The sequence below is a fragment of the Frankia sp. AiPa1 genome, assembly GCF_023243075.1.
GTDB lineage: Bacteria > Actinomycetota > Actinomycetes > Frankiales > Frankiaceae > Frankia.
On the sequence record NZ_JALKFZ020000125.1, the window covers coordinates 57,672 to 112,194 of the forward strand.

Genomic DNA, 54,523 nt, shown 5'->3' on the forward strand with positions numbered 1-54,523 from the left:
CGTGATCTGGCGGAGCTGGTCGGGATGCGCGGCCGCGGCGGCGGCGAACCCAGGGTCACCGGCTGCGGTCTGGTAGGCGTCACTGATCTTCGCGGGAGCACCGCCGAACAGGATCGACAGGAACACCGCCGTGCCCAGTGTGCCGCCCATCTGGCGGAAGAACGTGCCGGACGCGGTCGCCACGCCGATGTCCCGCGGTGACACGGCGTTCTGCATCGCCAGCTGGATGGTCTGCATGTTCAGGCCGAGCCCGACGCCGAACATGAGCATGTACACGTCGGCCTTCCACAGCGGGGTGTCCGCGCCAAGGAACGAGAGCAGCACAAGGGCCGCGACCAGCAGGAAGCTCCCGACGATCGGGAACTTGCGGTAGTGCCCGGTCCGCGACGTCCACCGCCCGGCGGCCAGGGAGGCGCCCATCATGCCGAGCATCAGCGGCAGCATCAGCAGACCCGCGCGGGTCGGCGACGCCCCCTTGACGATCTGCAGGTAGAGCGGAATGGCGGCCAGCCCGCCGAACATACCGATGCCGAGAACCATGCTGATCGCGGAGCCGAGCGAGAAGGTGCGGTTACGAAACAGCCGCAGCGGGATCAGGGCGTCGTCGCCCATCCGCCGTTCGGCGAGCAGGAAGGCGACCAGGCCGACCGCACCGAGCACGAAACAGCCCAGCGACCAGGCCGACGTCCAGCCCCATTCCCGGCCCCGCTCGGCCACCAGCAGCAGCGGGACGACGGCGGTCACGATCGCGACGGTGCCCCATGAGTCGATGCGCACCTGCTGCGCCCGCCGGGTCGGCATGCGCAGGACCCGATTGACGACGATCAGCGCGACGATACCGATCGGGACATTGATCCAGAAGATCCACCGCCAGCCGGCGATGCCGAGAATCGCGTCCTGGCCGGAGAAGAATCCGCCGACGAGCGGGCCGAGCACGCTGGAGGTGGCGAACGTCGCCATGAAGTACCCCATGTACCGGGGGCGCTCCTGCGGCGAGAGGATGTCCGCGGTGATCGCCATGGCGACCGAGACCAGGCCGCCAGCGCCCAGCCCCTGCAGGGCACGGAACCCGGCCAGCATGTACATGTCGGTCGCCAGTCCGCACAGCGCCGAACCCGACACGAAGATCGAGATGGCGATCATGAAGAGCTGCTTGCGGCCGAAGATGTCGGAGAGCTTCCCGTACAGCGGCGTCGTGATCGTCGAGGTGATCAGGAAGGCGGTGGTGACCCACGCCTGGGCTGACAGGCCGTGCAGGTCGTCGCCGATGCGGCGGATCGAGGTGCTCACCACGGTCTGGTCGAGCGCCGCGAGGAACATGCCGAGCAGCAGCGCAGTGATGATCGCCAGAATCTGCCGGTGGGTGAGCGGCCCGGTGGGTGCCGGGGTGGTCCTGGTGCCGGCGCGGCCGGCTGTTCGCATGGTCATCTGCCGCCGTCCATGAGTCGGGTCTCGATCTCGTCGTCCAACCGGTGTAGCAGGGTGGCCAGGGTCTCGACGTCCTCGGTGCTCCAGCCGGCGAGGAGGCCGGCATAGCGTTCGGCGCGCATGCGCACGTGGTCCTGATAGGCCCGCTCGCCCGCCTCGGTCACCGCCAGGACCACGGCCCGGCGATCGTCAGGATCCGGGCGGCGCTCGACGTAACCGTCGCGGACCAGCCCGGCCACCTGCCGGCTGACCGTGGACGGGTCGGACTGAACCGCGGTCGCGAGCGCGCCGAGCCGCATCGGGCCGCCACCGGCCAGATATGTGATCAGAATCTGGGACGCCTGCTCCACGTCCTCGCGGGCCTTGCGGAGGATCTGACCGCGGGCCCGCCCCAAAGTCCGCTGTAGCCGGGCGACCCCTTCGGCGAGCTGGGCGATTCGCTGATCCCGTCGCCCCGGGTCCGCTCGATCCTCCCGGGAACTTGTTTGCAGCATACAAGTATTAAGCCACGGCACGGACGGCGCATGCCCACATTCGCGGGTGTCCTACAGCACAACCGGTGGCATGTGAGCCAGGCCATGCGGACACGCCTCCGACGAGTGGACACATCCCGCCACCAGGAGCTATCAGGCCAAAGGGAGTTACCAGGCCAGCGGGCCGTCCGCATCGACGTAGCTGCCGGTCGGGCCGTCCGGGCCGAGCCGCGCCATCCGGACGATGATCTCGGCACCCTGCTCGACCGTCTGGTGAAGACAGTGCGGACGAGGTCGGCGGAGGTCTCGGCGGGCGGGGGGACCTGCCCGTCCGCGCCGCGAGCCTCGATACCGGCATTGTTGACCAGGACGTCCAGCCCACCGTCGGTCTCGATCGTCTTCGCCGCGGCCCCCACCGACGCGTCGTCGGTGACGTCCAACTGGACGAAGTGGGCCTGCGCCCCAAGCCGCCCGGCCGCCCGACGGCCCCGCTCCGGTGATGAGCGTCGTCGTCATGCTCCGGATTTTCCCCGTCGCGTATCGCCGGACCGGCTGACGGCCCCCCGGTTCCGCGGAACCGCCCGCACCGGGCGGATGTTAGATTGCTAGCATGCTAGAGTCGAGGTGTGGGCGATGAGGATGTGAAGCAGTTCAACGTCTATCTGCCGATCGGGCTGATCAAGCAGGTCAAGCACCAGGCGATCGAGTCCGGCCAGTCCCTGTCGGCACTGGTCGCCGAGGCGCTGCGGTCCTACCTCGGCACCGCTCGCGCAGAGGGCGCCCACGAGCGGCAACCACCGTCATCCGGATCGGAGACCTGACAATGACGACCGACGGCGTCGAGGCCGTGTTCCTGGAGACCCACAACTGGGGCCGGGCCGCACGCTTCTTCCAGGCACTCGGGTTCACCCTCGAGTTCGAGACCGACCACAGTTCGGGTCAGTTCCGGGCCAGCGACGGACCGTACGTGTTCATCGCCGAGGTTCCCGAGGACAAGCCGACCACGACCCAGCTCGTCCTCAAGGTGCCAGACGAGGATGCTTTTCATCCCGGCCCGGACGTCGAGATCGTGACACCGTTCGAGGACACCCACTACGGCACGCGGGAGATGACCGTGCGCGATCCCGACGGTCGGCTCTGGAGCCTGCAGGCAGGGGGGAAATCATGATGGCCGCCGTACCGGACAAAACCTCTGCGCCAGCCAACACCGCGGTACCGGACGGCACCGCGGTGCGGGTCGCGCTGTGGCGGGCGCTACACCTCGCGGTCGACGCGCCGCCGCACGTGCTCGCCGACGAGATCGGCCTGCGCCTGGCCGCGCCGCCGCAGGACTGGCGGGACCGGCCGGACATGGACCCGGCGTTCACCCGCGGATTCCGGGCCTCGATGGTGGCCCGCGCCCGCTTCGTCGAGGATCTCGTCGCCCGGGAGGTGGAACGCGGTGTCGGCCAGTACGTCATTCTCGGCGCGGGTCTGGACACCTTCGCCCAGCGGCGGCCGGAGTTCGGCGGCCGGCTCACGGTGTTCGAGGTCGACCAGCCCGCCACCCAGGCTTGGAAGCGAGAGCGGCTGATCGAGCTCGGCTACGGCGTGCCCGCCTGGCTGCGCCTGGTACCGGTCGATTTCGAGGCGGATGGAGGCTGGTGGAAACAGCTGGCCGCCGCCGGTTTCGATCCGGGCCGTCCGGCGGTCATCGCCGCCACCGGCGTCACCATGTACCTGACCCGGGAGGCCACCGCCACCACCCTGCGCCAGATCGCCGAGCTCGCGCCCGGATCGCGCGTCGCGCTGACGTTCCTGCTGCCAGCCGAGCTCGTCGACGAGGCCGACCGGGCCGGCCTTGCGGCCTCGGCCCAGGGCGCGAATGCGTCGGGCACCCCGTTCGTCAGCTTCTACACCCCGGACGACCTGGCCGCCCTCGCCCGCGAGTCCGGGTTCACCGACATCAACCACGTCCGCGGCACCGACCTCGCCCACCGCTACTTCGCCGGCCGCCCCGACGCCCTGCGCCCCTCCTCCGGCGAGGACTTCCTCCTCGCGACCGTGTGAACGGACTGGGCCTGCGGTGCGGGTGCGGGTGCGGCCGGAGTGGGCCGGCGTGGCGAGGCCTCGCGCGTGTCCCAGCGGGTGCTGGCGAGTCGTCGTTCGGTGACAGTGAGCAGGTCAAAAATCTCGCCGGCCAGATAGCTGGTGGTGTTGCGTTCCACCTTGCGGGTGGAAAGGACACCGGCGGCGACGAGCTCTTCCAGTGCTTTGCTGGCTGCGGGAAACGAGATTCCCAAGAGCCGTTCGACGGTCCGGGCGGTCATCACCGGCGCCTCCGGAAGGAGATCGAGAAGGCGAAGCACTGTTGAGCCGGCTCGGGCCTGTGGCATCCGGCCCGAGGCCTGCCGGTGTGAGATCAGCCGTTGCGCCCACCGCTGTTCAAGCACGCTGATGTCATCACTGAACGCCCGAGCCTGCCCAGCCGCCAGGTCGACCGCACGTAGGAATCCGGTAAGCCAAGCGCCGACGCCCGCCTGCGCCGCATCGCTATCGGGCGGGCCGTCATACCGAAACGCGGTCAGGCCGGCGACATAGGCGTCGGATCGCGTGAGCAGAACCAGGCTGACCGGCAGGACCCCCGTGCGGATGAGCCCCCGCCGGGTCAGCACGGTGTGAATCAGGGCTCGGCCCACTCGGCCGTTGCCGTCGGTGAACGGATGGATGGTCTCGAACTGGGCATGCACCAGGCCGGCCTGGACCAGCGGCGCGTGCCCGGCCCCCGAGGCATACCGAGCGAGATCGTCGACCAGATCCGGCACCCGTTCCGGCGGCGGTGGCACGAACTCGGCGTCCAACGGATGCCAGTATCCACCGCCCAGCCAGTTCTGACTCACGCGCGGACCCGGCGGGTCCTGGTCAGGAAGCAGGGCCCGGTAGAGGCCCACGATCCCGTCGCTGGTCACCGCTGGTGCGGACGCGAGCGCGCCGCCGGCCTCGCGTAACGCGTTCACGTTGTTCGCGACCAACCGGGCGTTCGCCGAAAACCCACCCAAGGGCAGGCCCTCGACCTCGGCCAGCTCGACGAGCGCGAGCTGCTGCGGTGAAACCTGAAGGCCCTCGATCCGCGAGGAGGCGAGCGCCTCGGAACGCAGGAGGAAGCGGGCGAGCCCCTCCAGCCCACGCGCGCCAGGACTGTCCGCAAGCGCACGCACGGACGCCTCCACCTGCGCGCACTGCGCGTCCAGGTCCGCGTCTACCATCAGCGGCCGGCCCACCAGCGGATCGGGAAGATACGACCGATAGCTGCCCCCGCGGCGGTCCTGCCGGCCAGGAGCGCCCAGCACCGGCTCCCAGCGGCGCTCCTCGTAGCGGGCCACGCGTAAGCTCCCAACCTTTAACGATCAAGGCTGCCGTTAAACTCTAGGCACCTAGAGTTTAACGGCGTGGCGGCGGTCAGCCGGACAGAACGCCACCGAGTGGAGCCTGACGTGCCGTGATCTTCCGGTGGCTTATGCGCCAGCCGTGGTCGTCGCGGACGACGACGTCGTCGTGTGTGACGCTGACGGTGGTGCCGTCGGCGTGGACTCCGATGCCCTTCGAGCGGGCGTGCACCTCGCCGCCGGGCTGTTCGTCCAGGACGAGGTTCGTGACGTGGTGCCCGACCGGATTGGCCTCGCCCACGGCGAGCGCGGCGGCCCGGATCGCCGCCACGCCGACCAGCGTCCCGTACCCGAAGTCGGAGACGTCGTAGGTGACATCCGCGGTGAACAGGTCCACGATGCCCGCCAGGTCACCGGCGTCGATCAGGTGGCCGTACCGGTGGATCAGATCCGCGATGGCGATCCGGTCGTCGGTGCTCAGGGTCATCTGCTGACTCTCCCATCCCGCGGCCATAAGTGGGGAGTTCCCCATTTATAGCTCGCACCATAATGGACGACGCATCCGGTCGGCAAGGATCCGGGAGCACCGCGAGGAGGTGAGTGACCGTGGCGCGTCCGCCCACAGCCGCGGCCGCCCCCGGCACCGGACGCCGGTTGCGGGCGGATGCCGCGCGCAACGCCGAGCTTCTGCTTCGGGCCGCGCGGGAGCTCTTCGACGAGCGAGGTCCGGAGGTGCCACTGGATGAGATCGCTCGCCGTGCCGGTGTCGGCAACGCCACGCTCTACCGGAACTTTCCCAGCCGCGGCGATCTGCTCATCGCCGTCTACTCCGACGAGGTCGACGAGCTGTGCGCGCAGGGGGCGGCCCTCCTCGACGCCTCGGCGCCCGAGGACGGCCTGTACGCCTGGCTGGACCTGTTCGCCGAGCATGTCGCGTCCAGGCGGCCACTCGCCGAGGCGGCGATCGCGCAGGAGCCCGCCGAGCGGCGTGGGCAGTCCGCGCGGCACTGGCACGCCCGGATGCGCGCGACCACCGCGGCTCATCTGGCCCGTGCCCGCGAGGCCGGCACCGTGCGGCCCGAGCTCACCCCCGTCGACCTGCTCTCCCTCACCAGCGCCGCCGCTCTGGCCAGCACCGACCCGGCCGACGCGGTCCGGCTGATCCGGGTCATGCGCCACGGCATCGAACCCGCTGGGAGTGGTTGACCCTCCAGTCGGTGGAGACCCGAGGATCAACTCCATGATGATCGGTCAGCTGGCGGCGCGCACCGGACTGCCGGTGCGGACGTTGCGGTTCTACGCCGATGCCGGTGTGCTGCCCGCGCTGGGACGCACACCGGCGGGTTACCGGCAGTTCGGGCCCGACGCCGTGGCGCGGGCCCGCCTGGTCCGCACCCTGCGCGAGCTCGGCATCGGGCTGGACGACATCAGGCGTGTGCTCGATGCCGAAACGTCCCTGCCGGCCCTCGTCGCCGAGCATGTCCGCGCGCTGGACGCCCAGATCCGCCTGCTGCGGCTGCGGCGTGCGGTGCTGCGCGCGTTCGGATCCACCCATTCCACCGGTTTCGAGGAGCTCGCCCGCATGACCGACCTGACCACGCTGACCGCCGAGCAGCGCCGGCGGATCGTCGACGACTATCTGGACGCCGTGTTCGGCGACGCCCCCGACCCGGTCGCCGACCGGCTGAGCATGGGCGCGCCCGAGCTGCCCGACGACCCGACCCCCGAGCAGGTAGCGGCCTGGCTGGAGATCGCCGAGTTGTTGCGCGACCCGGACTTCATCGCCACCAGCCGCCGGATGGCGCAACGGGCCCGGGCCGAGGGGCCGCAGCCGGACGTGGGGCAGTTCGACGTCGGCAAGGCGGTGGGTGCATTCGCCGGGCCAGCCGCCCGCGCCGCGGTCGACCCCGCCTCCGCCGAGGCCCTGGCGGTCGTCGAACGCCTCGAGGCTCTCGGCCCCACCCCGCCGGAGGATCGCCGCCAGGTCGCCGACCGCATCGAGGCCTTCACCGATCGTCGGGTCGGCCGTTACTGGACGCTCGTCGGCATCATCAATGGCTGGGCGCCCGGGCAGGCCCCCGACGACATCATCGACGCATGGGAGTGGTACGCCCAGGCCCTGCGCGCCCATGCCGCACAAGGATCCGCCTAACCGGCGAGCATCGTCGTGAGCAGGCCGCGGGCGTGGTCGTCCGCATCCCTCATCGATGGCAGAACGGGCCCGGGAAGCGGATAGTCCGGCGGACACCTCATGGTAGTGTTCGTGCCGATCCCGGCCGATTCACCGCCCTGATTTCGGGATAGCGACCGAAAGGCCAGCATCGGCATACGTTGCCGATGCTGGCCTTTGCCAGATTCTTCGCAGGTGGGGTTACCGTGGCACAGACGCGTCGCAATGTGTGGGAGCTTGGCGGCGAGTGGGCCGACCCGATCCTCTGGTACGCCCGCGGGGTCGCCGCGATGCGGGCGCGACCCCTCGCCGACCCCACCAGCTGGCGTTTCTACGCCGGCATCCACGGGTTCGACCAGCAACTGTGGCGCGCGCTCGGCTACTTCACCTCCTCCGACCGGCTACCGAGCGATGCCCTGAGAAGGCGGTTCTGGGCCCAGTGCCAACATGGCAGTTGGTATTTTCTGCCGTGGCACCGCGGATATCTGCTCGCCTTCGAGCAGATCATCCGGGCCGCCGTGGTCAAGCTCGGCGGCCCGGCCGACTGGGCGTTGCCCTACTGGGACTATTTCAGACCGGGCCAGAACACGCTGCCGCCCGCCTTCGCCCGGCCCGACTGGCCGGACGGGGGAGACAATCCCCTGTTCGTACGGCCACGGTTCGGCCCGGCCGGCGACGGCACGGTGAACGTACCCCTCGACAAGGTGAACGTGCGGGCTCTGAACGAACGTGCCTTCACCGGAGTGTCCAATGGCGGCAGTCCTGGTTTCGGCGGGGTTGACACGGGCTTCGCGCATTCCGGGCGGATCCCCGGCGGGCTGGAGAGCCAGCCGCACAACATGGTGCACGTCCTGGTCGGCGGCGACGACGGGAGCCTGCCGGGTGCGATGTCGGTACCCGACAGCGCCGGCCTCGACCCGATCTTCTGGCTGCACCACGCCAACATCGACCGGCTGTGGGAATCCTGGAACCGGTCCGCGCCGACCCATCGCGATCCCACCGACGCCCACTGGACCGGCGGCCCGGCCGGGCGCGGCCAGCGGGCCTTCGCGATGCCGAAACCCGACGGCACTACCTGGACTTTCACACCCGCCGAGATGACCAGTCTCGCGGCCCTCGGGTACACCTACTCCGACCTGACACCGGCGATCGTCGCGGCGCCGCCCGCCGAACGGCTGGAGCGGCTCGGGATCACTGCCCACACGGAAGGAGCACGGCGCTTGCCGGACGACACCGGTTCCGAGGACACCACGGTCGAGCTGGTCGGCGCCTCCGCCGGGCCGGTGCCGATCCGGGGCAGCGACGTGCGCGGCCACGTGCGGCTCGACTCGGGCATGCGGCGCAAGGTCACCGCCAGTCTCGCCCCGGGGCTTCGGGCCGCGGGCAGTCCCCCGGCGCCGGACCGCGTGTTCCTCAACCTCGAGAACATCCGCGGGCAGTCGGACACGGCCGCCTTCGACGTCTACCTCGGTGTGCCCGACGACGAGGACCCGACCGCCTTTCCCGACCGGCTCGCCGGCAGTGTCGCACCGTTCGGCCTGCGCAAGGCCAGCACACCCGACCAGGAGCACGCGGGTCAGGGCCTCACCTTCGTCCTCGAGATCACGGACATCGTCGACCGGCTCCACCTCGGCAACTCGTTCGACGTCGACGCTCTGCCCGTCCGGATCGTGCCGATCAATCCGGTCCCGGACGAGGCCGGCGTCAGCATCGGCCGGATCAGCGTCTTTCGCGGCGGCGTCTGAACCGGCCTCGGACGATGAGATCCCAGGCACCGTCCGGGGCGACGCCCGAGGCCCGCCATCGTCGCCGCATCCGCGGGCCGGTACTGGCAGTCACGGCGATCGCGTGGGCGGCAACCCTCGCCATCCACGCGCTCATGTCCGGCTCGGGGCACTCCATGCACGGAGCGCCTGGTCCACACGACATGCGTGGCATGCACGCGATGCACGGCATGCCCGGCATGCCCGGCCCGGAGAACGGCCCGATCCTCGTCATCCTCGAAACCCATCCCGCGGACGCGATGGCGCCGGGGGACGCGTTCTCGGCGGAATCACTGTGGATGTTCCTGGTCTCCTGGCCGTTCATGCTGACGGCCATGATGGCGCCGCTGCTGATTCCAGCCCTGCGTCATGTGTACGTGCGCAGCCTGCCCAGCCGCCGGCGGCGCACCCTGGCGCTGCTCACCGCGGCCTATGCGGCGATCTGGTCAGCCGGCGGGCTGATTCTCTTCGTGCTCGCCGGCGCGATTCTGGCAATCAGGCGATGGCTGTCGTTGTCGCCGAACGGCACATTTTTTCCAGACAGCGCAGTTTTTCCGGACGATATGGTTGCCCTCGCAATCGGCGTCGTCGTGGCAGTGGCCTGGCAGTTCTCGCCGCTCAAACAGCGCTGCCTCAATCGCCATCACGCGCATCCGCCAATGGCCGCCTTCGGCCGCGATGCCGACGTCGCCGCGCTGCGATTCGGCGGCATGCACGCCTTCTGGTGTCTCGGGTCCTGCTGGGCGCTGATGCTGCTACCGCTTCTGTTCGACCGGTGGCATCTGGTCGCGATGGCTGTCGTCACGCTCTGGATCTGGGCCGAGGTCCTCGACCCTCCCGTGGCCCCGGCCTGGCGTCCACGTCTCCCGGTCACGGCCGCACGCCTCGTTTCCGCCGCCGCACGGCAGCGCTCCGTCACGCAGCTCTGCTGGGCCATCCGGGGCGACCGCGTCACCCCACCGACGCCGTCGTAACGACCGCCGCACATATCGGCGGCGGCCAGGGCGGGTCCGATCACGGAGCGCCCACTCGGGTCGCGCGGCGGTCAGCTGGCCCTGCGCACGTCCGCGCAGCCGGATTCGTCCGGCAGCAGTGGCCGCAGGCTCACGCGCCAGCGCTTGCCGCCGGATCTCCACGCGGTGGTGGTCACCGCCTGGCGCGCCGCGGCGGTCACCTTCGTTGCCGCGTCGCCCCGGGCCGTCACACAACTGAGTTCAGTGTCTGCGCGCAGTGGTTCTCCGGGCAGTGCCGGCCCTGGCCACGAACGCTCGGCCTGGCGCGGAAGGCCGTCGGCGCACAGCCCGCCCGGCTCGGTTCCTGCCAACGCGGTGGTGTCCGGGGAGGAGCAGGTGTCGGTCCACGGCGCGGCGATCGCGGCCACCGCGGCGGGCAGGTAGGTCGTTGATGTGCCGACCGCGCCCGCGCCCAGCGTCGCGGGCAGGTCGGTCAGCGCGTCATACAGGCTTCTGGCCGCCCGCCGCGCGGCCTGCTGGTGGGCGGTCAGCCCCGAGCCGTCCGATTCGAGCAACGCCGGTATCTCGGCCCTGGTGACGCCAGAAGCGGTGCGGATGGTGAAGCGGGTCGATGTGGCATCCGCGATGGGTGGCTGGCCGAAGTCCCGTTCGGTGCCGATGCCGGCCGCGACCGCCCGGTCGACGAGCCTGCGCACGTCCGCGACCGGGATCCGTCGAAGCTGGACGTTGGGCCAGGCCGGTGGCGGAGCGATCGCGATCTGCGGGCCCTCGTCGATCACCTGCCCGTCCGCGTAGATGGCCACGATCGGCAGCCTGGTGAGCACCAGGTCCGCCGGCACGAAACCACCCGTCCGCTCCACCCGCACAGCCACCGTCGCGCCGCTGCCGGCGCCCCCTCCCGTAGCGCCCCCGCCGCGTGCTCCGTCCACTGTGGCCACGCCGGTTCCAGCACAGGCCGCGGTCGCAAGAACCATCGGCACGACGGCCATCAGCAGCCGAGCACCGCGCGTCATCATAGCCATGGCCTTTTGTAACATCTCTGGCGAGCAGAGCAGGCTCACGTCCCGTGACTGCTGCCCGCGGCACCGGTGCTCACCGGCCGAGCGACGTCCCTGACCAGCCCGCTCCCCCGCCGCGTGCCCCGACGGCCGCGAGTCACCCCGAAGTCCTGACCATACTAAGTTATGCCACATGTCCAGGGCACCCAGCCGAGCTGGCCTCAGGCCATTCTGGTGGATTTCTACGGGACGGTCGTCGAGGAGGACGATCAGCTGATCTCGCAGATCTGCGTCGAGATCAGTGGCACCGCCAGCCAGCAGGTCGATCCGCGCACGGTCAGCGCGTACTGGTCGGCCCTGTTCTCGGACCTGTGCACGGCGTCCACGGGCCATTCCTTCATCACTCTGCGGACCCTGGAACGCCGGTCTCTCCAGGAGACGATCCGACGCTTCGGATCGTCAATGGACGAGGAAGCCCTGAGCGGGCGACTGTTCGCGTACTGGCAGCAGCCGACTCTGTTTCCTGACGCCACGGTGCTCCTGACCGAGATCACATGTCCGGTGTGCATCGTCTCGGACATCGACCGCGCCGACATCGAGGCGGCGATCAGCCAGCTCGGGATCCAGGTCGACCTGGTGGTGACGAGCGAGGACGCCCGCGCGTACAAGCCACGGCCGGAGCCGTTCCGACTCGCCCTTGGCCTGCTCGGGCTGACACCTGATCAGGTTCTGCACATCGGCGATTCACTGACCTGCGACGTGGCCGGAGCCACCTCGCTTGGCATCCCGGCCATCTGGGTGAACCGAACCGGCCGGACCCGCCCGCCGCAGCAACGGATCATCCACGAGGTGCCGGACCTGACCCCCGTCGTGGAAATCCTCGCCAGATCGTGACCGCCCACAACTGGCGATGACCTTCCGGCCGGGGCACCTGGCCGCGCCCCGATGCGGCCCGAGCCAATTCCCTCAGCCCTCGCGAGAAACCTGACCCAATGGCGGCAGCAATGTGCTGCATCTCACATACTTGCCCGTTCGAGCTTGGCCGTCACGCAGGGTCACAGCCGGAGAAGGGGCTCCGCCCTGGGGCTGGCCGGCGTCAATGCACGCATGCGGCCGGTGCGGCTTTCCGCCACGTCAGCGCCCCCATGCCCGACTTCGTCAAGCACATGTCACACGCCTCAGCTTCCGTTCAACGGCTGGCGCCCACGGCTCGGGATACATGCTGCCTGCTCTCCGTGACGGCCGGACGAGCTCCCAACTCACCCCGACGGGGATGATCCGACTTTACCGGGCGTTTGGCTGCGAAGCCACGCCAATCGCCTGGCACCGTTATTGATTGTTGAGCATATTTTCACGCGGGGGAGGTCGCCGCTCGTGGTGACAATCGGGCGAAGCTCGGGCGGAGGCGTCACACGGACGTTGCCATCGGCGAACATCGTTCGACCATGGTCAACGGCGCTCCAGGGCATCAAGGGCGACAGCCGGCCACCGGCCCGGGCGAGCCCGGGAAGTTCTCTGTTTATCACCGTATTGTATAGCCCTTTCCGCGGCGCCTCCTGACGCCGCGGAAGCATGCGGAAGCACCGGTGGGAGAATGGCCGGCCAGGTTTCCGTGCAATCGGGGGGCCGACATCTCGGATCCAATGAACCACCGCTGGAGGAGACATGACCCTACCAACGCTCCGCATACGTACGTCTATCTGTGCGAATCAGACGCATCGAGACGTCAGCGCCTGTGTCGAGGGGGGAGCAGACGCAATAGGCGTACTCGTCCAGGTAAAGCACCGGGCCGAGGACGCGGTGGACTTGGCGAAGGCCGTGGAGCTGCTGAGCCGTGTTCCCCCGTATGTGGGTCGATACGCGGTCACGCACGCGACCACTGCCGACGAGATACTCGAGCTCGCCCGGCTGCCCATCGACACCATCCAGCTCCACGGTGATGTGGATCCCGGCGCAATTCCCACTCTCCGCAACTCCGCACCACACATACGTCTCCTCAAGGCCGTCCACGTCACTGATGACTCCGCAGCTCCGGCCGGCGAACCATGGAGCTCGCTTGTAGATGGCCTGGTACTGGACTCGATAAACCTCCCGGAGAACAGAATTGGCGGCACCGGCCGCACCCACGACTGGTCGATCTCCGCAGGAATAGCAAAGGAGTCACTCATCCCGGTGATCCTTGCGGGAGGTCTCCGCCCGGAAAACGTCGGCGATGCTGTCCGGACAGTCCGACCCTGGGGGGTCAACGTCAACAGCGGGGTCGAGCAGAACGGAGCCAAAAATCGCGACCTGGTCAAAGGCTTTATATGGAGCGCGAATGCAGATATCCATAGATAGAAGGATCGATCTGGCCTGCCGTTGGCTCGAAGAGGCCGAGTCTCCGGCCGGGGGCTGGGGCTGGGTGGCCGACGTCCTCCCCAACCCGCAGAATACGGCCGAGGTTGTAGTCGCACTCTCGCACGCAGGGAGGTCAGGCCGGGAACTCGAGCACCTTCTGGATGCACTGGCCGCATGGGAGGTCGTCTGGCCGGACGGCCGGCAATGGGTCTTCGACACGCCCATCGACCAGGCCTGGCGGCTGCGTGGCCTATGCCGGTTACCGAAGACGCGGACCCGTGATCAGCACATCAGCCGAACGCTTCGAGAGCTGCGAAGAAAGTTCACCGGGCGCGGCTGGTCCCTCGCGCCCAGCCGCAGCGAGTCCTCGTTCGCGACCGCGGTGGCCCTTGTCGCCGTCGGCGAGGTCTCCGTGCGTGAGGCGGTACCGGCCCTGGCGCGGCACTACCTGGCGGCCTGGCAGTGGCTCCTGGCAGATCTGAATCATCCCAGCAATCTGGACTGCACCATCGCACATACCTCCTGGGCGCTACTCGCGCTCTCGGAACCGGCTTTCTCAGAGTGGCGAGACGGCGCCTATCGGCGCGCGGTGAAGGCGGGCCTGCAACGGCTGATCGACGCGCTGGGCGGCCCGATCCCGGTAGAGGAGGAACAGTTCTCCCGCGGGCCGATCCGCGACAAATGGCGGCACCCCAATCTGGCTGTGGTCATTCAGGCGGTCCTGCGCATCGAACCCGCACAACTCTTCAATCCCTCGATTCGCCAGAATTTTGGCGAGCTGATGCGGCATCAACGTACCGGAGCCGCAGGCGAAGAGGGAGCATTTGCCCTTAACGAGGCGGGCCCGGCCACAACCTACTCCACCACGCATGGGATACAGACCATGGTCATGGTGAAGCAGGCATTCGCGCAGGCGTCACCGGGGGATGTTCTGGAGCTTTTCTGCCGGATCGACGGACGCCACCATACGGATGCCCAGAAGATCGCTCCAGCCTTTGGCGGGAACGCGATCATCATGAACAGCACAGCCGGCCTGACCATCGGCATACTGTTCACTTTTGCGATCACGATGTTCGCCGCCTTCATGCTCGGCGGAGTCGTCCTCACCGACATCTCGCGTAAGGTTCTTGCCTGCGTTCTCATCTATTTTCTCGCGATCGGCTGGTACGGATACCTGGCCGCCCGACTGCCTCACACCCCGAATCGGAACATCGCACTGTCGATCTACGGCGCCGTCACCGCAGTTGCCCTGCCCATCGTCACATATCTCGTCACCTGAGGTTGCTGTATGTCACTGCTCGAGAGATGGAAAAACCTCGCCGAGGACTGGTCCGCCTGGGCTCGCGACCCCGACCATGATTTCTATTTCTGGCATTTCAATCTCCCGTCACTCCTGCGGATGGTTCCGCCCGGGGCGAAGCGGGCACTCGACCTTGGCTGTGGCGAGGGCAGAGTGGGTAGGCACCTGCTCCGGGCCGGAGTCGACGTCGTCGGCCTGGACATCTCCCCACACCTGGTCAGCAAGGCCATGGACGGGGATCCACCGCTGCGGACGGTCCTCGCGGACGGAACCGACCTTCCGTTTCGGGACGCCGTTTTCGATCTGGTCATCGCCTCGATGTCCCTCCAGGACATCACCGATGCGCCGGGGGCCATCGCCGAAGCCAGCCGCGTCCTCGCACCCGGCGGCTCCCTGTGCCTCTCAGTCGTCCATCCGCTCTCCTCATGGCAGGCCATCTCATCCCAGCAGGACCACGCTCGTTCCAGCTACTTCGAGGAGAGGGATTACGACGAACACGTCCACATAGAGAACAGGTCGATACATCTGCACAGCGCGCACCGGACCGTCAGTAGCTATTTCCTGATGCTTACGGACGCCGGCCTCGTATGCGACTACATGGCCGAACCCAGGCCGAGCACCGCAATAGTGCAGAAGTATCCCGGCCTCGATGACATGCGGAATAATCCACGGTTTCTTCACATCCGGGGCCGCAAGATCGACCTTTCGACGACCGCGGTGTGACTCCTGCGAACTGTCCGCACACGGGCCCCGTCCCCGGCTCGAGACCCCGCGTCCAGCGCCAGCGCGACCGCGGTAGCACAAGTGCTATCCTGAGGGCATGAACGAGATAGGGCTGCGTGAGGTGCGGCAGAACGCGAGCGAGCTGGTGCGGCGGGCCCAGGCCGGCGAGCGACTGACCATCACCGTCTCCGGTCGACCGGCAGCCGTTCTCGGTCCTGTAACCCTGCGCGCATGGCGGCGTTGGGACGATCTCGCGGAGGTCTTCGCCCTGCCGGCCGACGCCGACTGGCCCGGCGATCGCGAACTCGTCGACAACACCCTGACAGACCCTTGGGAAGATCGATGAATCGTGGCGTCCTCGACACCAGCGTGCTGGTGGCCACCGATGTCCTCCCGATCCCCGGCGAACTGGCGGTCAGCGCCATCAGCATCGCCGAACTCCAGTTCGGCGTTCTCGTCGCCAGGACACCCGAGGCCCGCGCGAACCGACTCGCCCGGCTCAGCGCACTCCAACGACGATTCGACCCGCTCCCGGTAGACGACGCCGTCGCCGACAGCTATGGACGACTGGCCGCCCGAGTCGTCGAAATCGGCCGTCAGCCACGGGCCCGGACGATGGACCTGCTGATCGCGGCGACGGCGCACGCTCACGGGGCCAGCGTCTACACCCGCAACGCCGCCGACCTCGCCGGCCTCGAAGATCTCATCACAATCGTGACGGTCTAGGCTTGGTCCGCGTGCAGTCCAGCCCGGCCGGATTGACCCAGCTCTTGTCAGCCGGCCCGCGCCTTGGCGGCGGCCTTCATCTGCTTCTTGTACTCGCGGACCTTGTCCCGGCTCTGCTGGTCGACGATGTCGGCAACCGAGAGGTAGCTGCCAGCCTCGCCGAAGGGCGCTGTGGCCTCGCGCCAGCCCGGAGCATCGACGTTGAGCTGCTTGCCGAGCAGCGCCACGAAGATCTTGGCCTTTTGCGTGCCGAAACCGGGCAGCGCCGCGACCCGCTTCAGCAGTTCACGCCCATCCTTGGCAGTCGTCCACACCCGGGCGGCGTCACCGTCGTAGCTGTCGACGACGATCTGGCAAAGCTTCTGCGTCCGTTGCGCCATCGCCGCCGGGAACCGGTGCAGCGCGGGCTGGATCGAGAAGACCGCGGCCAGCTTCTCCGGATCCATCACCGCCAGGTCCGCCGGGTCCAACAAGCGGCCGAGCCGGCGGGTCAGCTCCAGCGGGGCCGCGAACGCCCGCTCCAGCGGGATCTGCTGATCCAGCACCATCCCGATCAGCAGCGCCAACGGGTCGTTCGTCAGCAGCTCGTCGGCCTCGTCGATCTGGCTTAGGTGAAGTCCCACGCGAATACCGTAGTCGGCCGCAGAGCAGCAGCCGGCGGGCTACCGGTCATACGGCCGGAGGGCAACCAGCGAGCACCTGTGGCGGTCGGGCTACCCAACAATGACGGGTCCCGCCGAGCAAGATCGTCACAACCGCCTTCGGATCGCCCCACCGTGTTCCCGCCGGTCATAGTCCGTCAGCCCCGACTGATCCCGCACTCGGGACGCTGGTGGTGCCGCTCACCGACCCGCAGGCCGTCCGCGAGACGCTGAACATGCCGCGGACACCCTGGTGTCCTTCTGGAACCGTCGCGACCAGGGAGACGAGCTCCACTACGACTTCACCGACCCGACGCTGGACACCGGATTCCTTGCGGATGTCTACGAGCGGCTCTCCGACTCCAGGCGAAAGGAGCATGCCCTCGTACCCACGCCTGACTTCGTGGCGGATCTCCTGCTCGACCTGACGCTCGATCCCGCGATCGAGGAGGTGGGACATGAGCATGTTCGGCTGATCGACCGAGTATGCGGCTCCGGGCAGTTCGTTCTGGGCGCCTTCGACCGCCTGTTCAGCGAGTGGAGCCGGGAGGCGCCTGAGCTTCCCGCAGGTCATCAGGTACGCCACGCCCTGGCAGCGGTGCACGGTGTGGATCTGCTCCCGTCGTCGGTCGCACTCACCCGATTTCGACTGTTCGTGACCGCGTTGCGCGCCAGTGGGGTTACCGGACCGGTCGATGTGGCGGACCTCGACTGGCCGCTCAACATCAGGGTCGGTGACTCGCTGCTCGGACCCGAGGGCCCGCGGGCAGACGAGATCGAGCAGACCCACGGGACGGGCTATCACGTTGTCGTAGGGAACCCGCCCTACCTCACCGTCCGGGATCGGGCCCTCAGCCACCGCCTCCGGGAGCGTTACTACACCTGCAGCGGATCGTTCCCGCTGGCGGTCCCCTACACACAGCGGTTCTTCCAACTGGCTCGTACGCCTGACGCCAACGGACGGGGCGCGGGCCACGTCGGCATCCTGACCTCGAACTCCTTCACGAAGCGGGAGTTCGGGCGACGGCTGGCCACGGAGTTCCTCGCCGAAGTGGTGACGCTGACCCACATCCTCGATGCGTCTGGCGCTTACATTCCCGGCCACGGCACCCCGACCGTTCTCCTTGTCGGCCGAAACCGGCGACCCGACGTGTCGCGGCCCATAGCCGTCGTGCTGGCCGAGCGCGGCGAACCCACACTGCCACCTGTACCTCGTGAGGGGCAGGTATGGCAGTCGATCCATCGACACGCACGTACGGCCGGCCTCTCCGATCGCTGGACGCGGTCCGTGAGCCTGGATCGGCGTGTCCTTCGCGAGTTTCCGTGGCAGTTGACCGACAGCACCGCGCGGGCTCTGATCGCCCGCATGTCCAGGCAATCCGTGCTGGGGGACGTCGCTACCCGCATCGGGTATTCGGCCATCACCGGTGCGGACGACGTCTTCATCGCACCGCCGGACGTCTTCCGCAGACTCGGGCCAGCGGAGGAGGGGGCCCTGGTCCGGATCACCACGGGCTCCGAGGTACGCGACTGGGCCGTTCAGACCGACAGGACCGGCTTCTTCCCCCGACACGACGATCACAACGCCGAGGACATTCGCAGCTACCCGCGCATCCATGACCGGCTCTGGCCCTACCGAACGACCCTGCGGGAGCGCCGTGCCTTCGGCGCCCTGCACCGCGCCTCTGGGCGGCCCTGGTACGACTGGACGCAGATAGCGGCGCGGGCGGGCAGCGACGGACCCGCGATCATCTTCTCCTGGGTGGCAAGCCACAACCACTTCGCGCTGCAGCGCGGGCGCGTCATCGCGCTGCAGTCGGCGCCGGTCATCGAGCTTCCGGAGGATTCCACCCGAGCCCGGTACGTCTCCCTGGTCGGGCTCCTCAACAGCTCAGCCGCATGCTTCTGGTTGAAGCAGCACAGCCACAGCAAGGGATCCGGGCTGAGACAGGAAGGCGGCGGGGAGGCATGGCAGGAGTTCTATGAGTTCACCGGGGCCAGCCTCCGTAGCCTTCCTCTGCCCGATGATTTCACGACCTGGCAGTCGGGTCTCCTGGATGGGCTCGCTCAGGAGCGGACAGCCTGCGCTCCAGAAGCCGTCTGCGTCCCTGGAGCACCAACCGGGGCACGCCTGGCCGAGGCCCGACGCCGGTGGGAGAGCATCGGGCGAGAAATGGTCGCGATTCAGGAGGAGCTGGACTGGATGATGTATGCCCGATATGGCATTCTCCCAGAGCCCGGCGATACTCTTCTCGCTCCGACCGAGAGCATCCCACCGATCAGTCCGGGTGAGCGGGCGTTCGAGATCGTGCTGGCCAGGAGGGTCGCAGCACGCGGGGAGAAGACGACCTGGTTCTCCCGCCATAGTTCGGCGCCGATCACCGAGATCCCCGACAGGTGGCCGGCCGCATACCGCGATGTCGTCGCCCGTCGAGTGGACGCGATCGAACGCAGCGACGATCTGTGCCTGCTGGAGAGGCCGGAGTTCAAGCGCCGGTGGCACAGCGACGGCTGGGACACGATGCAGGCCGGCGCGATGCGCCGGTGGCTGTTGGACCACTGCGAGACACGGCATCTCTGGTACGAGGATCGCGACGGGCCCCGTCACCCTCGACCACTTGCGATTGGTCGTCTGGCCAGACTCGTCCTGGCCGACCCCCAGGTGGTCGCGGTCGTGGCGCTCCTTGCGCCCGACCGAGACCCGGCCGAGGTCCTCACCGATCTTCTCGTCGAGGAGCACGTTCCATGCGCAGCGGCTATGCGGCATACTCCGACGGGTCTCGTGAAGCGGGCTGACTGGGAGATGGTCTGGGCGAACCAGCGCGCAGAGGACGCCAGCGAGCCCAGTTTTCAGATGGCATCCATGATGCCACCGAAGTACACATCCGGAGATTTTCTGCGTCCAAGCTACTGGCGAATCCGTGGCAAATTCGACGTTCCCAACGAGCGTTTCATCTCCTACCCTCCCCTCGACCCACGCATGCCGGACCGAACCCTGATCGGATGGGCAGGCTGGGAAACAGCCGAACGAGCGCAGGTCCTAGCCGATCTCCTCGCGGCCGACGGGGTGGGTAGCGACCAGCGGTCGCGAAAAACGCCGTTCCTGAATGCCCTGCACGAGCTCCTTCCGTGGCTGGAAAACGCGTGGGGACAGCCAGGCCCCGCGTGCGAGTCCGCATCAGGCCTTCCATTCACCCAGTACTTCTCCAGGCTCCTTGAGGAAGGCGACGAAACCCTGGAGGATCTTCGGGCATGGCGCCCGGAGCCACCTCGTCGAGGAAGACCCCGGAAGATCCGAACTTGATCACGAGACCAGCCAAGGGCGGACGCAGGCTTCGTGACGACCCGCCAAAGCCCCCGGCCATCGGGCCACGGCGATCAGATCGCCGTGTAGTCGGTGTAGTCCCGGCAGGTCGCGTAATCGTCGGTGTCCAGGTAGTGGCACCACGGAAGCTGCGAGTCGGGAAAGCGGAGTCGGCTCGTGCCCTTCCAACTCGCGACCTCCACATGGACACCAAGATCGCGGACGGCCTCCAGCGCCGGCACGAGGTCCGTGTCGCGGCTGAACAGGACGCCGATGTCGTAGGCATCCTCGCAGGCGAGACGCACGAAGTCCACGGCGAGGGCGACGTCGATGCCCTTCTCCTGCGCGGGCTCGGCCGGCCACGCCTTCGGGTAGCGGAGCTGCCGACGGACAACGACCACCCGCGGATCACGAGCCCAGCGGTCGGCCTGCCGGTCGCTGGCCCTCGCGGCCTCCGGCTGGTGATCGGGGCTGGGACGGCCACGGTAGACACGGACAGCCGCCAGCTCACCGCCGAGTCGTCGCCCATCGACGATCCGCCGCGCCACGCGCACGGGATCCACATGTCCACGCTGGCCAGGCGTGCCGGAGGGCAGGAACCTGCTGCGCGCCGAGAGGTGGACGTTCTGGTAGTCGATGAAGACAGCGACTCGCGGGGGCATGACGTAGCCGATCTAGAAAAAAGCCCCGCCAGTCCCGGAGGACGGCGGGGAGAAACTGAGTGCCACGCTACTGGCTCAGGCTCCGGCCCGTCAAACGCACGCACGGTCGCTCACTGTGGTCCTTCACTCCGGCAGCCCCGAGCCGGAGTGACACTACACGGGTCAGACATGCGCGGAATGTCGCATCCCGCTCCATCCTTCCGAAACTTGCTGGTCCAGCACCATCCCGATCAACAACGCCAACGGATCGTTCGTCAGCAGCTCGTCGGCCTAGCCTCCTACCAGACACCTGACCAGCGAGCTGCGCGGCGTCGCCCAGTTGTCACGGCTCGACGGTGGTCTGGCCTTCGTCGTCGGTCAGGACGCGCAGGTCGCGTCGCATGTGCCCCGCGTCATTGTCGGCATCCGCGAGGTATTGGCAGCGATAGCCGGTGTCCGCCTTCTGACCCGTCGCTCCTATCTTGACCAGGACGGCCGCTGGGATAACGTCGCAACGCGGGTCTTTCAGGGGAAAACCCGGCACCGCGGTCGCCAGCTTCCAGACCTGCTCGTAGACGTTCGTGGCCGTCAGGAGCGCGACGGAGGGCGGGGAGAAGCCGTAGGTGAGCCAGTCCGACCCGGGCGGGTCGTAGCCCCCCATGCCGACCGTCCAGTCGATCCGCAGGCCGTTGTACACGGTCGAGCAGTGGTTGGCCGCCTGGGGAACGGCGACGATCCGGTCGTTGTCGCAGCTGGCCTCGAGAGTGCCTCCCTCGGCGGCCATGGTGAGCGTCTTCCGGCGCAGTTCCGCGAGGATGGTTTGAAGAGTCGCGTCGCCGCCCCTGGACGGTTCCACCTCGGGTCGGCCATACCAGGCGGCGACGTAGCCGGGTTGTGGCCGGTTATCCGCACCGGGCGCGGTGGCCCACCCGGGATGGCCGGGGACGGACGCGAGCTCAGGCTGGCCGTCACCGCCCCGACGGGAGCCGTGGACGCCGAGCCGCCGCAGGCCCCGGCAAGGAACGCGATGCAAAGCAGCCCGGCGATGATTCCCGCGCGGCGGCCAGGCCACAGACGTCCATTCGTCACAGAACGGCACACCTGCCTAGTCTCCCACGCTTTGTCCGAGGCTCGAAGCCCTGCGTCACCGCATCAGCGCTGACGGCCCCTTCCAGCCCCGGCTGGGAGCCAAGACGACGCCAGCAGGAACGAGGTGCGGTTGGTACGCCGAGCCGTGACGTTCAGCGACACAATCACGGTGCGCACCTCAGCCTTATTGCGAAGCTGCTTGCGGTGCGAGCCTCGAGTGCCACCTCGCCAAAGCCTGCGCGACGCAATGCTCAGCGAACCTCCCGCAGAGCATCGGCCACGGCTGGCTCCAGGCGAGGAAGTTCTGAACGCACTATGACGGCTCTTCGCGCTTGCCCGGAGGTCGTGTTTGCTAGCTGACCGTCCGTGACCTGTCGTTGTGGCGGAGCGTGACGTGTCTGGGGCGGCAGGAGGGACGCACCCGCCCATCCGGAAAGATCGCGACTTGTCTAAGGTCCGTGATCGCCGGAAGAACGGGTGCGTCGTTGTTCGAGGATACGGCTGGTCGTGCGGTGGCGGCGGTGCTGGGGTTGCCGGGGTTCGTGGCCGAGGTGTTGGAGTTCGAGGCGGATGGTTCGGCGACGCTGCATGTGGCCATCGGCAGCGTCGTGGGTCTGGCTGCGGGCGCCGCGGCGGCCCTGCGGGGACTGCGCCGGGCACAGCAGGCAGGGACGCACAGGGCCGACTCCCCCGTCGAGGACTGATCGTCCGGCACCCGCGGAATCCGCAGATCCAGATTTTTACGTTACAAGGTCAGACGAGTGTTACTTGACCCGTCTCGCTCCATCTTTCCGATACTGGCTGGACCGTTGAGCATCGGCCTGGTCCTCACGGGCTTTGACCCGCAGCCGTGTTTCATGCGTGTTTCGTGCGAGGGCCGAGCGGTGCACCACGGCAGGCAGCACCGCACTCAGTGCCGCGTCCTCAACTGCCCATTCAGACCCGGATCGGACGCGCCACATCCACCCACTGCGCCAGGAGATCAAGCACGCACGGAACGTGCTATCCCACTCCGTCCTTCCGGAGTCTGCTGGTCGAGCACCATCCCGATCAGCAGCGCCAGCGGATCGTTGGTCAGCAGCATGTCCGCCTCGGCGATCTGGCTCAGATGCAGTCCCACGCGACCACCGTAGCCGACCGCTCAGTAGCGGCCGTCGCGCTGCCGGGCGGATCTCCGTGCAGTCGGCGTCGTCCCGGAACACCTCGTAGACGCCCACCTCCGACCAATGATCAATAGCTGGGTGGGCGAGGGAGACGCGGACGGTCCGCTGGCGCATCGGCTAGCCGCCGTGGTGCGATGGATCAGCCAGTCGCCACAGCGCGTTCCGGGATCGGGGCGCCCCTACCAACTCGGCCTGCCCGATCCGACGCAACCGCGCGAGCGTCTGGCGAGCTTGCTCGTCGGTAAGACCGGCCTGGCGAGCGATCTCGGCGCGGCTGACCGGTGTCCTGGTCAACACGGCCAGCACAAGGTCATTCTGTGTCCGGCCGCGGTCGAGCTGCTTCGTTGCCCGGCCGGCGTGGGGACTCAGCCGGTAGGTGGCGCCTCCCCGGTCTCCTTCCTGCACCAGCAAGCCGCGTGCGCGCAGTTCTTTGAGCTGCGTGGTCGCGGTTCGACTGTCCGCGACGCCGGTCGCACCCCGGTAGCTGACGTTGGTCAAGGTCTCCCCGCGTCGAGTGAGCGCCAGCGCGGTGAGCTGCGCACCCGTGAGTCCGGCGACGTTCAGCGTGGACAACCAGTCCCTGGTGTCCTCGTCGAGCAGCGCGTGATTGGGGATTGTGACGGTGAAGGTCGCGATGTCGTCCTCGAAGACCGGTGGCTCCATGCCCGCCTCAGCGAGCGCCGCCCGGACACGCGCGATACCGGTGCCTCGGTTCTCGCACACTGTCCGGCCCGGATCAAGCGGGGTATCCTCCAGGATCTTGAGCAGGACAGAATTGCGCGATGACGGTGGCACTGTGCCGAGTCCAAGCTCTCGTAGACCCACTGGCCCGAAGAGTCCGCCCGGGTTCCGGATCTGCAATCGGTCAGGGTAGAGCTCTACCTGAATCTGGGCACCCTGGGCCGACGGTGAGTAGTCGCGGTGTACCAGACTGTTCACCAGAGTCTCCCGGAGCACCTCCTCGGGATACTCCCATTCATCAACGCGGAACAGTCCGGTGATAATGCCGCGCCGTTTCATGTGTCGTTTCAGGATTCCTATAACATCGCGGACGATCACAGGTATCGGACCGTCTACGGAACGGTTATCCAGAAACCGCTCCCCGCGCGGCCCTGGCCGGGCCGGATCGGGCGTCGGGAAGACGACCACCGTGGCGTTCAGTTGCGGAAAGTACTGCTGCGGATAAATTCCGAATGCTACGACTGGGGCATGCCGCCCCTGGCCTTCTTGATCTCAAACTGATAGTTGTCGTTGCCGAGCCGAGCCAGGTCGCCGATCGTACGGGCCACTGTCTCGCGGTCCATGACTCCCCATCAGGATGCCTTCAACGCATCAGGATGCAATCTTGGTACCACTCGGGCCGACTACCATGACCGACTACCATGAGCCCGATCCCGGCCCAGAGCGGGCATCCGCATGTTGGTGGGGACAACGGAGTCCGGTGACCGCCAGCCCGGCCAGACATCACGGCTCGGAGCCTGGGCCTACGACACCATTTCGCTCGTTCTTTCCGATATCCGCTGGTCCAGGACCATGCCAACGAGGAGGGCAAGCGGGTCGTTGGTCAGCGGTTCGTCGGCCTCGTCGATCTGGCGCAGGTGCAGTCCCACGGTCGATTTCCCTTCGGTAGCAAGCCAGACTCCCCGATCGTGCCCTGACGGGCGACAGTCGCCGGCTCGCCTACCCGCCCAAGGCCAATCACGGGCGGACGCACCCGGCTCCGCGTCAGCACCCGAGCACTGACACGTGGCGCGCCTAACGGAGCCTAGCAAGATCCCGAGAGCATTACAACATCGTGTTAGGCTTGCGTCAGGCTCTCTGGGAGGCTTCGGCATGGACGCGGACGGGCTGGCCGAGATCGTTGTCTCGCTTCGCCGGATCGGTCGGGACGACGCAGGTCTCGAGGTCAAGCTGGCGTCGACCGACAAGTTGCCCAGTGAGACCATGCAGACACTATGCGCATTTGCGAACACTCCGGGCGGCGGCATCCTGATCTTGGGCCTCGACGAGGCGCGCGGGTTCGCGGCGACTGGCTGCGAGCATGCCGCGAAGCTCGCCGCCGACCTCGCGGGGCTGTGTCGGGACGGCCTCGTTCCGCCGCTCATGCCTCTGATCAGCCTTCCGGAGTTCGAGGACCGGACCCTTGTCGTCGCCGAGGTACCGGAGCTCGACCCGGCAGACAAGCCCTGTTATCTCCGGGGCAAAGGGCAGCCAAACGGCTCGTACATCCGCATCTCGGATGGGGATCATCGACTTACGTCGTACGAAGTAAGCCAACTGTTGATCAACCGAGGCCAGCCGAATTTCGACATGGAACCCGTCGAAGAAGCAGGCAGAGTCGATCTGCACGACGAACTCGTCGCGGACTATCTGCGGGACCTTCGCCGGTCCCGACCATCCTTGGCCCGCCGGGACGACGAAGATCTGCTTCGCCGCTGCGGAGTGCTGGTAAAGAGTGCGCTGGATGACCAGAGGCTCGTGCCGTCGCTGGGCGGACTGCTCGCACTGGGCCGGGATCCACAGGGTTTCGACTCACTGCGCGGATGCGCGATCGCGGTGACCGCGTACCCTACACCCCGCAAGGGGGAGCCCGGTCCAGACGGCCAGCGATTCCTGGACGACAAGATACTTGAAGGCCCGGCGCCGACTCTTCTCGCAGAGGTCTTTGACGTTCTGTACGCCCGCATGAGCCGACGTGGAATAGTGGCGGGGATCGGCCGGGAAGATCGCTGGGAGTATCCGCTGGAGGCCCTTCGGGAGATTTTGGTAAATGCCGTGGCCCACCGGGACTACAGTCCAATGTCCCGGGGGACGCGCATCCATGTGGAGATGTACCCCGATCGCCTTGAGGTAATTTCACCGGGCGGGCTCTTCGGGCCCGTCACCATCGACCGGCTAGGAGACGAGAGCATCGCATCCGCTCGTAACCGGGTTCTCGTCGACATCCTCGAGAATGTTCGTTTCCACCGCGATAAAAGGGCCCTGTGCGAGGGGCGGGCGACCGGTATTCCCACGGTTCTAAACAGCCTGCGCCAAGCTGGGCTCGTACCCCCGAGGTTCAAGGACAACATAAGCGACTTCCGAGTTATCATGCCAAACAGGACCTTGCTCGACGAGAGCACCCGGGCCTGGCTACACTCGCTGGGTCAGCCGGGCATCTCTCCGACACAGGAAATGGCCCTTGCGGTGTTTCGGACTGGCCGGGCACTGACGAGCGATGAGTACCGCATCGAACTCGCGGTAGACAGCAAGGTCGCTCGTCGAGAGCTGGGGGATCTTGTCCAACGAGGTCTGGTCAGAATGGTCAATCAGCGCCGATGGGCAAGGTACGTCCTTGATGACACGGCCGAGGATTCACACCCGACTCTTTTCTCTGAGCTCCTTGAGCACGAGCCGCGTCACCAACACGCGAGAGCCGTCCGCAACAAGGAAATTCGTGAATCCGCCACACGGAAACAACGTGTTCTGGAACTCCTGGCCGTCGAGTCACCCCTGACCCGCGCGGAGATCGCCGTCCGCCTTTCCTTGGGCGATCGGCAGGTTAGTTATGAGCTGACCAAGCTGATCGCCGAGGGACTGGTCGCCAGAACAACCGAAGCCTACAGCGACCCGAATGCCGCGTACCGCCTCACGAGCCCGCCGGCATGAGTTCCACACCATTTCTCGGAGCGGGCTGGCCTGATCGAGGAGCCGCGACGACGTGATCGCGATGATGTCGGGCTCGGGCCGTACCGCCGGGGAGGCGGTCCGGCCGCGGTTGCGGACTCGCTGGTGATCGTCGAACGGACCAGCCGCACATCTCTGGCTCGTGGCTATCGACCGGTCACAACCGGGTGCGCTCCGCGGAGCGGGCGTCCTGGACGAGCGTTCCGCTGTGGAGTACGCCCGCCATAGCGCGGTCGCGCCAAACGGCGGTGGAGTCGTAGAGCACGACCTCGGTGTCGACGGTGGAGATCAGAACGCCGCTTCGGCTACGCGGCAGCCGTCCGCTGACGACGCCGTCGGCCCGGACGAAGAAAGACCCCCAGCAACTCTCCCGAGCGGAGGAGTTCGGACAACTGATCCAGACGTGGTTGGCTGCCGCCGCAGCGGTCATCATCGCTGGCATGGTGACGCCGGGATAGGTGGCACCGGGATTAAGTCGTTGTAGATCTTCCCCGACGGCGGAGCGGATGGCCGCCATTCTCGCAGACGTCATATTTGCGGCATGGTAGGAGTGGAAGACGACCTGGACGTCGTGGCGCCGGTACTCGCGATATAACTCCGGGTACCGGTAGTCGTAGCAGATCAGCGCACCGCACCGGACCCGTTAATCGTGAAAATACTCGGGTGGTCACCCGGAGTGTAATGCGCCAGGTCGCCGGTGCGTTCTGCCGGATCGCCGGAGCAGAAGCGTTTATCGTATCGGTCGACGATGCTGCCGGTCGCATCGATGACGTAAAGACTGTTATGCGGTTTGTGATCACCGGTCAGGCGGTGTGTCGAACCGAGCACGACCCACAATCGGAGCTGACCGGCCAGCGCCAGGATCTGCAGGGTGACACGTTCGAGCGACTCCCAGTCGAATCCCTCGTAGCTCGGGAAGTCCGCTCCTGCGTAGCCCGACAGGCATGCCTCCGGAAAGTGCGCGATATCCGCCCCATGCTTCCGGGCGGACCGCATCTGACGCAGAATATATCGGCCGTTGCGCGTGACGTCGGCGTCCACCGGAAACTGACAGGTCGCCACCGTCACTTCAGGCACGGCTTCGTGCCCTTGGCTGAGGATCCGGGTCCAGGTCCTCAGTACGACGTACCGATAGACACTCCCCAGCAGCACCTGGCCGGGCACTCCATCTTTCCGATACCTGCTGGTCCAGAACCATCCCGATCAGCAGCGCCAACGGGTCGTTCGTCAGCAGCTCGTCCGCCTCGGTGACCTGGCTCAGGTGCAGTCCCACGACATCACCGTAGCCGACCGCGCCGCGGCGGCCGACACGTCGCGGTCAGACCCCCGTGTGGTCGGGGTTCAGGTGCTGGTTCCGTTCTCCTGCCGCGGGATGATCCCTTCTAGCGGTCGGCGACAGGTCCACACCGACCACTGACCAGCCGAGCCCGGCGAACGCCGACGGCCTTGCCGCCCCCAACTACTACGCCATACGATGCATCGCATGGCGAGATTCGGACGGGACGATGGCCTGGCCCGCTTCGGCGAGCCGGGAGTACTCGTCCTACTGTCACTGAGCGACGGTGCCAAACACGGCTACGCGATCACCGCTGACGTGTTGGAACAGACCGGGGTCCGACTCGGCCCCGGCACCCTGTACGGCTCGCTGACCAAACTGGTGGAACGCGGCCTGATCGCCGCACTGCCCAGGGATGATCGCCGCCGGCCCTATGAGATCACGGCGGCGGGAAGAGCGGCGTTGGCCACGCAGTTGGCGACCTGGTCCCGGGTCGTCCAGACCGGGCAGTCACGGCTGACCCAGGCATGAGGCGTCTCCTTCTCGTCCTGTGCCCCAGGCAGTGGCGGGCACGCTACGGCGACGAGTTCGCCTCGCTCCTCCAGGACACCCCACTGACCCTGGCCGCCGTCATCGACGTCCTGCGCCTCGTCCTGGGGCTCCATCACCAGGCCAGGCCGTGGCTCGCCCAGATCGCCGGAGCGGTACTCACCACCGCCGCCATGGAAGCCGCTGCCGTACGGGCGGAACTGACCGACAACATCCTGTGGGCTCCGACCACCCCGTTGCGGGCGCTGGGCCTGGTCGCAGTCCTGATGCCGACCGCGTTGGTGGTCGGCTCCGCGATCATGCGCCGTGCCCGGCTCCGCGGAGACGAACCGGTGTGACGGGACTGGCCGTAGCCGCTGTGGTCGCCGCGGTCCTGATCACGGTGGGCCTGATCACGGCACGGCGACCCGCGCCACCGCCAGCCGCTGGCTGGGCCGCACGACTACGGCGCTCGGCGATCTACCTTCTCCTTCTGGCGGCCGGCGCCGTTCTTGTCGCACGGGCCGGATACATCCTCGCCACCGAGCATCCCGGCGATCCGGAGACCTATCAACACGCCTGGGGCGGCCCGCACTACATCGGTTTCGTCATCGTGCACGTCGGCCCCGCCGTCCTCGTCCTGTTCCTGACCGGCCTGGCGCTGCGCCGCAGGCTGAGGGGACGTCGGCGAGCGGTCAGCCAGCAGCACGGGTGACAGGAAGCCCGGGTGGACGACCTCGGAGCGGCGCTGATCCGCTTCCCGCAACGACTAATCGGCGCCCCTCCCCCCGCTCCGCATCTCGCCAGCGAGTCGGAGACTGCCGGCCCGTCAGACCGGCTTCGCCGCGACGAGGATCTGACTGGCCAGGAGGCCGGGCCTGGCTGCCATTCGCTCGTGCCGATCGGGTTCGTGTCCGTCAGCTCGGCCTGCCTGGCGGGCGACCGACCGTGAGCCGCAGCACCCGGACGGACCTCCAGAACACGACGTCGGATTTCCGCCAGCATTCGCCGGAGCAGCTGCTTTATGTTCGACAAAGAACACCGTCCCAAGACTTGGAGACAATGATGTCGAGCATAGCCCTCATCACCGGAGGAAACCGTGGCCTGGGTTTTGCGGCGGCCAGGTCCCTGGCCCGGAAAGGTGTCACAGTCATCGTCGGCGCGCGCCGCGAGTCGGCCGCCCGCGAGGCCGTCTGCGCGCTGCGCGACGAGGGTTTTTCAGCCGACTGGGTAAAACTTGAGGTCGCCGATGCGGCCACCGCGAAAACCGCCGCCGCCGTGGTCCGGGAGCGGTACGGCCGACTCGACGTACTGGTGAACAACGCGGGTATCTCACCCGAGGTCGTGACCGTCGGGATACACGAGTTCGGCGGTCCAGACATCTTCCGGCGTACATACGAGACAAATGTTTTCGGCCCGGTAACTGTAATCGAGGCTTTTCTTCCGCTACTACTCAGGAGCGATGCCGGCCGGATCGTCAATGTGTCCTCGACGATGGGCTCGCTCACGGATCAAAACAATCCTATTTCCCCGTACCGCTCCTCGCTCCTGCCGGCCTACCGAAGCTCGAAGGCGGCATTGAACAGCATCACCGTTGAATTGGCGAAGAGCTTGAAGAATACTCCGATCAAGGTTACAACGGTATGCCCGGGATTCGCCCAGACAGATCTGACTCCAATAAACAGGCAGGCACCGCTGACTGCCGACCAGGGCGCGCAGGTCGTGGTCACTGCGGCGATGCTGCCCGCGGACGCCGAATCGGGAATGTTCATCGACGCCAACGGCCCGGTCGCGTGGTAGGTCACCAAAGCGCGTCGGGCGCTGACCGCCTGCCAGGGATCGGCTGTTCGGGCCCGCTTGGACGACGAGACGACGCCGCGCCGGCCCTGCTCGTGTCATGAGCCCCGCGAGTTGGTGCGGGCGCCTCACAGCTCCGCGATCTGCCCGTCAGCGACCCGGATGATTTCGATGAGTTCCGCGCGTAGGTCTGGCGCGGCCGCGCGCATGGCGAGCCATCGCTGTCGGATGCGCGCCCGCTTTCCTCTGCGAGCACACGCCAGGATCAGGGGCATCACAATGTCCGGGCAGACGCGACCGCCGCTAGGAAGTTTCGGCAGACCCGTTCCGGCATGTGGCTGCCTACGGTGGAATCATGCGCATCGACGAGCGTCGCATTCCGCTATCGGATGCCCTGCGACCGTGGATCTCCAAGATCAGCGTCACGACGATTGCCGTGCACGCCGGAGCGCGGACGATCGCCGAGCCGCCGGATCACTCCGCCGCCCTGGCCCTACACGTGTCTTCCCGGGAGAGCACACCGACCTGGTCGTCATGGGACCGCGTACCCGGGCGCTCTACCATCTCGGTGAGCCGGGACCGTTCTGCGTCTCGACCCGGTCACGCCGCCTCGTTGCTGGGCCGGTCCGTGGCGGGCCTGCGCGATCGCGCCGTGCTGCTGAGCGAGCTGTGGGGCACGCCGGGCGCCCAGCTCGAGAGGGAACTCACCGGCGTCGGTTCCGATCCTGACGGAATCGACGAACGGTGAAGGCCGAGGCATCCTCCGGGGACTTCGGTGACTGAGAACCGCAGCGATCCAGCGTCAGCGCCCTTCGAGGACGGCACTTAGCCCTCTGGCGAACTGCGCGGGGCGTTCAATGGGCCCAAGATGACCGCCGGGAAACTCGTTCAGCGGAAGTTTGAGCCCGGTGGCAAGGGCCGCCGCGGCCCGGTAGGGAAGGTATCCACGGGAGCCGATGCCGGCGGCGGGGGCCAGTCGCCCGCCCGCCGCGCCGATCGCGGCCAGGTCGATCTCATGGGTGGCGAACGGGATCAGGATGTGCTCCAGGAAAAGCGGTTGGAGCTCGCCGAGCAGAGAGAGCAGCTCCAGTAGTTCCGGGGTGGGCGGCTCGGGGACGGTCTCGGCGTAGCCGCCAAGCCAGTCACCTGGATGACGCAGGTCCGGGAAGTGGCTGGCAGGCTCCAGGGCCGTCATGGCCTCGGTCATGAGCCGAGCCGCCTCAGCCATCCCTTGGGTGCGTGCGGCCGTCCGGACCGCTTCGAGCGCGTCGCGGTGGCGTCCGGCGTCCGGCAGCAGGCCGAGCGCCGGGGGCTCGTGGACGACTGCGCGACGGAGGTGCTCGGGATGGCGGGCCAGCAGTTCGAGGGTGGTGATGGCACCGGCGCTGAAGCCGAACACGGTCGGCGGCTCGTCGAAGAGCGCCTCGATGAGGGTGAGGGTGTCCTCGGCGTAGACCTTCGGGTTCAGATCGCCGCGCTCGGTTCCCGGTGGCGCCGACACCAGGCGGCTGGACATGGCGACGACACGGTAGTGGTCGGCCAGATGCGCGGCGAGCCCGTCGAGAACTCCGGCATGGCCGGCGCCGCCGGGCAGGAGCAGCAGCGGGGGGCCGTCGCCGCGGTCACGGTAGTCGATGGGAGTGCCGTCCAGGGTCAGCGTTTGGGCGAGGATTGGTCTCTCCTGACAGGTTCTAGATCTTCGACCAGTTGGCCAGGGTGTGGTGGAGCAGGTCGACCGCCCGCCGCCACGAGGCGTCGACGCTGTGGTCAGCGGTGAAGCCACCGGTGGCCTCCAGGTCGCTGAAGCCGTGCAGGGTGCTGCGCAGCAGCCGGACCGCGTCGGTGGCCTCGGGTTCACGGAGGTCGTAGCCACGCAGCAGCGCGTAGCAGACCTCGACGATGCGTGCCACGCCTGCCGATGCGGCGAGCCCCATGGAGGACACGGGGTACCGGGTGGCCGCGTAGCGGCCGGGATGCCCGGTCGCCATTGCCCGGTAGGTATCAGCGAAGGCGACCAGGGCGTCGTAACGGGAGCGCCCCGCCACGGCCGCGCCCAGCGCGTCGGCCCATTCGGTGAGCGCGAGCAGCGCCACGCGCTCCTGCAGGTCGGCGAGGCTCCGAATGTGGGTGTAAAGGCTGGCATCGCGGACACCGAAGCGCCTCGCGAGCGCCGCCAGCGTCAGATTTTCGAAGCCGATCTCGTCGGCGAGGTCGGCGGCGGCGGACACCAGGGCGCCCGGAGTGATCCTCTCGCGGGACATACGGCTCCCTAACTTCCTTAGGTTCGACCCTAATATACATAGGACGACGGGTCCGACGGAAGCCGCCGCTACCGGATGGATCACGGCCGCGGATGTGACTGTCAGAGGCGTTCGATCAGCCGGTCGGGCCTGGTCAGTGGCGGCCACGCACCGGCCTGGGCCAGCGGGTCGGAAAACTGCCGGTCCAGCACCACCCCGATCAGCAGCGCCAACGGGTCGTTCGTCAGCAGCTCGTCCGCCTCGGGGATCTGGCTCGGATGCAGTCCCATCCCACGGCACAACCGTCGCCGACCTCGTCTCGGCGACCGTCGCGCCGCTGGCCGGACCGCCCTTTCATCGCAGGTGTCCGTCCGCTCGGAAGCCCTCCCCCTTCCCGATCATCCACCCCTGGGACGAGGACTGGTCGCCACGGTCTGCGCCCACGGTCGAGCCAGGAAGTCCGTCCAGGTGGGGATGACCGCGAGGTCAACGGACTGGATTCTTTTGCCATGGGAATCTCACGAACGGCGGACGCGGTCGCGGCCGGCCAGGCCGGTGCGGCTATCACCGTCGAAGGGTTGGCAAAGCACTACGGCAGGTTCGCCGCCGTCGAGGACGTGTCGTTCAGCATTCGAAGCGGAGCCATCACCGGATTCTTCGGGCCCAATGGAGCCGGCAAGACCACGGTACTCAAGGTGATCAGCGGGCTTGCCCGGGGAAGTGCCGGGCGGGTTCTGGTGAACGGTCGTGAGGCACACGCGCGGGACGCGGGCGCCCTGGGCGCCTTCATCGAGCCCTGCGGCGCTCACCCAGGCCGCTCGGCACGCGCGCACCTTCGTTCGTTGGCGACCATGGCCGGGCTGCCGGGATCGCGGGTATCCGAGGTGCTGGCGCTGGTGGGCCTTGAGCAGGACGCGCGTCGCAGAGTCGGGAAGTACTCGCTCGGCATGCGCCAGCGGCTTGGTCTCGCGGCGGCGCTGCTCGCCGATCCGGACATCCTGGTGCTGGACGAGCCGACCAACGGGTTGGACCCGCAGGGGATCCGATGGCTGCGGACCCTGTTGCGGGAACGGGCCGACTCGGGCCGCACCGTCGTGCTGTCCAGCCACTCGCTGACCGAGGCCGAGCGGCTGGTCGACGATGTCGTCGTCATCCACCGGGGGCGCATCGCGCACCAGGCTCCGATGGGTGTGATCACCCATCGCGGATCAACGCTCGAGGACATCTTCCTTAGCCTGACCGGAGCGGAGGACGCGTGAGCCGGCTGGTCAGGGGTGAGCTGATCAAAATCGTGAGCACGCGCACGGCGCTGGCGTTCGCGGTGACCTCGGTCGCCCTCACGGCCACCAATGCGATGATCGTCGCGCTCGCGTCGGGGACGCTCGACGAGGTGGGAGAGAAGCAGGAGGCCCTGTCCGGTATGCCGATCCTGTTGCTGCTGCTCGGGGCGGTCGGTGCCGCCGGTGAGTTCCGGCACCGCACCGCCGCGCCCGCGGCGCTCGCCTCGGGTGCCCCCCGGGAACGCCTGCTGCTCGCGCGGGCCACGGCGTACGCGATCACGGGCCTGGTCGTCGGCACGCTCATGGTCGCGGTCTCGCTGGGGGCGGGGCTGCCGCTTCTGGGCCGACAGTCCGGGCCCGACCTGAGCGTCGGCGCGGTGACCGCAGTGGCGGTGGGTCTGCTGGGGTCGTCGGTGCTCGCGACGATGATCGGAGTCGCCGTCGGCGCGCTGCTTCGCAACCAGATCCTCGCGGCGGTCGGCGCGTTGATCCTGACCTTCGTCATGAACCCGCTGCTCGACCGTGCGTGGGAGGGCTCGTCGGACTACACGCCGCTCGGCGCGGTGGCGGTGCTGACCCGCATGGTCCACGGGCCGGCCCGCATCTCCCTGGCCGCGGCGGCGATCGTCCTGGGCGCCTGGACGGTGGGGCTCATGGCCGCGGCGCTGGCCGGCGAACGTCGACGCGACCTGGCATGACCATCGAGGTGGCGGGCCTGCGGCGACTGCGGGCGCGCGCGGTGGCGGCCGCCCGCGTTCGTCGCACCGGGCGGGGCGACCGGTGGGACCGGCGCGCGCTCGGATTCGATCTCCTCGTCGCGGTGGCCGCCACGATCGCCGAGCTGAGCCTTCTCCTCAACGACGACCACACCACGCGGGTGTCGACCGTGCTGCTGGCGGTTTCGTCCGGCGGCGCGCTCATCGCGCGCCGCCGGGCCCCGTGGATGGTGCTCCTCGCGACGCTCGCGGCCGCCGGGGCTCTGGTGGCCACCGGCGACGCACCGGGCGGTGTGCCTGTCCTGGCGGCGCTGTTCACGATCGCTGAACGTGGCGACTGGCGCCGCGCGCTCGCCGCGCTCGCGCCCACCGCCGTGCTCCTGGCCCTGCTGTCGATCGTGTCCGTCCCGGTGACGGCGGGAGTGTGGGCGCTGGGCATGTATGCGCAGACCCGCCGCCGGTATGTCCGCGTCCTCGAGGAACGCGCCGATCGCCTCCGGCGTGAACAGGAGCAACTGGCCCGGATCGCGGTGCACGAGGAACGCGCGGCGATCGCCCGTGAGCTCCACGACATCGTCGCTCATTCGGTGACCGTGATGCTGCTCGGCGTGCGCGGCGCCCGCGACGTGCTGCGCACGTCGCCGGACCGGGCCGACGACACGTTGGCCCGGGTGGAGAAGAGCGGGGAGCAGAGCCTCGCGGAACTCCGCCGGATGCTGTCCGTGCTGCGCGCCCCGGGCACCCCCGCCGACTCCCGCCCCGCGCCCTCGCTGCGGGATCTGGAGGGGCTCGTTGCCGAGTACCGCGCCGCCGGGTTGCCCGTCGAGCTACGGGTGACGGGGGAACCGATCTCGCTGCCCGACGGTGTGGAGTTGTCCGCCTACCGCATCCTCGAGGAGGCTCTGACCAATGCGGTGAAGCATGCGCGTCCCAGCCAGGTCCTGGTCGCCCTCTCCTATAGTGACCGAAGCCTTGACATGGAAGTGACCAACGACGGGACAGCCGCCGAGTCGGCGCGGGTTCCGATTCTCGGTGACACCTGGGATGCACCCGTGACCAACGACTCGGCTCGGCACGGCCTCATCGGGATGCGGGAACGGGCCTCGGTGCTTGGTGGCGAGGTGGAGTTCGGTCATCAGCGCGACGGCTGGTTCCGAGTCGCCGCCCGTCTCCCAGCGGGCGAGGGAACATGAGCCTGGGCCACGCCGTCACGGCGACGCTCACGAGAGCGAGAATCGGTTGAGTATCCGCCTGCTGATCGTGGACGACCAGGAACTGATCCGGACCGGCCTGCGGCTGATGCTCGAGGCGCTGGACGACTTCGAGGTGGTCGGCGAGGCGGCGGACGGCCGGGAAGCACTCGCGCGCGCCGAGGAGCTGCGACCAGATGTCGTCCTGCTCGACATTCGCATGCCGCACATGGACGGTGTGGAGACCACCGCCCGCCTGACCGGCGGCGGGCTCACCCCACCCCCGCGCGTGCTCATCCTCACCACCTTCGACCTGGACGAGTACGTGTTCGGCGCGTTGCGCGCCGGAGCGGCCGGATTCCTGCTCAAGGACGCCTCCCGCGAGCGCCTGATCGAAGCGATCCGCGTCCTGCACGCCGGCGACGCGCTGCTTTCGCCCGCCATCACCAGGCGCCTGGTCGAGACCTTCGCGGCCTATACCCGCCCGCCGACGCCGCCCGGCCTGCTCGACGAACTGACGCCCCGCGAGCGCGAGGTGCTGGTACTGGTCGCCCGCGGTCTGTCGAACACCGAGATAGCCCGGCGTCTCGTCGTGACTGAGGCCACGGTGAAGAGCCACGTGGGTGCCGTCCTCACCAAGCTGAGGCTGCGAGACCGGGTCCAGGCCGTGGTGCTCGCGTACGAGAACGGCGTCGTCGTCGCCGGCGAGCCCGCCTGACCGTAGCCGGCCACCGGAGATCAGCCGGCGCATGCCGGTCGGAGTCCACGGGCTGGCCGTCTGAAGGCCTGGTCCACGCTGACCAGGAGGCGAGTCCACGGGCCCGCCGGACGCCGCGCTCACCCTCACCTCGCCAGCCGTACCGCGATCTCGGCTCCCTGGGCGGCGGTCCTGGTGGCGGGAAGGGACAGACGTCTGGTGAAGTCGGTCGCGCAGGCACCTGGCGCCACCGCGTTGACCAGGATGCCGTCGGCGGCGAGGGCCTTGGCGTACTGAACGGTGAGGGAGTTCAGCGCTGTCTTGGTTGTCGGGTAGGCCGCCGCGGCGGGCAGCTTGGACATGTAGTGGCCGGGATCTGTCATGTTGCCCAGCGACCCGACGCCGCTGGACACGTTGACAATGCGCCCAGCGGCGGATCGACGCAGCAGCGGCAGCAGCGCCTCGGTCACCATGACGACACCGAAAACGTTCGTCTCGAACACCGACCTGATCACGGCAAGATCGACGGCACCCGGCGCCTGCGCCGCGAGGTCTCCGGAGATTCCGGCATTGTTGACGAGTACGTCCAGCCGTCCGAACTGTTGGGTGACCTGGCCGGCTACCCGATACCGGCTGGTCGAGAACCATCCCGATCAGCAACGCCAACGGGTCGTTCGTCAGCAGCTCATCCGCTTCGTCGATCTGGCTCAGATGCAGACCCACGACCTCACCGTAGCCGACCGCCCAACCCGGACCGTTACGGCGCTCGCCACCTGGAAGGGACCGGGACGGACAAATACGGACTGAGGCGCTCCCGCCTGCTGGGCGTGGCAGAGCAGCTCGTGGAGGAGAGCCTGCGGATGGAACCGTCGTGACGTTCCAGCCGACGGTCACGGACCGAACAGCGCCAGCGGGACTACGACGACATCATCACGTCGACGGTAGGCGTGCTCCCCCGCGTAGATGACGAGGGCATCGATCAGATCTGTCCCGATTCGGTCGCGTAACCAGGTCAGGTGCCTGACGTCGGAATCCTCAACCCGGTCGGCCAACTTCACCTCGACCGCCAGCACGCGGCCGTCCGAGCGCTCGATTATCAGATCGACCTCATGGTCGTTGTTCTGGGTACGCAGGTGACCTACCCGGGCCTCGGCGGCCTCGGCGTAGGTATGGATGCTGAGCGCGGCGAGATGCTCGAACAGGGCCCCGAGTATCGTCCCCGCCGACAGGACGGTATTGCCCTGCTCGGCCCGCAGCAACGCGGAGCCGTCGAGTCCGAGCAGCCGCGCGGCCAGCGCGGGGTCCGCCAGGTGGTGCTTGGCGGAGCGGCCGAGCCGGTCGAGATGGTTCCGGCTGGGAATCCACGGCGGGACCGCGTCGAGCAACCACAGTGACGACAGAGCGTCACGATAGGCAAGAGTGGTCTCCTTGGCTGGCTTGTTACCCAGGCCGGGAGTCGCCGCATCCAGAATTTTCGAGTAGGCCGTCGTCGTCGACGTGGCGGCAGCGTAGGCCGCGAGCCAGGCGCGCAGCACCGTCGGGCGCCGGATCGGGTAACCCTGCTCAGGAAACTCACGTTGAACGACATTGTCCAGATACGCATCGAGTTCGGCTCGACGCACCCGCGGCGGCAGGCTGCGGATAGCGGGAAAGCCCGATGCCGTGATCTCCTCGACGTAGTCCGTCAACCGCACGGCGGTCGCACCCCCGACGTCGCCGTTTCCTTTGAGGAGCGCGGCGAGGCTCACAGTCGGCTCGTCGACGTCCCGCTCGGCCATGCTCAGCGGGCGCATCCGCAACGGCACGATACGCCCTGCGCCCGAGTGGACCACTGCCCCTCGGGGTGCGGAGCTGCCCGCGATGATGAAGTGACCGGCCGGCGAGCCCGCGTCGACCGCACGCCGCACGTGGTCCCACACCTCGGGAAGGCGCTGCCACTCGTCGACCAGGACCGGCCCCGACAGCCGGGTCAGGACGGTCGGATCGGCGGCCACGATCTCACGCTGGCCGGGAAGACTGAGATCGATGATCGACTCTGCGCGCCGCATCGCGGTCGCGGTCTTGCCCACCGCCTTCGGCCCGTGGATCGACAGAGCGCGAAGGTGTGGCTGAAGTGTGTCCAGTGTGTCGTCGAGGACACGACGCCGATAGTCGACCACATCTCTACTCTACCAACGGCAGATGCTCTAGTCTTCCGATAGCAGGCTCACAGGTCTGCCGATCCGACCCCGCAGCCAGCCCCGCGGCGGAGGGCAGCGGGGGTACAAACGCGGTGCCGCAGACCAAAACCTGGCGCCACTTGTCAGATGGGTGCGGACCGTCCCGTCCCACTCCATCTTTCCGAGACTGGCTGGTCCAGCACCATGCCGATCAGCAGCTCGTCCGCCTCGTCGATCTGGCTCAGGTGCAGTCCCACGTCACCAAGGTAGCGGTGCTTGGTGACGTGGGGCTGGACAGCACCGCCGGCGGGGGCCGGCGAGTGTCTCGACCGCCACACCTCCGAGCGCGGGGCAGCCTCGAACGGCGCTTCTTGATCACACTGGCGCGGGCGATCGGTAACCCCAGAGCCTCGACGACCAGGTAAGCCGCGAACGTGGCGTCGGAATCTCGCCAGACTTCCACTGTCGCAGCGGCCATACTTCAGGGAGACCATATAGACAGGAGTTTGCAGAACAATGTCGAAAATTGTTCTCGTCACCGGCGGAAACCGCGGCCTGGGATTTTCGGCGGCCAAGGCCCTGGCCCGGTCCGGTGCCGTCGTCATTATCGGCGCACGCGGCGAAATCGCCGCACGTAAAGCCGTTGATGTACTGGATGAGGAGGGGCTCACCGCGGACTGGGTCGAGCTCGATGTCACCAACCCAGCGAGTGTGCGAGCCGCCGCGGAGATCATCTGGAACGTTACTGCCGACTCGATGTGCTGGTAAACAACGCGGGCATCCTGCCCGAGGCGACGGACATCGTGGAGCACGAGTTCGCCGACACGAACATCTTCCGCCAAACGTTCGAGACCAATACGTTTGGGCCGGTTACCGTGACGGAGATTTTTCTGCCACTGCTACGCGAGAGCGCGCCGGTCGGATCGTCAACGTCTCGTCGACCATGGGCTCGCTCACCGACCAGAACAACCCTCTTTCGCCGTACTACTCGATGCTCCTGCCGGCGTACCGAAGCTCGAAGGCCGCACTGAACTGAGGTGCCCCGTTTCTTCCGGACAGGGCCCCCTACTAGAATAGGGGCAGACCGGAGGCAGGGCCCCGCGAAGATCGCCTATTGTTCCGATCTGTCACGTTAGGTAGCGAGGTATTTGAGGGCCCGGTGGCGGTCTCGGCCGATCGACTCGACCATCTCTCTGATCTTGGTTACGCCGTGGATGCGGAGCAGGCTGAGCGCGAGATTGCGGAGTGCGGCGAGGTTGCGCGGCCCGTTTCCGGTGTGGGTTTGGCAAGAGTCCTCCTGCCAGGTGGTGTCGCGGATGTAGCGTTCGGCCTCGATCATGGCGCGTCGTACCCGGCCGAAGATGTCCGTCGGGCTCTCGGGGGAGATCTGGTCGTCCGCGGGGATGTTCAGTGCCTTCAGGCTGTCCTCGCTGCGTTGCTTCCGGTCCTCGGCGGCTCTGCCGAGCCGTTCGGCGAGGAGATCGGGGATCGGCTCCCGCTCCTGGAGGGATCGCAGTGCCCGCAGGCCGGCCTCGGCCGCCGCGGCGCGGGCCCGGGCGCGCTCGCGCTGGCTCTCGTGGGCGTCGGGCCGTACTCCCAGCCGTCGCAGCAGTGGCCCGAAGGTCAGGCCCTGCACGACGAGGGTGAGCAGAACAGTGCTGTAGGCGCAGAACAGCAGCAGATCGCGATGTGGGAATCCGACGGCGTCGGTGGTCAGGGGCAGCGCGAACACGGCCGCGAGTGAGATCACGCCGCGCATCCCGGACCAGGACAGCGCCACGAGCTCGCGGCCGGACAGGTGAGGGTGCGGGGACAGGAAGCGCAGTCGCGGCGGGAGCAGGACGGGAACCAGCAGCCACAGCGCTCGGGCCAGGACCACGCCACCGATCGTCACCGCCGCCGCGGCCAGCACCGCACCCGGGGAATACTCCGCGACGGCGGGAACGACAGCGACGAACTGCTGGCCGATGAGCAGGAAGACGAACCCTTCGAGCAGAAGGTCCACCAGGCGCCACACGGCGAGGGCGTGCAGCCGGCCGCGCCGGAGAGCAGCTGCCGGGACTGATGGCCCAGGACGAGTCCCGCGGTGACAACCGCGAGGACGCCGGAGGCATGCAGCGCCTCGGTCGGCAGGTAGGCGGCGAAGGGGGTCGCTAGGGCGACGGCCGTCTCGGCGACCGGCTCCTCGATCCGGCGGCGCAGCTGCCCGATGAGCCAGGCGACGGCGATCCCACCGACGACTCTGCCGAGGGCGGCTACCAGGAACTGTCCGATGACGAACGTGACATCGAACCGCCTGCCGACGACCGCGGCCACAGCCACCGTGTAGAGGGTGAGCGCGGTCGCGTCGTTGAGCAGGCTCTCGCCCTCGATGACGGTTCGCAGCCGATGCGGCAGACCCACGCGCCGCCCGATGGACAGGGCCGATACAGCGTCCGGGGGCGCCAGCGCCGCGCCGAGAGCGCAGGCGGCGGCGAACGGCAGACCCGGCACCACCGCGGCCAGAAGGCCACCGACAACCAGCGCCGTGACGACGACGAGCAGAACGGACAGTGACGCCACAGCTCGCAGATTCGCCCGGATCTCCAGCAGGCTCGAGCTCAGCCCGGCGGAGAACAGCAGCGGCGGGATGATCAGAACCAGAACGATGTCCGGCTCCAGCCTCATGTCCGGACCGGGCAGCAGGGTATAAATGGCGCTCGCGCCGACCAGAAGCACCGGGGCCGGTAGACCGAACCGCCCCGCGACCCTGTGGGGTGCCAGAACTGGGGCACCGGTGGTGACCTGGGGTTTTAGGCGGCTCTCTCGTATTCGCTGATCAGGCCGCCGAGGACAGGTCGGCGTTTGATCCGTTCCTTGGTCAGGTCGGTGACGGGGTGGTCGGGCCGTCGTGGCTGAAGGTCGCGGCCGCGGTGGGGTCGTCGTCCGTTGTAGTGGGCGGCGTATCCGGCCAGGACGGTGCGCAGGTGCCGCTCGCCGAAGATCAGCATCCAGTCGGTGCCTCGGCCCGGACCGTGCGAACGAACCGTTCCGCATAAGCGTTCGCCCGTGGGGTTCGGGGTGGGATCGTGACGGTGGTGATGCCGGCGTCGGCGAGGACCGCGTCGAAGGAGGCGGTGAACTGTCCGGCGCGGTCGCGGACCAGGAACTGGAAGTCGGCCGCCCGGTCACCGAGGTTCAGGAGGAGGTTCCGGGCTTGTTGGGTGGTCTACGGTCCGTCCGGGTGGGCGGTGACTCCGAGGATGTGGACGGTGCGGGTGCCGACTTCCAGGACGAAGAAGCAGTACAGGCGCCGCAGGGTCACGGCGCAGTCCACATGGAAGAAGTCGACGGCCGGCATGGTCGAGGTCTGGGTGCGTAGGAACTGCCGCCAGGCCGTGTCGGTCTGCCGCCTGGGGGTCGCTGGGAGACCCAGGGACTTCAGGACCCGGCGGATCGTGGACGAGCTGACTTGGTGGCCGAGTTTGAGGAGCTCGCCCTGGATCCGCGGGTAGCCCCATGTCGTGTTCCCGTCCGCCTCGGGTAGGTCCACTTCCGTGTGATCAGACGGCGGTGCCACCGCAGGACGGTCCCCGGGGTGACCAGCCGGTGTGCTCGCAGCGTGGTGGGCAGGAGTCAGATGAGTGCGGCGAGGACCCCCCGGTCCGCCCAGTCCCACCGGGGCTTGGGCCGGGTACGACGCAGCACGGCGACCTCATGTCGCAACACCAGCAGCTCGATGTCCCTCGACGCCGACGAACGACCGAGGAGAACCAGCCAGCCGCACACCCGAACGAAGATCAGATAGAGCAGGCGGATGGACATGGCCGACCATCATGCCGACAGCCCCGTACGGCCGCATCGTCCCAGCTCACAGGCCCAGGCCGACTTCTGGCACCCCACACTTGCTGGTCGACGGCGCGCGGCCGTGTCGGCACCATCCTGGGGACAGGTGGTTCGTCGATGAGACCTACGTCAAGGTCGCCGGGCGGTGGACCGTACCTGTACCGTGCGGTTGACCACCATGGCCAGGTCATCGACGTCCTCGCCAGCACCCGCCGCGACCAGGCCGCGGCACGCCGGTTCTTCACCGCGGCGCTGTCCGACGGGCGCCGGGCGGTCGAGGTCACCACCGACAAGGCCCCCGTCTACCCAAGACTCTTCGACGAGCTGCTCCCCGAGGCCTGCCACGTCGACGCCGCGCGGGAGAACAACCGGATCGAAGCCGATCACAGCCGCCTGAAAGCCCGGCTCCGGCCGATGCGCGGCCTGAAACAGCTGGGGTCCGTTCAGACGATCAGCGCAGGTCATACACTCGTTCGGAACATTCGCCGCGGCCACTACGAACTCGCCATCGACACCGACCCGCACCTGCGGCTGGCAGCCGCGGTCACCGAGCTCGCCGCCGCCGTCTGACCGCCGATCATCGAGGCCGCTGGCATGCCCAGCTTCCCCGGAACGCAACAGCGCCCTTGCAGAGGGTCCGCCGGTAGACTCGTGGCTATGACCACCGTCAGCCGCATCACGGCCGACCCGGCCATCATGGCGGGCGCGCCGGCGATTCGCGGTACTCGGATCACCGTGTCCGCGGTGCTGGGCCAGCTCGCGGCTGGCTCGACGGTCGAGGAACTGCTCGCCGATTACCCGTCGCTCACACGCGACGACGTGCTCGCAGCTCTCGCGTTCGCTGCGGAGACAATGCCGCAAGAACGCCCGTTCATCGCCGCATGAAGTTTCTCGTCGACGAGAACCTCTCACCGCGGGTCGCCGAACTGCTGCGTGACAAGGGCATCGACACGACGCACGTCCTCGAGCACAGGCTCGGCGGTTCCCCTGACACCGAGGTCAGCACGTTTGCCGTCACCGAGAGACGTTCGATCATCTCCGCCGATAGCGACTTCACCACTCTGCTCGCGCTCAGCCGCGGCACCGCTCCCTCGCTCGTTCTGCTCCGGTCCGGCGACCGGCTCAAGCCCGACGCGCAAGCCGCCCTGTTGCTGGCGAACCTGCCCGCACTGGAAGTCGATCTCGAACAGGGCGTCGTCGTTTCGCTCAGCACCACCCACGTGCGGGTCCGTCGACTCCCACTCCGCTGAGTACTGCTACCCCGATCTGGCCTGCGGTCTGCGTGCAGGTCCTGCACTAGGCTGCGATTGACTACTTAACGTAGTCGGGGCGCGTCTCTGCCCAGCAAGTTTGGGTATGTCTGTCATCCCGGGGCGTCATCGGCCGCGCCCCAGCGGTGTGTGCGCATTGTGTGCGCGGGTGCTCCGGCACGTCGCGACATCGGCTGGCACGTTCCGGCATTGAAAACGCCCTGACCTCGGGTTTTGCGGCACGACGCAGCACGTTCCGGTGTGTTCAGATACGCGGTGATCCGTCTTGTAATCGAGCGGTTAGGGGTTCGAGTCCCCTCGCCGGCTCCAGAAAAATAGGCTCTGACCTGCGGTTTTGCAGAGTCAAAGATCATCTTTACAAGATCAAAATGGGTTTGTGAGCGCATTGTGAGCGCATTAGGCAGGTTCGCGCTCAGAACGATCATTGGCGGGGCGTCCCCTTTGGACGGCTGAGCCGGGATCCGCGGTCGCGACGCCACCCTTAAAACGGTTACGTTCCGTTACTATCGGCCTTCCCGGGGTGCTGGACTGCGGCAAGAACGGCGCGCGCCGGCTGGCGGTGGCCGGTCCGCCATCCCACCCCCATGTGAGGGAGGTTCCTAGGCCCGATGGCTTACCTGGACCCGAAAGGTGAAGGGGACGTTAGCATGCCATTGAAGCCGCAGCCGTGCTCTGGCGTCGGAGACGGGGTGCGCGCGGGGCCAGTGCGAGTAATCATTCAGTCCACTTGCGGAGAGCGCCGATTTTATGGTGGCGGTCGCGTTCCGTGATGGTTGTGGCCGGGTTGGAGTCGGTGGCGGGGTTGGCGTGATGTTGTCCGGGGTGGCCGGCGTGTCGGTGTGCGGGACCGGGCCGGGTCCGGTCTGATCGGTTCGTGCCCGATCCGGATGGCCCGTCGCACGATGCGCTGGCCGTGCTGGTCTGGCTGCAGGCACGGCGGATCGCCGCGCTGAGAGCACAGAACGCGGGCTTGGCCGCGGTCAACGCGGAGCTGTCCGCCTCCCATAAGGACCTGGCGGCCCGGCCGGCTAGCCAACCCGCTCCGACGCCTCGCGCCGCTCGGCCTTCCGCTTCTCCCTGGCCGCGATCGGGTCCTTCGACGGCGGCACGCAGGAGTTCGTGCTGTCCCGGGACAGCTGCCGGCGCAGGTCGGCGATCTCCAGTTCGAGTTCCGCGACCCGCCGCGCGGCCCGGTCCCGTTCGCGCGTACCGCGCCGAGTTCCGCTTGGTGCCGCGCGGCCGCGTCGTCCACGACTCGGCGCAGCCGCCCGTTGACCGACGCCAGCCGTTCGTTCGCCGCCAGCGACGCGGCCTGCCCGGCGGCGAGTTCCTCGATCCGCGCCTCGGCGGCCGCGAGACGCGACTCCCACGACGACGCTCCAGGGCTAACGCATGTGCTGGTCCAGCACCATCCCGATCAGCAGCGCCAATGGGTCGTTGGTCAGTAGCTCGTCCGCCTCGGCGATCTGACTCAGGTGCAGTCCCACGACATGACCGTAGCCGACCGCGACGCGGTAGCCATCGCTGCACTCAGTCCTGGCCGTAGCCCCACGATCCCGTCAGGTTTCGTCGTCGTCCAGGTCAGGCACCGACCGCGCGACGGTCAACAAAGATCCGGTCCAGATGATGATCAAGGATGGTCAGCGACGCTTCGGGGGTGTACAGGCCGACCAGGAGCGGTCCTACCAGCCCGTGCACAAGCCAGAACAGCGACGCGGCTTCCTGCTCAGGGTCGAGATCCGGGCGCAGGTGCCCGTCACGCTGAGCCGTGCGCAGGTGTTGAGCCGTGACGTCGAGCAGCCCGCGTAGACCCTCGCGCAAGGCGAGCGCGTAGCTGGGATCGGCCGCGGCTCTGGAGTAGAACGCCACTGACACGGCGGCTTCGGCCCGGCTGTCCTCGTCGGTGGGCAGCAGTTCGGTCAGCACCGCACGAGCCAGCTCTCGCGGGGTGGCGTCCGGCTGACCCGCGATCCGCGCCTGAAGACGTCCCGCGACCCGGTCACGCATGTGGTCCAGCGCGAACAGCAGCATCTCGTCCTTGGTACGGAAGTAGTGCTGGACCATCCCCATCGACACCCCGGCCTCGGCCGCGACGTCACGCAGACTGATCGCCTCCACGCCACGGCTCGCCGTGACCCGGAACACAGCCTCCGCGATGCCGCGACGCCGCACGAGCGGGTCCACCCGCTTCGGCACGGACACCCCCTCCGAGATTTCACAATGCATCTGCATTGCCAAGGGCGCCCCGCGCCCATAGCATGTCGGCTGCATTGCCAAGCTAGCCGATGCGGCGGCGTCGACGACGTGCCAGGGATAGCGGAGGAGCCCGTGACCGTGTCATTTGCGCGCAACAGCGACGTCAGGATCGCCTACGAGACGTTCGGCTCGCCCGACGGAGTGCCACTGCTGCTGATCATGGGGTTGACCTTCCAGATGCCCTGGTGGCCGGACGGGTTCTGCCAGCACCTCGCCGACCGAGGATTCGCCGTCGCTCGTTTCGACAACCGCGACGCTGGCCTGTCGACCCACTTCCCCGCCCCGCGGCACGGCACGGTCGGGACGCTGCTGGGACGGCGAGGCCGCCCGGCCTACCGAATGGACGACATGGTCGCCGACGCGGTCGCCGTCCTGGACGCACTCCACTGGGACTCCGCCCATCTTCTGGGGGAGTCCCTGGGTGCCACGCTTGCCCAGCTGGTCACGATCCAGCATCCGGACCGGGTTCGCGGCCTCGTGTCCGCGATGGCCGGTGGTACCGGCGGCGCGGTCAGCAACCTGCGCAACGTGAAGATCGGCACCCTGTTCCGGCTGGCCAGCAAGCGGTACGACGACACACGCGACGGCGGTGTCCAGCGCCTTGTCGACACTTACATGATCATGTGTTCCGCGGCGCACCCCGTCGACAAGGCATGGGTGCGCGCCACCGCCGAGCTGTCGTGGGACCGCGACCACGACCCCGGCGCGACCGGCCGTCAACTCGCCGCGAGCCGCACCGCCGGCGACATCCGCGCCCAGCTACGACAGCTCCGAACACCCACCCTCGTGATCCACGGCGAGGACGATCCCTGGATTCGGCCGCGTGCCGCCCGCGAGCTCGCCGCGGCTATTCCCGACGCCCGCCTCATCACCTACCCCGGCATGGGACACGAGTTCCCCGAGCACCTGTGGTCCACCATCGCCCGCGACGTGTGGGAGACGACCACGCGGGATGCCGCGAGCCATGCCCGCGCGGCACCGCGACCCTGAAGCCGGACCAGTAAGCGATCAAGAAATGGTCGAGCGTCCGACGGCCACCGAAGACCTGACCAGCCTGACGCTGTACCGCAAGTCAGATCAGCGTGTAATCAGTGTCGTCGCGGCATGCCTCGTAGTCGTCGGCCTGTCGCTGGCCCTGGCAGCCGTCGGCTGATGGTCCGGGCTCGGACGGCCACGATAGACACGGACGGACGTCAACTCGCCGCCGAAGCGTCGACCGGCGACGATCCGCTCAGCCACCCGGCCAGGACCAACATGACCGTGGTGACGTGGCGCGTCGGCCGACTGGAACCTGCTTCGCGCCGAAACAGGGCACGCCGAGGACACGATCCTCCTCAGGTGAGACCAGCCGCGCCCGAATGAACACTCTCCGTGGTTTCACCGATCCGACCCCGCACGGTGCCAGCCAGCCGCGTTCCGGCCTGCCGCAGGTTCTGCCAGCAGATCTTGCTAGCATATTATGCATGACCCGGACGATCACGCTTCGGCTTTCGAACGAGGCCTACGAGGCGGTCAAGCGGTACGCCGAGGCCGAGGACACGTCGATGAACGCCTGGGTCGAGGGCGTGCTCGACGCCGAGGACATGCGCCGACGCTGCGCCGCCCACGCCACCTGGGTGCGAGCGAACCCGGCAGTCGCCCACGCGGCCCTCGCCTTCGGTGAGGCCAACCAGCAGGCGCTCAGGACGGCCGGGCTGCCCAACCTGGCGGGCACCGCAGAATGAGATCGCCGCGGCGCGGCGAGATCTGGACCACCCGCACCGGACCGGCCCCCCAGGCGGTTCTGGTCATCAGCTCCACGGTCTACAACGAGATCGCCGACGAGCCGACCGTACTGGTCGCGCTGGTCGTGGAACATGCCACCGACGAGGGATTCTGTGTCAGGCTCGGCGAGGGTCAGTGGGCCGTGATGGGCCTGGTCACGTTTGTGGCCAAGGCCACTCTGGACAAGTGCCTGCGCCAGGTCGACATCCAGACGCTCACCGACGCCAACACCATGCTTTTCAAGATCCTGGCCACGCCCGAACGCTGACATCTCACTCGTCCTTTCCGTGACCTGACGACTACCACCGGCAGCGAATGCGCTGGTCGCCGCATTGGCTCAGTCTTGGGGGATCCGCCAGCGCACGCCATGCCCGGACAGGAATCCCAGGAACGACTCCGGGTCGAATGCCTGCGACGGCGCCAGAACACCGGCCTTCGCTCCGTCTGCCACCAGCCTCCGCGCAGCTTCCACGGCGATCACCGCGGTCTTCCCGTAGCCGTCCGTGCCCTCGACCTCGCCACGCGCGGTGCGTCCACCCGCCGTGACCGCCTCGACGGAGATCGTCCACTTCGCCTGCCGCCGTTGCTCGTCGTCAGGTCCTTCCGGGAGCGAATCGATGACCGCGGCGTCGATCCCACCCTTGAGCTGGTCGAACGACCCGCCGAGGAGGCCTTCCATGCGCTCGACCGACACATGTCTCGGCACGGTCGCGACCGGCGGGAGGGCCGCCTTGCCCACCTCCACGACCTCCTGCGTGCCCGGGAAACGCCAGCTCAGGTGGCTTGCCTCCCCGTACCTCGTCCAGCCGCCGTTCTCGTAGCGCAGTGCGCCATCGAACAGCAGGTCCGGGTCAAGCGACCGCAGTGTTCCGCGGCTGAAGGCGCCGTCGCGGTACCAGAGGGCGGCCGTCATCACGTCCGCTGCCCCGATGGCCTCTCCCAGGAGATGGCTGATGAAATCGCTCGGGCCGCCGTCATCGGCCATCGCCGGCACGACCGTTACCCCAGCGTGGGTGGCGGCGTCGGCGAAGCTGTCGAAAACATCCTTGATGTACTGCTGCTCTCCGGCGGTGTCGACGTAGTGCGCTTCCGCGGCGATCGCGGCGCGCACGACCGGAGAGCCGAGTCGGGCGAACGGTCCGGCTGCGTTGACAACCGCATCCACGCCCCTGAACGCGGCCTCCAGTGTGTCCTGGTCGCCGATGTCGGCGATCCGGACCTCGAAACCGGTACGGGCCGAGGCCGCACGCAGCCGCTCGGAGTCGCGGCCGACGAGCACCGCGTCGATGCCGCGGCGGGCGAGTTCCGCGGCCACGAGGCGGCCGGTGAATCCGCTCGCGCCATTGAGTGCGATCTTCATGTGGTCTCCCCGAGCTTCTCGGCGCTGTTGCCGAAATCGACCGTATGGCTGGCCATCGCGGACGATCCATGTCGAGGCGTCCCGTTCTCATGCCCGATCGTTCGGTTTCTGGACGCGAAGTAGGCTTCGGCCATGGACGTGCTGAGCGACGCGGTCACGATGATGCGCAGCGGCCGTCCGCATTCGAACATCAGCCGGCTGCCGGCGCGCTGGGGTATGCGTTTCCCTCCGGCCGAGGGCGCGGGGTTCCACATCGTGCTTGTCGGCACCTGCTGGCTGTTGCGAGCGGGCAGCGAACCAGTCCGGCTCTCCGCTGGCGACATCGTGCTGCTGCCTCGCGAATCAGGGCATGCCCTTGCCGATGATCCCGACAGCCCGCTCACTGATTTCCGGATCGGTCCACGCGCGCACGAGGACGAGCCGGGCACCAGCCGCATCGTCACCGAGCTGCTCTGTGGCGCCTACGTACTCGACCGGTCCCGCCCGCACCCACTGCTGGCGGAGCTGCCCGACGTCATTCACCTGCCCGCTCGGGTCGGGCACCACCCACGGCTGCGGGCCGCGATAGACCTGCTCGGCGCCGAACTCACCGCGCCGGGTGCGGGTGCGACCGCGAGCGTGTCCGCGCTGCTGGACCTTCTGCTGCTCTACATGCTGCGCACCTGGTTCGACGATCAGTCGACCGGCTCGTCGACCGGCTGGCCCGCGGCGCTCGCGGACCCCGCGATCAGCACGGCGTTACACGTGATGCACGCCCAGCCGGAAGAGCCGTGGACCGTGCGTGAGCTCGGCGCGCGGGCCGGACTGTCCCGAACGGTGTTCGCGCAGCGGTTCACCACACTCGTCGGCAGGCCGCCGATGGCGTACCTGACCTGGTGGCGGATGACCGTGGCCGCGAGGCTGCTACGGGAGACCGACACCCCTCTGTCCAGCGTGGCCAGACGCTGCGGCTACTCGTCGGAGTTTGCCTTCGCCAAGACCTTCAAACGCGAGTTCGGCGTCGCGCCGGGTCACTTCCGGCGGCAACCGGAGGACACCGGCAGTTGACAGGAGCGGGCTGCCGAAGCCGACCGCGTCGCGGCAGCGGGCGCAAGCGCGCCGTCCCGACCCGGCGCGGGCACCGGCATCAGCAGGACCGATCTGAAGGTACGCGGCGGGTTGCCCGGGACGGTCCCGCGGCCGAGCCGAATCAGTCGCTACAGGATCGCGAGGACGTGTCAGATCGGCTCGACGACAATGTCCGCGCGGTCGAGTGTGGCGGTGTAGGCGGCTATGTCGTCTGGGTCGCTGGTGAGGATCTGGGCCGGACCGTGAAGAGCGGCCGCTATGACGACCAGGGCGTCGATGACGTCCGGCCGCTTCTTCGTCGGAAGCCTGGCCTCGGCGAGCATGACCCCTGCCCGTTTATACGAGTCGAGGGTGAAGGTTTTCGCGCAGGCGACGCAGCCGGCGGGAACGCTCGCCGCGCCGCGTATGGGTGGCGCGCTCTCCCGAGTCTGCGGCACGGTGCAGTCCTTCAGGTACTGGCTGAAGGCGTGTACCGCCTTCGGGTCCGGTCGCCACGCCTGGGCAAGAACCGGACCGATGACAACCGGCCGGTGCGGCGCCGCGCGTAGGCCATGGTGTAGCAGCCGCGCCGCCGAGCTGTCTCGCAGGAGCGCCACGAGCATCCCGGCGTCATAGACGACGGTACGGGCGATCATGCGACGCCCGCGGCGTCCGATCCAAGCGCACTGGCCAGGACCCGGTGGACGAGGGCCTGCTCGTCCGCGGTCAGGGCGTCGAACGAAGGCAGGTCCGCCTCGGGGACGTCGCCAGTCTGCTCAAAGGCTGCCTGGTTGCGTGCATCCAGTGCCGCGAAGGTCGCCGTGGCGGCATCGTCACGCGCCATCTGCGCGACGGCCGCCGCGATCATGTAGGCGGACACATCCATACCGGCCGCCTCGGCGTGCATCCTGATAGCGGTCTGGACGTCCGAGGCCGTCGAGATCGTGAACCGAATGTTCGCTATGCCATCATCGTAACACAGCGTATTACGCTGTCGCGGCCGGGTCGCGTTCACCCAGTCCGGGCTGCCAGGCATCCGCGTGGATCGGCGAGGTGATCGTGCTGCTGGCCGACGTCTGCCAGGGAGCGTTCCAGCCTTGCGTGGACGACGACCGGCAACGTCGCACTCCCACGGCCTTGATCATATTGAACGATCGGACCGCGACTGATTCCGGTCAGGGACGAGGGAGTCGATCGCAGGCGGAGGGACAAGCACCTGTGGCAGCGGATTCGAGCATGTCGGCCAACTCACGCCGCTCACCCGGTCGTCAGCCCACGCGCACGATGGCCTTGCCCAGGATCTCGCCACCGGCCAGCTTCGCGACCCCGGCCCCGAGATCCGCGAGATCATATTCGGCGGTGATGTCCAGCCGTACCCGGCCGCCAGCCAGCAGTTCGAGGGCGCGGCGGGCACTGTTGGCCAACCGCTCGGGATGGGTCTGGCCGAGCAAGCTGCTGTTGTACGTGATCAGGGACTTGCCTTCGGCCAGGAGATCGTTGGTCGAGACCAGCGTCGGCTCATAGCTGCTGATGTTGCCGTAGACCACGAGTCTGCCGTGCGGCGCGAGATGACTCAGGTTCGTCTCGCGGGTGCGGCCGCCGACCGGGTCGAGGATCACATCGAAGTGTCCGTCCGCAAGCGTCGTGGGGAACTCCGCGCGGCTATGGATCTGGTCGTAGCCGAGGCGGGCGGCGTACGCCGCGCGGTCGGCACTGCCCACGACGCCGACGACGCGGCCGGCTCCCGCCAGCCTCGCGAACTGCACGGCCAGGCTGCCGACCCCGCCGGCGGCGGCATGGATCAGGACGTCGTCCCCGGACCGCACCCGACCGACCGTGTTGATCAGGTCATAGGCCGTCGGCGCGGCCCAGCCGAGACCTGCGGCAGTGCGGAGCGAGAGGTCTCCAATGCTCAGTGCGAGAGCGGCCGGCGCGACGACCACCTCGGCGTAGGCGCCGGCGGTCGTCAGCGCGATGACCGGTTCACCGACCCGGAACGTCTCGACACCCTCCCCGACTGCCTCGACATGACCCGAAACCTCGAAGCCGGGGACGAGCGGCCGCGCCGAGGGGAAGTGACCGTCCCGCAGCAGCACATCCCCCCATTGGATGCCCGCGTAGGCGACCCTGATCGCGACCTCGCCGGGACCGGGAGTGGGCTCGTCGACCTCCGCGAGCCGATAGCGATCGTCGACGTCCAGCACGACTGCCTTCACGTACCATACCCCTTAGTTGACCCAGTTACCTGACACTCGCAGGCTAGCCTGACTCAGGATGCTGAGTCAACACAGATATCTGATATAGATGGGGGCATGCGGTGGATATTCCAGCCGAGGAGTACCTCTGTGCCCGGATCCGGCAGGCCGAGCGGGCGCTGATGGCACACCACGAGGCGGTCCTGCGCGGTTACGGCCTGACAATGACCCAGTACGCGGTGCTGCTGACCCTGTCGCGGTCGGATGGCCTGTCCGGCGCCCAGCTCGCCCGTGCCTGCGGCGTCACGCAGCAGACCATGGCCAGCGTGCTGACCAACATGGAGGCGAAGGACCTTGTCCACCGCGAGGCGTCCCCGGTGCACGCCAAGGTGCAGATCACGACACTGACGGACGCGGGCGAAACCCAACTGGAGCGCGCCTACCAGGAGGTCATCGTCCTGGAACGCGCCCTCACGGCGTCGTTCTCACCCGCTGAGCACGCTTCGTTCTGCGCTCTGTTGGAGCGGGCCACCAGCGTCCTTGTCGACCAGACGCCCGCGGTCAGATCCCGTTGAACCCAGCGCCACCCTTCCTTTCCGGTTACTCGTTGCGCGCGGTTTCAGGGCCGGTGCTGCGCGCGAGCAGCGGCATGGTCGAGGCGACAACAGCGAGGGACGCGACGAGTCCGGCGAGGACGAGCAGGTAGTACCCGACCCCGGGCAGGTGGAGTGTCTCGGACAGCTGTCCACGCAGGAACAGCTGTGCGGCGAGCAGGCCGATGCCCGCCGCGACGGCAGCGGCGACGACCAGCGGGACAGCCGCTTCGAGGGCGATGACCCGCCGCAGTACCGCTAGTGGCACTCCGGTGAGGCGGAGCAGGCTGAATGGCCGCCGGCGATCGGCGAGGCCACCGACGATGCTGACGGCCAGGCCGCAGCCGGCGACGGGCAGCCCGGCGAAGATCACGACGTTCGCCAGCCTGCGGTAGCTGTCGAGCTGCTGCGCGTTGCGTGCGTCGAACTCGGTGAGGGTCTGCGGGGCAAACGGTCTCGGGTAGGCCAGGTCGAGGACGGTTCGGACCCGCTCGACCGCCGCGCTCGAGCCGTCCGTCGCGACGACGATCGAGTCGAGCGGAAGCCGCCCGAGCTCCGCGCCGGATACGGCGACCGTCGGCCAGCGGGTGTCGGACATGGGCGATGCCCCATGGACGAGCCCGCCACCGAAGACGGTATTGATCATCGCGAAACCGGCGCCGGCCGAGCAGCGGCCAAGGACCGGGACGCGGGCAAGCTCCGCGCAGGAGACGATGCCTGGCGGTGGGTACAAGCTCGGATCGAAAACCGGCGCGCGGCGGATCAGCGTCACCCCGGCAACACCTGGGATCGAGGTCAGCGCCCGCCAGGTCGCGGTGGGGACCGATGTAGCCGAGCTCGTTGGCCCCGACGGACCGTTGTCGAACTCGCGGACGATGGTGGAGCGACGAGCCGCGACAGCGCCGGCCCTGCCGCCGTTGTAAGCCGCGATCGTCGTGACCACCCCGATGGCGCACGTGCTGACGAACAGGGCGAGGACCAGCCCACTGATGGCGCGGAACCCTGCGTGCGGGTTGTCGGCGAGACGGCGGGCGGCGATGAGGGTCGCGGGCCGCCGGGCCCGTCCGGCCATCAGGCGGGCGCAGAGCATGGTCAGCCAAGGCCCGGCGGCGACCAACCCGACCATGGTCAGCAGGATGCCGGTCAGGAAGGCGGCGGCCTGCAGGTTCGTGCTGGTATCGGAGTTCGCGCCGATGTCGGCGACGTACCCGCAGTAGCCGAGTTCACCGAGACCGGCCGCCAACGGGATCACCCGCCAGGCACGGGGCGGTCGCGGGGTGACGCGCCTGGCGACGCCCAGCGGGGAGATGCTCACCCGACGCAGGGCCACACGAGCCGCCACGGCGGCCGCAGCCGGAATGCCGACGGCGACGAGCAACACGTCCGGAATGCTCAGCGCCAGGTCTTCGGTAAAGAACAGCTGGCCAGTTAACGGTATCCGGGCCAAGGGCGGACGCGCCGCATAGAACAGGCCGAAGCCGCCGGCGACGCCGGCGAACGCCGCCATGCTCGATTCAACGGCTGAGATCACCGAAATCTGCCGCGGCGTCGCACCGATCAGCCGCATC

The 54,523-nt window shown here is 68.0% G+C and carries 61 protein-coding genes and 6 pseudogenes (2 of these 67 only partly in view); 37 read left to right on the forward strand and 30 right to left on the reverse strand.

Going from position 1 to position 54,523, the window contains the following annotated elements; translation table 11 throughout:
- The 3 genes in view from MXD95_RS11165 to MXD95_RS29595 are tightly spaced (each overlapping or abutting the next) and all read right to left on the reverse strand, a layout consistent with a single transcriptional unit that may run on beyond the window.
- A protein-coding gene (locus MXD95_RS11165; protein ID WP_250640512.1) for an MDR family MFS transporter crosses the window boundary here: on the reverse strand, positions 1 to 1,428 show its 5' portion. It extends 267 nt beyond the left edge of the window; the window shows 1,428 of its 1,695 coding nt (coding positions 1–1,428); it begins with the start codon at positions 1,426 to 1,428; its stop codon lies beyond the left edge, outside the window.
- A complete protein-coding gene (locus MXD95_RS11170; RefSeq protein ID WP_250640613.1) occupies positions 1,425 to 1,865 on the reverse strand; it encodes a MarR family winged helix-turn-helix transcriptional regulator in 441 nt (146 codons plus the stop codon). Before MXD95_RS11170 ends, MXD95_RS11165 begins: the two co-directional genes overlap by 4 nt.
- Positions 1,754 to 2,341, reverse strand: a complete 588-nt coding sequence (locus MXD95_RS29595; RefSeq protein WP_250640513.1) for a hypothetical protein — start codon at positions 2,339 to 2,341, stop codon at positions 1,754 to 1,756. The genes MXD95_RS11170 and MXD95_RS29595 overlap by 112 nt, the downstream gene beginning before the upstream one ends.
- Before the next feature lie 186 nt (positions 2,342 to 2,527).
- Here MXD95_RS29595 and MXD95_RS11180 point away from each other — a divergent pair, with 186 nt between their 5' ends.
- From MXD95_RS11180 to MXD95_RS11190, 3 genes are read left to right on the forward strand one after another with little or no spacing between them, the layout of a single operon-like run.
- Positions 2,528 to 2,722, forward strand: coding sequence for a ribbon-helix-helix domain-containing protein (locus tag MXD95_RS11180; protein WP_250640514.1), 195 nt, complete (start codon positions 2,528 to 2,530; stop codon positions 2,720 to 2,722).
- Positions 2,723 to 2,724: 2 nt separating this feature from the next.
- Positions 2,725 to 3,069 carry a VOC family protein gene (locus MXD95_RS11185; protein ID WP_250640515.1) on the forward strand — a complete coding sequence of 115 codons (345 nt, stop codon included), beginning with the start codon at positions 2,725 to 2,727 and terminating at the stop codon, positions 3,067 to 3,069.
- Positions 3,069 to 3,950, forward strand: coding sequence for a class I SAM-dependent methyltransferase (locus MXD95_RS11190; protein ID WP_250640516.1), 882 nt, complete (start codon positions 3,069 to 3,071; stop codon positions 3,948 to 3,950). The genes MXD95_RS11185 and MXD95_RS11190 overlap by 1 nt, the downstream gene beginning before the upstream one ends.
- Here the strand turns inward: MXD95_RS11190 and MXD95_RS11195 are convergent.
- A complete protein-coding gene (locus tag MXD95_RS11195; RefSeq protein WP_250640517.1) occupies positions 3,881 to 5,263 on the reverse strand; it encodes a Fic family protein in 1,383 nt (460 codons plus the stop codon). The genes MXD95_RS11190 and MXD95_RS11195 overlap by 70 nt on opposite strands.
- Positions 5,264 to 5,339: 76 nt before the next feature.
- Positions 5,340 to 5,753, reverse strand: coding sequence for a nuclear transport factor 2 family protein (locus MXD95_RS11200; RefSeq protein WP_250640518.1), 414 nt, complete (start codon positions 5,751 to 5,753; stop codon positions 5,340 to 5,342).
- 119 nt (positions 5,754 to 5,872) lie between these two features.
- Between MXD95_RS11200 and MXD95_RS11205 the strand changes: the two genes are divergently transcribed.
- From MXD95_RS11205 to MXD95_RS11220, 4 genes are all read left to right on the forward strand, one after another.
- On the forward strand, positions 5,873 to 6,472 hold the full coding sequence (locus tag MXD95_RS11205; protein ID WP_250640519.1) for a TetR/AcrR family transcriptional regulator: 600 nt from the start codon (positions 5,873 to 5,875) through the stop codon (positions 6,470 to 6,472).
- A gap of 37 nt (positions 6,473 to 6,509) precedes the next feature.
- Positions 6,510 to 7,418, forward strand: a complete 909-nt coding sequence (locus MXD95_RS11210; protein ID WP_250640520.1) for a MerR family transcriptional regulator — start codon at positions 6,510 to 6,512, stop codon at positions 7,416 to 7,418.
- A gap of 224 nt (positions 7,419 to 7,642) precedes the next feature.
- Positions 7,643 to 9,181 (forward strand): tyrosinase family protein, encoded by a 1,539-nt coding sequence (locus MXD95_RS11215; RefSeq protein WP_250640521.1) that lies wholly within the window; start codon positions 7,643 to 7,645, stop codon positions 9,179 to 9,181.
- Between the two features lie 191 nt (positions 9,182 to 9,372).
- The gene (locus MXD95_RS11220) at positions 9,373 to 10,173 is read left to right on the forward strand and encodes a copper chaperone (RefSeq protein ID WP_250640522.1); all 801 of its coding nucleotides are present in this window, start codon (positions 9,373 to 9,375) and stop codon (positions 10,171 to 10,173) included.
- A 71-nt stretch (positions 10,174 to 10,244) separates the two neighbouring features.
- On the opposite strand, the gene MXD95_RS11225 is transcribed toward MXD95_RS11220, so the two are convergent.
- A complete protein-coding gene (locus MXD95_RS11225; protein ID WP_250640523.1) occupies positions 10,245 to 11,195 on the reverse strand; it encodes a cold shock domain-containing protein in 951 nt (316 codons plus the stop codon).
- 162 nt (positions 11,196 to 11,357) lie between these two features.
- Here MXD95_RS11225 and MXD95_RS11230 point away from each other — a divergent pair, with 162 nt between their 5' ends.
- The 6 genes from MXD95_RS11230 to MXD95_RS11255 all read left to right on the forward strand — a co-directional run bounded on the left by MXD95_RS11230 (position 11,358) and on the right by MXD95_RS11255 (position 16,257).
- A complete protein-coding gene (locus tag MXD95_RS11230; protein WP_250640524.1) occupies positions 11,358 to 12,065 on the forward strand; it encodes an HAD family hydrolase in 708 nt (235 codons plus the stop codon).
- A gap of 771 nt (positions 12,066 to 12,836) precedes the next feature.
- On the forward strand, positions 12,837 to 13,508 hold the full coding sequence (locus MXD95_RS11235; protein ID WP_250640525.1) for a phosphoribosylanthranilate isomerase: 672 nt from the start codon (positions 12,837 to 12,839) through the stop codon (positions 13,506 to 13,508).
- Complete coding sequence (locus MXD95_RS11240) at positions 13,489 to 14,787, forward strand: prenyltransferase/squalene oxidase repeat-containing protein (RefSeq protein ID WP_250640526.1); 1,299 nt, start codon at positions 13,489 to 13,491, stop codon at positions 14,785 to 14,787. The genes MXD95_RS11235 and MXD95_RS11240 overlap by 20 nt, the downstream gene beginning before the upstream one ends.
- Before the next feature lie 9 nt (positions 14,788 to 14,796).
- Positions 14,797 to 15,531: a class I SAM-dependent methyltransferase gene (locus tag MXD95_RS11245; protein ID WP_250640527.1), complete on the forward strand. Its 735-nt coding sequence runs from the start codon at positions 14,797 to 14,799 to the stop codon at positions 15,529 to 15,531.
- Between the two features lie 97 nt (positions 15,532 to 15,628).
- Complete coding sequence (locus MXD95_RS11250; RefSeq protein ID WP_250640528.1) at positions 15,629 to 15,877, forward strand: type II toxin-antitoxin system Phd/YefM family antitoxin; 249 nt, start codon at positions 15,629 to 15,631, stop codon at positions 15,875 to 15,877.
- Positions 15,874 to 16,257, forward strand: a complete 384-nt coding sequence (locus MXD95_RS11255; RefSeq protein WP_250640529.1) for a type II toxin-antitoxin system VapC family toxin — start codon at positions 15,874 to 15,876, stop codon at positions 16,255 to 16,257. The genes MXD95_RS11250 and MXD95_RS11255 overlap by 4 nt, the downstream gene beginning before the upstream one ends.
- Positions 16,258 to 16,304: 47 nt before the next feature.
- Here the strand turns inward: MXD95_RS11255 and MXD95_RS11260 are convergent, their stop codons facing one another.
- A complete protein-coding gene (locus tag MXD95_RS11260; RefSeq protein WP_250640530.1) occupies positions 16,305 to 16,880 on the reverse strand; it encodes an HhH-GPD-type base excision DNA repair protein in 576 nt (191 codons plus the stop codon).
- 256 nt (positions 16,881 to 17,136) lie between these two features.
- Between MXD95_RS11260 and pglX the strand changes: the two are divergent.
- Positions 17,137 to 20,202: pseudogene (pglX, locus tag MXD95_RS11265) on the forward strand (BREX-2 system adenine-specific DNA-methyltransferase PglX); the annotation flags it as partial.
- Positions 20,203 to 20,276: 74 nt separating this feature from the next.
- On the opposite strand, the gene MXD95_RS11270 reads toward pglX, so the two are convergent.
- Positions 20,277 to 20,864, reverse strand: coding sequence for an NYN domain-containing protein (locus tag MXD95_RS11270; protein WP_250640532.1), 588 nt, complete (start codon positions 20,862 to 20,864; stop codon positions 20,277 to 20,279).
- A 322-nt stretch (positions 20,865 to 21,186) separates the two neighbouring features.
- Complete coding sequence (locus tag MXD95_RS11275) at positions 21,187 to 21,876, reverse strand: hypothetical protein (RefSeq protein WP_250640533.1); 690 nt, start codon at positions 21,874 to 21,876, stop codon at positions 21,187 to 21,189.
- 541 nt (positions 21,877 to 22,417) lie between these two features.
- Here MXD95_RS11275 and MXD95_RS11280 point away from each other — a divergent pair.
- Complete coding sequence (locus MXD95_RS11280; RefSeq protein ID WP_250640534.1) at positions 22,418 to 22,636, forward strand: hypothetical protein; 219 nt, start codon at positions 22,418 to 22,420, stop codon at positions 22,634 to 22,636.
- Between the two features lie 305 nt (positions 22,637 to 22,941).
- Here MXD95_RS11280 and MXD95_RS11285 read toward each other — a convergent pair.
- The 3 genes and pseudogenes from MXD95_RS11285 to MXD95_RS28495 form a co-directional block, all read right to left on the reverse strand.
- Positions 22,942 to 23,052, reverse strand: a pseudogene (locus tag MXD95_RS11285) (HhH-GPD-type base excision DNA repair protein); the annotation flags it as partial.
- Between the two features lie 160 nt (positions 23,053 to 23,212).
- Positions 23,213 to 24,244, reverse strand: a complete 1,032-nt coding sequence (locus MXD95_RS11290) for an ATP-binding protein (RefSeq protein WP_250640535.1) — start codon at positions 24,242 to 24,244, stop codon at positions 23,213 to 23,215.
- Between the two features lie 335 nt (positions 24,245 to 24,579).
- The gene (locus MXD95_RS28495) at positions 24,580 to 24,705 is read right to left on the reverse strand and encodes a hypothetical protein (RefSeq protein ID WP_285223605.1); all 126 of its coding nucleotides are present in this window, start codon (positions 24,703 to 24,705) and stop codon (positions 24,580 to 24,582) included.
- Positions 24,706 to 24,928: 223 nt separating this feature from the next.
- Between MXD95_RS28495 and MXD95_RS11295 the strand changes: the two genes are divergently transcribed.
- The gene (locus MXD95_RS11295; protein WP_250640536.1) at positions 24,929 to 26,743 is read left to right on the forward strand and encodes an ATP-binding protein; all 1,815 of its coding nucleotides are present in this window, start codon (positions 24,929 to 24,931) and stop codon (positions 26,741 to 26,743) included.
- 175 nt (positions 26,744 to 26,918) lie between these two features.
- Here MXD95_RS11295 and MXD95_RS11300 read toward each other — a convergent pair whose 3' ends face one another.
- A complete protein-coding gene (locus MXD95_RS11300) occupies positions 26,919 to 27,386 on the reverse strand; it encodes a nitrilase-related carbon-nitrogen hydrolase (protein ID WP_251078192.1) in 468 nt (155 codons plus the stop codon).
- Positions 27,383 to 27,925 carry a carbon-nitrogen hydrolase family protein gene (locus MXD95_RS11305; protein ID WP_250640537.1) on the reverse strand — a complete coding sequence of 181 codons (543 nt, stop codon included), beginning with the start codon at positions 27,923 to 27,925 and terminating at the stop codon, positions 27,383 to 27,385. The genes MXD95_RS11300 and MXD95_RS11305 overlap by 4 nt, the downstream gene beginning before the upstream one ends.
- A gap of 319 nt (positions 27,926 to 28,244) precedes the next feature.
- Here MXD95_RS11305 and MXD95_RS11315 point away from each other — a divergent pair, with 319 nt between their 5' ends.
- From MXD95_RS11315 to MXD95_RS11340, 6 genes are all read left to right on the forward strand, one after another.
- Positions 28,245 to 28,568: a PadR family transcriptional regulator gene (locus tag MXD95_RS11315; RefSeq protein WP_250640538.1), complete on the forward strand. Its 324-nt coding sequence runs from the start codon at positions 28,245 to 28,247 to the stop codon at positions 28,566 to 28,568.
- Positions 28,565 to 28,924 carry a hypothetical protein gene (locus MXD95_RS11320; RefSeq protein WP_250640539.1) on the forward strand — a complete coding sequence of 120 codons (360 nt, stop codon included), beginning with the start codon at positions 28,565 to 28,567 and terminating at the stop codon, positions 28,922 to 28,924. The genes MXD95_RS11315 and MXD95_RS11320 overlap by 4 nt, the downstream gene beginning before the upstream one ends.
- Complete coding sequence (locus MXD95_RS11325) at positions 28,921 to 29,280, forward strand: hypothetical protein (RefSeq protein WP_250640540.1); 360 nt, start codon at positions 28,921 to 28,923, stop codon at positions 29,278 to 29,280. Before MXD95_RS11320 ends, MXD95_RS11325 begins: the two co-directional genes overlap by 4 nt.
- A 12-nt stretch (positions 29,281 to 29,292) precedes the next feature.
- Positions 29,293 to 29,517 (forward strand): hypothetical protein, encoded by a 225-nt coding sequence (locus MXD95_RS11330; RefSeq protein ID WP_250640541.1) that lies wholly within the window; start codon positions 29,293 to 29,295, stop codon positions 29,515 to 29,517.
- Between the two features lie 113 nt (positions 29,518 to 29,630).
- Positions 29,631 to 30,365, forward strand: a complete 735-nt coding sequence (locus tag MXD95_RS11335; protein ID WP_250640542.1) for an SDR family NAD(P)-dependent oxidoreductase — start codon at positions 29,631 to 29,633, stop codon at positions 30,363 to 30,365.
- A 352-nt stretch (positions 30,366 to 30,717) separates the two neighbouring features.
- Positions 30,718 to 31,110, forward strand: a complete 393-nt coding sequence (locus tag MXD95_RS11340) for a hypothetical protein (protein ID WP_250640543.1) — start codon at positions 30,718 to 30,720, stop codon at positions 31,108 to 31,110.
- Between the two features lie 54 nt (positions 31,111 to 31,164).
- Here MXD95_RS11340 and MXD95_RS11345 read toward each other — a convergent pair whose 3' ends face one another.
- The 3 genes from MXD95_RS11345 to MXD95_RS11355 form a co-directional block, all read right to left on the reverse strand.
- The gene (locus tag MXD95_RS11345) at positions 31,165 to 32,145 is read right to left on the reverse strand and encodes an alpha/beta fold hydrolase (RefSeq protein WP_250640544.1); all 981 of its coding nucleotides are present in this window, start codon (positions 32,143 to 32,145) and stop codon (positions 31,165 to 31,167) included.
- Positions 32,054 to 32,623 (reverse strand): TetR/AcrR family transcriptional regulator, encoded by a 570-nt coding sequence (locus MXD95_RS11350; RefSeq protein ID WP_250640545.1) that lies wholly within the window; start codon positions 32,621 to 32,623, stop codon positions 32,054 to 32,056. The genes MXD95_RS11345 and MXD95_RS11350 overlap by 92 nt, the downstream gene beginning before the upstream one ends.
- A gap of 101 nt (positions 32,624 to 32,724) precedes the next feature.
- Positions 32,725 to 32,892, reverse strand: coding sequence for a hypothetical protein (locus MXD95_RS11355; RefSeq protein WP_285223599.1), 168 nt, complete (start codon positions 32,890 to 32,892; stop codon positions 32,725 to 32,727).
- Positions 32,893 to 33,111: 219 nt separating this feature from the next.
- Between MXD95_RS11355 and MXD95_RS11360 the strand changes: the two genes are divergently transcribed.
- The 4 genes from MXD95_RS11360 to MXD95_RS11375 are packed head-to-tail and all read left to right on the forward strand — an operon-like array spanning position 33,112 to position 36,506.
- On the forward strand, positions 33,112 to 33,861 hold the full coding sequence (locus MXD95_RS11360; protein WP_250640546.1) for an ABC transporter ATP-binding protein: 750 nt from the start codon (positions 33,112 to 33,114) through the stop codon (positions 33,859 to 33,861).
- A 32-nt stretch (positions 33,862 to 33,893) separates the two neighbouring features.
- Positions 33,894 to 34,580, forward strand: a complete 687-nt coding sequence (locus MXD95_RS11365; RefSeq protein ID WP_250640547.1) for an ABC transporter permease — start codon at positions 33,894 to 33,896, stop codon at positions 34,578 to 34,580.
- Positions 34,577 to 35,791 carry a sensor histidine kinase gene (locus MXD95_RS11370; RefSeq protein ID WP_250640548.1) on the forward strand — a complete coding sequence of 405 codons (1,215 nt, stop codon included), beginning with the start codon at positions 34,577 to 34,579 and terminating at the stop codon, positions 35,789 to 35,791. Before MXD95_RS11365 ends, MXD95_RS11370 begins: the two co-directional genes overlap by 4 nt.
- 46 nt (positions 35,792 to 35,837) lie before the next feature.
- Complete coding sequence (locus MXD95_RS11375; RefSeq protein WP_250640549.1) at positions 35,838 to 36,506, forward strand: response regulator; 669 nt, start codon at positions 35,838 to 35,840, stop codon at positions 36,504 to 36,506.
- A gap of 125 nt (positions 36,507 to 36,631) precedes the next feature.
- On the opposite strand, the gene MXD95_RS11380 is transcribed toward MXD95_RS11375, so the two are convergent.
- From MXD95_RS11380 to MXD95_RS11390, 3 genes and pseudogenes are all read right to left on the reverse strand, one after another.
- Positions 36,632 to 37,075, reverse strand: coding sequence for an SDR family NAD(P)-dependent oxidoreductase (locus MXD95_RS11380; protein WP_250640615.1), 444 nt, complete (start codon positions 37,073 to 37,075; stop codon positions 36,632 to 36,634).
- Between the two features lie 37 nt (positions 37,076 to 37,112).
- Positions 37,113 to 37,208, reverse strand: a pseudogene (locus MXD95_RS11385) (HhH-GPD-type base excision DNA repair protein); the annotation flags it as partial.
- Between the two features lie 167 nt (positions 37,209 to 37,375).
- Positions 37,376 to 38,644: an ATP-binding protein gene (locus tag MXD95_RS11390; RefSeq protein WP_250640550.1), complete on the reverse strand. Its 1,269-nt coding sequence runs from the start codon at positions 38,642 to 38,644 to the stop codon at positions 37,376 to 37,378.
- Positions 38,645 to 39,160: 516 nt separating this feature from the next.
- Between MXD95_RS11390 and MXD95_RS29600 the strand changes: the two genes are divergently transcribed.
- A complete protein-coding gene (locus MXD95_RS29600; RefSeq protein WP_250640551.1) occupies positions 39,161 to 39,412 on the forward strand; it encodes an SDR family NAD(P)-dependent oxidoreductase in 252 nt (83 codons plus the stop codon).
- A complete protein-coding gene (locus MXD95_RS29605; RefSeq protein ID WP_250640552.1) occupies positions 39,403 to 39,675 on the forward strand; it encodes an SDR family NAD(P)-dependent oxidoreductase in 273 nt (90 codons plus the stop codon). Before MXD95_RS29600 ends, MXD95_RS29605 begins: the two co-directional genes overlap by 10 nt.
- Before the next feature lie 101 nt (positions 39,676 to 39,776).
- Here the strand turns inward: MXD95_RS29605 and MXD95_RS11405 are convergent, their stop codons facing one another.
- The 3 genes and pseudogenes from MXD95_RS11405 to MXD95_RS11415 form a co-directional block, all read right to left on the reverse strand.
- Entirely contained in the window at positions 39,777 to 40,649 is an 873-nt protein-coding gene (locus tag MXD95_RS11405; protein WP_250640553.1) for a cation:proton antiporter domain-containing protein, read from the reverse strand.
- Positions 40,535 to 41,362, reverse strand: a complete 828-nt coding sequence (locus MXD95_RS11410; protein WP_250640554.1) for a cation:proton antiporter domain-containing protein — start codon at positions 41,360 to 41,362, stop codon at positions 40,535 to 40,537. The genes MXD95_RS11405 and MXD95_RS11410 overlap by 115 nt, the downstream gene beginning before the upstream one ends.
- A 74-nt stretch (positions 41,363 to 41,436) precedes the next feature.
- Positions 41,437 to 42,448, reverse strand: a pseudogene (locus MXD95_RS11415) (integrase core domain-containing protein).
- Positions 42,449 to 42,528: 80 nt separating this feature from the next.
- On the opposite strand from MXD95_RS11415, the pseudogene MXD95_RS11420 reads away from it, so the two are divergent.
- The 3 genes and pseudogenes from MXD95_RS11420 to MXD95_RS11430 form a co-directional block, all read left to right on the forward strand.
- Positions 42,529 to 43,039: pseudogene (locus tag MXD95_RS11420) on the forward strand (IS6 family transposase); the annotation flags it as partial.
- 87 nt (positions 43,040 to 43,126) lie between these two features.
- Positions 43,127 to 43,354, forward strand: a complete 228-nt coding sequence (locus tag MXD95_RS11425; RefSeq protein WP_250640555.1) for a DUF433 domain-containing protein — start codon at positions 43,127 to 43,129, stop codon at positions 43,352 to 43,354.
- On the forward strand, positions 43,351 to 43,719 hold the full coding sequence (locus MXD95_RS11430; RefSeq protein WP_250640556.1) for a DUF5615 family PIN-like protein: 369 nt from the start codon (positions 43,351 to 43,353) through the stop codon (positions 43,717 to 43,719). Before MXD95_RS11425 ends, MXD95_RS11430 begins: the two co-directional genes overlap by 4 nt.
- Positions 43,720 to 44,774: 1,055 nt before the next feature.
- On the opposite strand, the pseudogene MXD95_RS11435 reads toward MXD95_RS11430, so the two are convergent.
- Together MXD95_RS11435 and MXD95_RS11440 are read right to left on the reverse strand one after the other, a co-directional pair.
- A pseudogene (locus tag MXD95_RS11435) lies at positions 44,775 to 45,118 on the reverse strand (IS66-like element ISFsp11 family transposase); the annotation flags it as partial.
- 203 nt (positions 45,119 to 45,321) lie between these two features.
- On the reverse strand, positions 45,322 to 45,936 hold the full coding sequence (locus MXD95_RS11440; protein WP_250640557.1) for a TetR/AcrR family transcriptional regulator: 615 nt from the start codon (positions 45,934 to 45,936) through the stop codon (positions 45,322 to 45,324).
- A gap of 132 nt (positions 45,937 to 46,068) precedes the next feature.
- On the opposite strand from MXD95_RS11440, the gene MXD95_RS11445 reads away from it, so the two are divergent.
- The 4 genes from MXD95_RS11445 to MXD95_RS11460 all read left to right on the forward strand — a co-directional run bounded on the left by MXD95_RS11445 (position 46,069) and on the right by MXD95_RS11460 (position 48,028).
- Positions 46,069 to 46,986: an alpha/beta fold hydrolase gene (locus tag MXD95_RS11445; RefSeq protein WP_250640558.1), complete on the forward strand. Its 918-nt coding sequence runs from the start codon at positions 46,069 to 46,071 to the stop codon at positions 46,984 to 46,986.
- A gap of 25 nt (positions 46,987 to 47,011) precedes the next feature.
- The gene (locus MXD95_RS11450) at positions 47,012 to 47,149 is read left to right on the forward strand and encodes a hypothetical protein (protein WP_250640559.1); all 138 of its coding nucleotides are present in this window, start codon (positions 47,012 to 47,014) and stop codon (positions 47,147 to 47,149) included.
- 310 nt (positions 47,150 to 47,459) lie between these two features.
- Positions 47,460 to 47,720, forward strand: coding sequence for a YlcI/YnfO family protein (locus tag MXD95_RS11455; RefSeq protein WP_250640560.1), 261 nt, complete (start codon positions 47,460 to 47,462; stop codon positions 47,718 to 47,720).
- Positions 47,717 to 48,028, forward strand: a complete 312-nt coding sequence (locus tag MXD95_RS11460; RefSeq protein ID WP_250640561.1) for a MazF family transcriptional regulator — start codon at positions 47,717 to 47,719, stop codon at positions 48,026 to 48,028. Before MXD95_RS11455 ends, MXD95_RS11460 begins: the two co-directional genes overlap by 4 nt.
- 69 nt (positions 48,029 to 48,097) lie before the next feature.
- On the opposite strand, the gene MXD95_RS11465 is transcribed toward MXD95_RS11460, so the two are convergent.
- Positions 48,098 to 49,120: a saccharopine dehydrogenase family protein gene (locus tag MXD95_RS11465; RefSeq protein WP_250640562.1), complete on the reverse strand. Its 1,023-nt coding sequence runs from the start codon at positions 49,118 to 49,120 to the stop codon at positions 48,098 to 48,100.
- 132 nt (positions 49,121 to 49,252) lie between these two features.
- Here MXD95_RS11465 and MXD95_RS11470 point away from each other — a divergent pair, with 132 nt between their 5' ends.
- Complete coding sequence (locus MXD95_RS11470; protein ID WP_250640563.1) at positions 49,253 to 50,167, forward strand: AraC family transcriptional regulator; 915 nt, start codon at positions 49,253 to 49,255, stop codon at positions 50,165 to 50,167.
- Positions 50,168 to 50,337: 170 nt separating this feature from the next.
- On the opposite strand, the gene MXD95_RS11475 is transcribed toward MXD95_RS11470, so the two are convergent.
- The 3 genes from MXD95_RS11475 to MXD95_RS11485 all read right to left on the reverse strand — a co-directional run bounded on the left by MXD95_RS11475 (position 50,338) and on the right by MXD95_RS11485 (position 52,383).
- A complete protein-coding gene (locus MXD95_RS11475; protein WP_250640564.1) occupies positions 50,338 to 50,823 on the reverse strand; it encodes a hypothetical protein in 486 nt (161 codons plus the stop codon).
- Positions 50,820 to 51,182, reverse strand: coding sequence for a hypothetical protein (locus MXD95_RS11480; RefSeq protein ID WP_250640565.1), 363 nt, complete (start codon positions 51,180 to 51,182; stop codon positions 50,820 to 50,822). Before MXD95_RS11480 ends, MXD95_RS11475 begins: the two co-directional genes overlap by 4 nt.
- Before the next feature lie 253 nt (positions 51,183 to 51,435).
- Complete coding sequence (locus MXD95_RS11485; RefSeq protein ID WP_250640566.1) at positions 51,436 to 52,383, reverse strand: quinone oxidoreductase family protein; 948 nt, start codon at positions 52,381 to 52,383, stop codon at positions 51,436 to 51,438.
- 101 nt (positions 52,384 to 52,484) lie between these two features.
- On the opposite strand from MXD95_RS11485, the gene MXD95_RS11490 reads away from it, so the two are divergent.
- Complete coding sequence (locus tag MXD95_RS11490) at positions 52,485 to 52,937, forward strand: MarR family winged helix-turn-helix transcriptional regulator (RefSeq protein WP_250640567.1); 453 nt, start codon at positions 52,485 to 52,487, stop codon at positions 52,935 to 52,937.
- 25 nt (positions 52,938 to 52,962) lie between these two features.
- On the opposite strand, the gene MXD95_RS11495 is transcribed toward MXD95_RS11490, so the two are convergent.
- Positions 52,963 to 54,523, reverse strand: partial view of an FtsX-like permease family protein gene (locus MXD95_RS11495; protein WP_250640568.1) — the 3' portion only. The gene runs 785 nt beyond the window's last position; the window shows 1,561 of its 2,346 coding nt (coding positions 786–2,346); its start codon lies beyond the right edge, outside the window — the gene reads right to left on this strand; the stop codon is at positions 52,963 to 52,965.

Coding starts and splice junctions, on each gene's coding strand:
- MXD95_RS11475 (WP_250640564.1), bottom strand. CDS start 50,823: ATGATCGCCCGTACCGTCGTCTATGACGCCGGGATGCTCGTGGCGCTC.
- MXD95_RS11455 (WP_250640560.1), top strand. CDS start 47,460: ATGACCCGGACGATCACGCTTCGGCTTTCGAACGAGGCCTACGAGGCG.
- MXD95_RS11465 (WP_250640562.1), bottom strand. CDS start 49,120: ATGAAGATCGCACTCAATGGCGCGAGCGGATTCACCGGCCGCCTCGTG.
- MXD95_RS11350 (WP_250640545.1), bottom strand. CDS start 32,623: ATGTCCCGCGAGAGGATCACTCCGGGCGCCCTGGTGTCCGCCGCCGCC.
- MXD95_RS11250 (WP_250640528.1), top strand. CDS start 15,629: ATGAACGAGATAGGGCTGCGTGAGGTGCGGCAGAACGCGAGCGAGCTG.
- MXD95_RS11210 (WP_250640520.1), top strand. CDS start 6,510: ATGATCGGTCAGCTGGCGGCGCGCACCGGACTGCCGGTGCGGACGTTG.
- MXD95_RS11340 (WP_250640543.1), top strand. CDS start 30,718: ATGCGCATCGACGAGCGTCGCATTCCGCTATCGGATGCCCTGCGACCG.
- MXD95_RS11270 (WP_250640532.1), bottom strand. CDS start 20,864: ATGCCCCCGCGAGTCGCTGTCTTCATCGACTACCAGAACGTCCACCTC.
- MXD95_RS11245 (WP_250640527.1), top strand. CDS start 14,797: ATGTCACTGCTCGAGAGATGGAAAAACCTCGCCGAGGACTGGTCCGCC.
- MXD95_RS11255 (WP_250640529.1), top strand. CDS start 15,874: ATGAATCGTGGCGTCCTCGACACCAGCGTGCTGGTGGCCACCGATGTC.
- MXD95_RS11335 (WP_250640542.1), top strand. CDS start 29,631: ATGTCGAGCATAGCCCTCATCACCGGAGGAAACCGTGGCCTGGGTTTT.
- MXD95_RS11430 (WP_250640556.1), top strand. CDS start 43,351: ATGAAGTTTCTCGTCGACGAGAACCTCTCACCGCGGGTCGCCGAACTG.
- MXD95_RS11185 (WP_250640515.1), top strand. CDS start 2,725: ATGACGACCGACGGCGTCGAGGCCGTGTTCCTGGAGACCCACAACTGG.
- MXD95_RS11450 (WP_250640559.1), top strand. CDS start 47,012: ATGGTCGAGCGTCCGACGGCCACCGAAGACCTGACCAGCCTGACGCTG.
- MXD95_RS11295 (WP_250640536.1), top strand. CDS start 24,929: ATGGACGCGGACGGGCTGGCCGAGATCGTTGTCTCGCTTCGCCGGATC.
- MXD95_RS29600 (WP_250640551.1), top strand. CDS start 39,161: ATGTCGAAAATTGTTCTCGTCACCGGCGGAAACCGCGGCCTGGGATTT.
- MXD95_RS11320 (WP_250640539.1), top strand. CDS start 28,565: ATGAGGCGTCTCCTTCTCGTCCTGTGCCCCAGGCAGTGGCGGGCACGC.
- MXD95_RS11235 (WP_250640525.1), top strand. CDS start 12,837: ATGACCCTACCAACGCTCCGCATACGTACGTCTATCTGTGCGAATCAG.
- MXD95_RS11370 (WP_250640548.1), top strand. CDS start 34,577: ATGACCATCGAGGTGGCGGGCCTGCGGCGACTGCGGGCGCGCGCGGTG.
- MXD95_RS11220 (WP_250640522.1), top strand. CDS start 9,373: ATGCACGCGATGCACGGCATGCCCGGCATGCCCGGCCCGGAGAACGGC.
- MXD95_RS11315 (WP_250640538.1), top strand. CDS start 28,245: ATGGCGAGATTCGGACGGGACGATGGCCTGGCCCGCTTCGGCGAGCCG.
- MXD95_RS11460 (WP_250640561.1), top strand. CDS start 47,717: ATGAGATCGCCGCGGCGCGGCGAGATCTGGACCACCCGCACCGGACCG.
- MXD95_RS11360 (WP_250640546.1), top strand. CDS start 33,112: ATGGGAATCTCACGAACGGCGGACGCGGTCGCGGCCGGCCAGGCCGGT.
- MXD95_RS11230 (WP_250640524.1), top strand. CDS start 11,358: ATGCCACATGTCCAGGGCACCCAGCCGAGCTGGCCTCAGGCCATTCTG.
- MXD95_RS11355 (WP_285223599.1), bottom strand. CDS start 32,892: ATGGGACTGCATCCGAGCCAGATCCCCGAGGCGGACGAGCTGCTGACG.
- MXD95_RS11240 (WP_250640526.1), top strand. CDS start 13,489: ATGCAGATATCCATAGATAGAAGGATCGATCTGGCCTGCCGTTGGCTC.
- MXD95_RS11425 (WP_250640555.1), top strand. CDS start 43,127: ATGACCACCGTCAGCCGCATCACGGCCGACCCGGCCATCATGGCGGGC.
- MXD95_RS11225 (WP_250640523.1), bottom strand. CDS start 11,195: ATGGCTATGATGACGCGCGGTGCTCGGCTGCTGATGGCCGTCGTGCCG.
- MXD95_RS11190 (WP_250640516.1), top strand. CDS start 3,069: ATGGCCGCCGTACCGGACAAAACCTCTGCGCCAGCCAACACCGCGGTA.
- MXD95_RS11470 (WP_250640563.1), top strand. CDS start 49,253: ATGGACGTGCTGAGCGACGCGGTCACGATGATGCGCAGCGGCCGTCCG.
- MXD95_RS11200 (WP_250640518.1), bottom strand. CDS start 5,753: ATGACCCTGAGCACCGACGACCGGATCGCCATCGCGGATCTGATCCAC.